Raw genomic sequence first — 57,671 nt, 5'->3', positions numbered from 1 at the left:
GCTTCACCCCGCGGATCGACTTCGCCACCGACGACTACCCCGCCGTGGTGGGCCTGGTGGGCGCCGGGCTGGGTGTCGCGGTGCTGCCCGAGCTCGCGGTGGAGTCCGTACGGGCCAAGGGCGTGAGCACCCTGATCGTGGAACCGGCCGTCGAGCGGGAGGTCGTGGCGCTGACCCTGCCCGACCTGGCCCGCGTACCGGCCGTGGCCGCGACCCTGGCCCAGCTGGAACGCGCCGGCACGCGCTGACCGTACGGCGGTACGGCCGAACGCGTGACGGCATGGCGTTCCGGGGCGCTGCGACACGCCCGTGCGTGGTGCGGATTTGGGGAAACGTTCCTTCGGACGTTTCGGGCTTCCGGATCAGTGCGGGGGGATCGGGCCGATCGCGCTCGGCGCGGGGATCAGGCGGTGCCGGGCGCGGCCCATCAGCTCTTCACGCTCGTCCTCCGTGAGGCCGCCCCACACCCCGTAGGGCTCGCGGACGGCGAGTGCGTGCGCGGCGCATTCCGAACGCACCGGGCAACGCATGCAGACCTCTTTAGCCGAGGCCTCGCGCGCGCTCCTGGCCGCGCCCCGCTCGCCTTCCGGGTGGAAGAAGAGGGAGCTGTCGACCCCCCGGCAGGCAGCCAGCAGCTGCCAGTCCCAGAGGTCGGCGTTCGGTCCGGGGAGGCGGGAGAAATCTGCCATGGGTAGTCCTCTTGGTGCCGGTACTGAGGCGGATAGGTCCATGTCTCCACATCTACTGTCGTAGTAGATGTAAATATGACTCATTGGGAATCTAGCCTCAGACATGTGCCAAACGGAAGGAAAGCCGCCAAATAGGGCATACCTCCACATGGAGGATGGTTGGCTTGTCGCTCCAGCACCGTGATCGCTTCCTCACGTAGAGTGCCGAAGGTGTCCGTCCGACCCGTAACTCTTTCGAGTGACCATCGTTGAGAGTGCGAAGGCGGTTGAACGAAGAAGTTCCCGGACAGATGTCCGAGAGCATCGACCGCACAGGTGACGATACGTACCAGCCTGGAGGCTCAAGGTGACGCGCATCAGCAGCTGCGGAGGGCGGTCATGACATCCGTCCTCGTCTGCGACGACTCCCCGCTTGCCCGAGAGGCGCTCCGTCGCGCGGTTGCCACCGTGCCCGGCGTCGAGCGTGTGACGACGGCTGCCAACGGCGAGGAAGTCCTCCGCCGCTGGGGTGCCGACCGCTCCGACCTGATTCTGATGGATGTCCGGATGCCCGGGCTCGGCGGTGTGGAGACGGTCCGCCGCCTGCTCTCGGCCGATCCGGGTGCCCGCATCATCATGCTGACGGTCGCCGAGGACCTGGACGGCGTGGCCCTCGCGGTCGCCGCAGGCGCCCGAGGCTATCTGCACAAGGACGCCTCGCGCGCCGAACTGCGGGCCACGGTCACCCAGGCGCTCGCCGACCCGACCTGGCGACTGGCCCCGCGCCGGCTCCGCTCGGCCGAGATGGGCGCCGCGCCCACGCTCACCGCGCGTGAGATCCAGGTGCTGGAGGGCATGAGCCACGGCCGGTCCAACGCGGAGATCGGGCGCGAGCTCTTCCTCTCCGAGGACACGGTCAAGACGCACGCCCGCAGGCTGTTCAAGAAGCTCGGCGCCTCGGACCGGGCGCATGCCGTCGCGCTCGGATTCCGCTGGGGCCTGGTCCGCTGACCCCCGGGTCCCGGTCCGGTCCGCCGGCCCCGGACCGACCGGAGCAGTCCCGTCCGCCACCGGCGGGCGGGGCGGCACGCCGTTCGCCGGCGGTGCCGCGTTCAGCCCTGTCCGATGCCGCCGCACTGGTCCCGCCGTACCCGGTGCGGACCCGGGGATTGGCGGGGCACAATCCGGGGGACGTGTCGCTTCGTGCGCGATGCCGCATCCTTGAGGTGTGGCCGCACTTCGACAGTGGGGCCTCGGGGACCATTCGGGCCGAGCGGAGGGGAGGGCGCAGACGATGACTTCGGGCGCACCCGCTCATAACGCTTCGATGCACAACAAGGACCATGGTGCCGCGAATGCTCCGGCGCCAAGGCACCATGGATTGATGCGCGACGACGAGGCAGTGGGGTCACCCGCGGCCGCAGGCTCCACCGGCGCCGCCAAAGGCGGTAGCGCCGGTGCTGTCAGCGCGCTCGTACGCCGTGCGGTGGAGGGTGACGAGCAGGCGACGCACGATCTGCTCGCCTTCGTGCACCCGCTCGCGATCCGCTATTGCCGCACCAGACTCTCCCGGCTTCCCGGTGATGCTCGTCACTTCGTGGAGGACCTGGCGCAGGAAGTCTGCGTCGCCGTACTGATGGCCCTGCCTCGGTACCGGGACACCGGGCGCCCCTTCGAGGCGTTCGTCTTCGCCATCGCCGCGCACAAGGTCGCCGATCTCCAGCGGGCCGCCATGCGGCACCCGGGCAGTACGGCCGTGCCGTCCGACGAGATGCCCGAGCGGCCGGACGACTCGCTGGGGCCGGAGGAGCGGGCGCTGCTCAGCAGTGACGCCGCCTGGGCCAAGAAGCTGCTGGCCAACCTGCCGGAGAACCAGCGCGAGCTCCTCGTACTGCGGGTGGCCGTCGGGCTGACCGCCGAGGAGACCGGGCAGATGCTCGGAATGTCCCCCGGGGCGGTGCGGGTAGCCCAGCACAGGGCGCTCAGTCGGCTCCGGGCACTCGCGGAACAGTAGCCATATGGCGTCTGGCCTGCCGCGAAACTTGTAGCAAGCTACGAAAATCATGGTCGATCTTGGTCGTGGAATGAGACGCGTCGGGATCCCGTTAGCATGGACATCCGCGCCGAGCAAGACCATTTGGGAAGGTGTCATGACTGCCGACGGAGTACCCGACAAATTCGCCGCGCTCGGACTTACCTACGACGACGTGCTGCTGCTGCCGGGCGCGTCGGACATGGCGCCGGACCAGATCGACACCTCCTCCCGCATCTCGCGCAATGTCCGCGTGAACGTCCCGCTGCTGTCCGCGGCCATGGACAAGGTCACCGAGGCACGTATGGCCATCGCGATGGCCCGCCAGGGCGGCGTCGGCGTGCTGCACCGCAACCTGTCGATCGTCGACCAGGCGAACCAGGTCGACCTGGTCAAGCGCTCCGAGTCCGGCATGGTCACCGACCCGATCACGGTGCACCCGGACGCGACCCTGGGCGAGGCCGACCAGCTCTGCGCGAAGTTCCGCATCTCCGGTGTCCCGGTCACCGACGCCGCAGGCAAGCTGCTCGGCATCGTCACCAACCGCGACATGGCCTTCGAGTCTGACCGCAGCCGCCAGGTGCGCGAGGTCATGACCCCGATGCCGCTGGTCACCGGCAAGGTCGGCATCTCCGGCGTGGACGCCATGGAGCTGCTGCGCCGCCACAAGATCGAGAAGCTGCCGCTGGTCGACGACGCGGGCATCCTCAAGGGCCTCATCACGGTCAAGGACTTCGTCAAGGCCGAGCAGTACCCGAACGCCGCCAAGGACAAGGAAGGCCGGCTGCTCGTCGGCGCGGCCGTCGGTGTCGCCGGTGACGCGTACGAGCGCGCCCAGGCCCTGATCGAGGCGGGCGCCGACTTCATCGTCGTCGACACCGCCCACGGCCACTCCCGGCTGGTCGGCGACATGGTCGCCAAGATCAAGTCGAACTCCACCATCGACGTCATCGGCGGCAACATCGCCACCCGCGACGGCGCCCAGGCGCTCATCGACGCCGGCTGCGACGGCATCAAGGTCGGCGTCGGCCCCGGCTCCATCTGCACCACCCGCGTGGTCGCCGGCATCGGCGTCCCGCAGGTCACCGCCATCTACGAGGCCTCCCTCGCCGCCAAGGCCGCGGGTGTCCCGGTCATCGGCGACGGCGGCCTGCAGTACTCCGGCGACATCGCCAAGGCCCTGGTCGCGGGCGCCGACACGGTGATGCTCGGCTCGCTGCTCGCGGGCTGCGAGGAGTCCCCGGGCGAACTGCTCTTCATCAACGGCAAGCAGTTCAAGTCGTACCGCGGCATGGGCTCGCTCGGCGCGATGCAGACCCGTGGCGAGCAGAAGTCCTTCTCCAAGGACCGCTACTTCCAGGAGGGCGTGGGCGGCGACGACAAGCTCATCCCCGAGGGCATCGAGGGCCAGGTCCCGTACCGCGGCCCGCTCTCCGCGGTCGTGCACCAGCTCGTCGGCGGGCTGCGCCAGTCGATGTTCTACGTCGGCGGCCGCACGGTCCCCGAGCTCCAGGACCGTGGCCGCTTCGTCCGGATCACCTCGGCGGGGCTCAAGGAGAGCCACCCGCACGACATCCAGATGACGGTCGAGGCGCCGAACTACAGCCGCAAGGGCTGAACAGCGTGATCGCGTGAAGGGGCGGGTCCGACGGGGACCCGCCCCTTCGCCGTGCGTACGCTTCCTGCGGCGGGCCCGGTGCGTCCGTACAGCGGTCACCGGAACGCGGCCCCCCGGGGTTCGGGGATACTGGACGGGCAGACCCAGAGGAAAGGCCACCACACGTGACTGAGATCGAGATCGGGCGCGGCAAGCGCGGCCGCAGGGCGTACGCGTTCGACGACATCGCCATCGTCCCGAGCCGGCGTACGCGGGACCCGAAGGAGGTCTCGATCGCCTGGCAGATCGACGCGTACCGCTTCGAGCTCCCGTTCCTGGCCGCCCCCATGGACTCGGTGGTCTCCCCGCAGACCGCCATCCGCATCGGCGAGCTCGGCGGCCTCGGAGTGCTGAACCTCGAAGGCCTGTGGACCCGGTACGAGGACCCGCAGCCGCTGCTCGACGAGATCGCGGAGCTCGACGAGGACACCGCGACCCGTCGCCTCCAGGAGATCTACTCCGCGCCGATCCAGGCGGACCTGATCCGCCGGCGCATCAAGGAGGTGCGCGACTCGGGCGTCGTCACCGCCGCCGCGCTCTCCCCGCAGCGCACCGCCGAGTTCTCCAAGGCCGTCGTGGACGCCGGTGTGGACATCTTCGTGATCCGCGGCACCACCGTGTCGGCGGAGCACGTCTCCGGCGCCGCCGAGCCGCTGAACCTCAAGCAGTTCATCTACGAGCTCGACGTCCCCGTCATCGTCGGCGGCTGCGCCACGTACACCGCGGCCCTGCACCTGATGCGCACCGGCGCCGCGGGTGTCCTGGTCGGCTTCGGCGGCGGCGCCGCGCACACCACGCGCAACGTGCTCGGCATCCAGGTCCCGATGGCGACCGCCGTCGCGGACGTGGCCGCGGCCCGCCGCGACTACATGGACGAGTCCGGCGGCCGCTACGTGCACGTCATCGCCGACGGCGGCGTGGGCTGGTCGGGCGACATCCCGAAGGCCGTCGCCTGCGGCGCCGACGCCGTGATGATGGGCTCCCCGCTGGCCCGTGCCACCGACGCGCCCGGCAAGGGCAACCACTGGGGCATGGAGGCCGTCCACGAGGACGTGCCGCGCGGCAAGAAGGTCAACCTCGGCACGGTCGGCACCACCGAGGAGATCCTCACCGGCCCGTCGCACAGCCCGGACGGCTCGATGAACATCTTCGGCGCGCTGCGCCGCTCGATGGCCACCACCGGCTACAGCGAGCTCAAGGAGTTCCAGCGGGTCGAGGTCACGGTCGCGGACTCGCAGCACAGCCGCTGATCCACATGCTGTGGGAGGGCCGGCACCCCGGAGGGGGCGCCGGCCCTTCGGCGTTTCAGCCAGTCAGTTCTTGCCCTTGATCCGGCGGTCCAGGCAGATGGCCCACGGGATGAGGAGGACGCCCGCGAGGAACAGCCATGTGAGCAGGTACTGCGCTTCGTCCTCGGGTATGTGGTCGTGTCTGTCGCCCAGGGCGAGGCCGAGCACGAGCACAGACCCGCCGATGATCAGTCCGGGGACACCGAGCACCCACAGCAGGACGGTGAACCAGACGGAGCGCTCGGCGGGCGGGGCCGCGGGTGCGGGCGCGGCCGGGCGCGGGATCCGCGACGGAGCGCGGGGTGGCATCGCGACCACCGCCGAGGGCGGGACGGCCGCGTCGACCAGGGCCAGCTCGGCCGGGGGGATCCGGTACAGGGCCGGCTCGACGGTGACGGTGAACCCGTCGTCGCCGACCAGATGGCGGGCGCCGTCCGGGTAGGCCTGCATCAGGGAGCATTCGGCGTAGCGGACGGTGACCCGCTGGTGCGGCGAGACCATGCTGACGCCGTCGTCGGCGATGTGCAGGGTGACGCCCGGGTCCGCCACCGCCGGGTAGGGGCGTCCGGTGACGAGGTCCGGGGATCCGGTGGGCGCGGCGGTCAGCCCCGCGCAGTGCACGTCCACGTCCACTTCCCGGCTGGGCAGCTGTACGAGCGCGTCGGCCCACACCGCGTGCGCCACCTCGCGCAGGGCCTCGGCGGTGACCGCCTCCAGCTCGGTCCTCGCCTCGGCGGCGGTGAGGTTGCGGCGGCCCAGCAGGAGATTCACGGCGTGATCGGGAAGCCGGGCGGAGGCGACCTCGGGGGTGTCGAGCGCGGCCAGCGCGGTGGCCCGTACGGCGTCCAGGGCGGACTGCTCGATCCGGCCGGCCCGCAGTCCCGCGAGGACGCCCAGGAAGGCGCCGACCAGGGCGTCCTGCTTCTGGGGGAGCGAGTCGGCGTACGCGACGACGGTCGCGGAGCCGGCGTCGCGCGGGTGGTATTCGGCGGTCGCGGTGGACGAGTAGCCGCCCTCCTGGCGCAGCTGGCGGAACAGCTCCTTGCGCAGGACCCCGGTGAACAGGCTCGCCGCGGCGGAGCGGGGCAGCACGGAGGTCAGGACGACACCGCCGCCGTCGCCGTGGAAGTAGGCGGGGGTGACGGGCAGTACGGGGGTGGCCCCGGGGGCCGGGTGCCGGCGGCCGGTGGGGAGGGTGAGGTCGAGGCCCTCGGGGACGGTGTCGCCGGTGATCCACAGGACGGCGTTCTCGGCGGTGAACCGGGTCCGCGCCCAGTCGCGTACGTCCTCCTCGGTGATCCCGGGCAGGCCGGCCTCCGCGTAGCCGGCGAGGCCGTAGGAGCGGGAGCCGTAGCGCCACTGGGTCGCGGCGTGGGACGGGGCGCGGCCGCGGCCGGCGGCCTCGGTGCGCAGGATCTCCTTCTCGGTCGCCAGCCGGTCCACGGGGAGGTCGCGCAGGGCGGCGCAGACACCGTTGAGGTACTCGACGACGTCGGCGGCGGTGCCGGTGACGCGGAAGTGGGTGTAGGCGGCGCCGCTGCAGTGGCGGTCGCTCAGGCCGTGGCGGTGCAGTGCGAGGTGCTCGACCAGATGGGTGATGCCGCTGGTGGCGAGCGTCTCGTCGGCTCGGCCGACCCGGAAGAGAAGCCCGGCGGTGAGAAGCCCGGAGCGGGGGGCGAGGACGGTACGGATGCCGTCCACTGTCGTGGTGACGATGCCATCGGCGTCGGTGGTCATCGTGGCGTCGGTGTTCATGCGGGTCGTCCCTCTCAGCCCTCAGTTCCGTCCTGGTGTGCCGGCCGCCGAGGGGATCTTGAGGGCCACGACGAAGGCGACCACCGCGGTGATGGTCACGGAGCCGAGTTGATATGCGCTCGTCGCTTCGAGCCAGAGCTCCTGCAGGCCACCGAGGCCGAGGGTGCCGACGACCTCACCGAGGCCGGCGCCGGTCAGGTCGCCGATGGCGAGCGCGAGGGCGAGCAGCTGGCCGAGGTAGACCGCGGCCAGGGACAGCACGGCGGCGGCCGGCGGGATCACCCGGTGGCGCCCGCCGAAGTGGCCCGCCGCGGCACCGACGAGGATGCCGATGACCAGCGCCAGGGGCCGGGCCTGCTCTTCAACCCGGTGCAGCACCCAGCCGTAGGCGGCGGCCGCGACCAAGGTGGCGAGGAGCGCGCCGGCGATGCCGCGGCCCGCACCGGTGGTGCGGGCCGGTCCGCGCTGCTGGGCGGCCACGGCCGCGGGGGTGGAGGAATCGGGGCCGGGTGGCCGGAACTGCTGGCTCATGGAGAAATCCCCCCCAGGGATTCAGGTGTACGCATGTCCGTGGTGAGGACGTATGTGCGAGATAAGTCGCCGCAGGTTAGCAGTCGTCCGCGGCGTCCCAAGGGGGATTTCGAGGCAGGTCAGAGCCGGTGTGCCGCGCCCGCCGGGCTGGCGCCGCGGGTGTCCAGGAGGAGCTGGGCCTTTACCGCCAGGCCTTGGAGGTCGTAGGTGCGGTGGTGCTGGAGGAGGATCGTCAGGTCGGCGTTGGCGGCGGCCTCGTACAGCGATTCGGCGCGGGGGACGGGCTGGTCCCGGACGCGCCAGCCGGCGATGTAGGGGTCGTGGTAGCTGATCAGCGCGCCCAGGTCGATGAGCCGGCTTGCGATCTCGCGGGCGGGGGAGCCCTCCTGGTCGGCGAGGTCGGGCTTGTACGTGACGCCCAGGAGGAGGACGCGTGCGCCGCGGGCGGATTTGCCGTGCTCGTTCAGCAGGGTGGCGGAACGCTGGATGACGTACTGCGGCATCCGGTTGTTGATCTCCTGCGCGAGGCCGACCATGCGCAGCGGGTGGCCGGGGGTGCGGGTGGTGTGGGGGAGGTAGTTGGGGTCGAGGGGGACGCCGTGTCCGCCGACGCCGGGGCCGGGGCGGAAGGCCTGGAACCCGTAGGGCTTGGTCTCGGCGCAGCGGATGACGTCCCACAGGTCGACGCCGAGGTCGTGGCAGAGCACGGCCATCTCGTTCATGAGGGCGATGTTGACGTGCCGGTAGTTGGTTTCGAGGAGCTGGACGGTCTCCGCCTCGCGCAGGCCGCGGGCCCGGACCACCTTGTCGGTGAGGCGGGCGTAGAAGGCGTGCGCCGACTCGGTGCAGGCGGGGGTGAGGCCGCCGATCACCTTGGGGGTATTGGAGATGCCGTGCGTCCGGTTGCCGGGGTCGAGGCGGCTGGGGGAGTAGGCCAGGTGGAAGTCCCGGCCGGCGCGCAGACCGGAGCCCGATTCGAGGATGGGGCGCAGGTAGTCCTCGGTGACGCCCGGGTGGGCGGCGGACTCCAGGATGACCGTGGTGTGCGGACGGAGCCGGGCGGCGAGGGTGTGGCCGGCCTCGCCGACGGCCGACAGGTCGAGCGCGCGGTCGGCGCCGAGCTGGGTGGGGGCGCAGATGACGGCGGTGCGGACCCGGCCGAGTTCGGCGGGGTTGGTGGTGACCCGGAAGCCGGCCGCCGACATGCGGCGGATCTCGGCGGCGGTGAGGGTGCTGTCCGTGGAAGGACCGCTGTCGTAACCGACGGTCTCGATTCTGGCGGCGACGGCCGCCTGGGCGAGTGGGAGGCCGAGGTGGCCGAGTCCGATGACGGCGAGATCTGCGGGCATGGGGTGCCGTCCCTTCCCTTTCCCTGACATGCATGAGGGGGCGGTGCGCGCAAATCCTGTGGACAGAGGGAGCTGGCGCTATGTCAGACTAGGCGTATATATGACAGATATGTCGCATTGCAGGATGTCGGCCACCGTTGTGTTGTCCACAGGCGGTGGCTGATGTCGGTGCGGCCGGTCAGAATCGTGTGCGGGGGATGTGAGCGGGATCACCCGCACGACGCGGGGATCCCCCGCACCAACGGGAGGCAGCCGTGAGGACAGCGACACTGGGACCGGTGCAGCGCGCCGAGGCGCTCGCCCGGATGGCCGAGCGGGAACTGGACGTGCTGGTCGTGGGCGCGGGCGTGGTGGGAGCCGGCATCGCGCTCGATGCCGTGACCAGAGGGCTGTCGACCGGCCTGGTGGAGGCACGGGACTGGGCGTCGGGCACCTCCAGCCGGTCGAGCAAGCTGATCCACGGCGGGCTGCGGTATCTGGAGATGCTCGACTTCGCCCTCGTACGGGAGGCGCTGAAGGAGCGGGGCCTGCTGCTGGGGCGGCTGGCTCCGCACCTGGTGAAGCCGGTGCCGTTCCTGTACCCGTTGCAGCACAAGGGGTGGGAGCGGTTCTACGCGGGCTCGGGCGTCGCGCTGTACGACGCGATGTCGGTGTCCAGCGGGCACGGGCGCGGGCTGCCGGTGCACCGGCACCTGTCGCGCAAGCGGGCCCTGCGGGTGGCGCCGGCGCTGCGCAAGGACGCTCTGGTGGGGGCCCTGCAGTACTACGACGCCCAGATGGACGATGCGCGCTACGTCGCCACGCTCGTCCGGACGGCCGCCGCGTACGGGGCGCACTGCGCCAACCGGGCGAGAGTGGTCGGCTTCCTGCGCGAGGGCGAGCGGGTGGTGGGCGCGCAGGTGCGGGACATGGAGGGGGGCGGGTCGTACGAGATCCGCGCGAAGCAGATCGTGAACGCGACGGGGGTGTGGACGGACGACACGCAGGCGCTGATCGGGGAGCGGGGGCAGTTCCACGTGCGGGCGTCGAAGGGCATCCACCTGGTCGTCCCGAAGGACCGGATCCACTCCTCGACGGGACTGATCCTGCGGACGGAGAAGTCGGTGCTGTTCGTCATCCCCTGGGGGCGGCACTGGATCGTGGGGACCACGGACACAGAGTGGGACCTGGACAAGGCGCATCCGGCGGCGTCGAGCGCGGACATCGACTATCTGCTGGAGCACGTGAACTCGGTACTGGCGGTGCCGCTCACGCGCGATGACGTCCAGGGGGTGTACGCGGGCCTGCGGCCGCTGCTGGCCGGTGAGTCGGACGCGACGAGCAAGCTCTCGCGGGAGCACACGGTGGCCCACCCGGTGCCGGGCCTGGTGGTGGTGGCGGGCGGCAAGTACACGACGTACCGGGTCATGGCGAAGGACGCGGTGGACGAGGCGGTGCACGGGCTGGACCAGCGGGTGGCCGAGTGTGTGACGGAGGATGTGCCGCTGGCCGGGGCGGAGGGATACCGGGCGCTGTGGAACGGGCGGGCGAGGATCGCGGCGCGGACGGGGCTTCATGTGGCGCGGGTGGAGCACCTGTTGAACCGGTACGGAGCGCTGACGGAGGAACTGCTGGAGCTGATCGCGGCGGACGCGTCGCTGGCCGAGCCGTTGTCGGGCGCCGACGACTATCTGCGGGCGGAGGTCGTGTACGCGGCCTCGCACGAGGGGGCGCGGCATCTGGACGACGTACTGACGCGGCGGACGCGGATCTCGATCGAGACGTTCGACCGGGGAACGCGGTCGGCGCGGGAGTGCGCGGAGCTGATGGCTCCGGTGCTGGGGTGGGACAAACAGCAGATCGAGAAGGAGGTGGAGCACTACGAAAAGCGGGTGCAGGCGGAGCGCGAGTCGCAGCGCCAGCCGGACGACCAGACGGCGGACGCGGCGCGGCTGGGGGCGCCCGACATCGTTCCGTTGTAACTCCGGGATGTGAAGGGGGGAACCGCGGACCCGGGGCTCCCGTCCGTTGCGGAGTGAGGAACAATGAGGGTTCTGCCGGGGCGGGTTACCGCGCGGGTTCTGCCGGGGCGGACCACCGGAAACCCCGGCGGCTGCCGGAGCAGCCGGCACGATCGCAGAGGGGACGCATGTCGAAGCCGGAGCACACCGAGTCGCCTGCCGAGTCGCCTGCGGCGACGCAGGACCGGGCCAAGCCTGTGTCGGCGGAGCCGGAGTCGTCTGGCGAGTCGCCTGCCGAGTCGCCTGCCGAGTCGCCTGCGGCGCAGCAGGGTGGGGCGCAGCCCGCTGAGGCTGCGCCTGAGGATGCGAAGCCTGCGGCCGCAGAGACGCCTGTCCAGGGTGAGGACGCCAAGCCTGCTGCGGCGAAGACGCCTGCCCAGCCTGAGAATGCCAAGCCGGTTGTGGCGAAGACGTCTGTCCAGCCTGAGGATGCCAAGCCTGCTGCGGCGAAGACGGTGCTGAGCAAGGACGCGGCTGCGACGGCGGAGGCCGAGGCTGCGCCTGAGGATGCCAAGCCTGCGGCGGCGAAGGCTGTGCTGGGCAAGGACACGTCCGCGAAGGCGGCTGCGGGGGCCGGGGATTCCGCGCCTGCTGCGGCGAAGGCGGTGCTGGGCAAGGGTGTGCCGGCCGGGGCGGAGGACGCGAAGCCCGTTAATCCGGTGACCGAGAAGGCGGACGCCATGGCCGCCGAGGTGAAGGCCAAGGCTGCGGCGGCCAAGGCGGCCGGGGACGGCCAGGACAAGGGGCGGTTGCTCGCGGGGCGGTACCGGCTCGGGTCCGTGCTCGGCAAGGGCGGCATGGGCACCGTGTGGCGGGCCCAGGACGAAACCCTCGGCCGGACGGTCGCCGTCAAGGAGCTCCGCTTCAGCACCGGGGTCGACGAGGACGAGAAGCGCCGGCTGATCACCCGTACCCTCCGCGAGGCCAAGGCCATCGCGCGTATCCGCAGCGGCGGCGCCGTCACGGTCTATGACGTCGTCGACGAAGACGGCCGCCCGTGGATCGTCATGGAGCTCATCGAAGGGCCATCGCTCGCCGAATTCGTACGGGAGCGCGGCCCGCTGACGCCCCGCCGCGCCGCCGAGGTCGGGCTCGCGGTGCTCGACGTACTCCGTGCCGCGCACGGCCAGGGCATCCTGCACCGCGATGTGAAGCCCTCCAACGTGCTCATCGCCGACAACGGCCGTGTCGTCCTCACCGACTTCGGCATCGCGCAGGTCGAGGGCGACCCCTCCGTCACCTCCACCGGCATGCTCGTCGGCGCCCCCTCGTACATCTCCCCCGAGCGCGCCCGCGGCCAGCGGCCCGGCCCGCCCGCCGACATGTGGTCGCTCGGCGGGCTGCTGTACGCCGCCGTCGAGGGTGTGCCCCCCTACGACAAGGGGTCCGCGCTCGCCACCCTCACCGCGGTGATGACCGAGCCGGTGGACCCGCCCAAGAACGCCGGTCCGCTGACCGAGGTCATCTACGGCCTGCTGGCCAAGGACCCGGCCCGGCGGCTCGACGACGCGCGGGCGCGGGCGATGCTCACCGCGGTGATCAACGCCCCCGAGGCCGTCCCGGCTCCGGAGCCGACCCCGTCCGCCGAGGAGACCCGGCAGATCTCGCTCGTCGAGGCCAAGCAGGCCGTCGAGCAGGCCGCGGAGAAGGCCGCCGCGGAGAAGGCCGCCGCGCAGGCGGAGAAGGCCGAGAAGAAGGAGCGCGAGCGGCGGGAGCGCGAGCAGCGGGAGCGGGCCCGTGCGGCGCTGAAGGCCGCCCGCAAGGCCGCGGCGGTGGCAGCGGCCTCGGCGGCCGAGGCCCCGGCCGCGTCGGCCCGGCCCGCGCCGGTCGCGGCTCCGCTGACCGATGTGATGCCGCGTCGCACCATCGCGCTCGCCATCGCCGGCGCGCTCGTGGTGCTGGCGGCGATCGGCTCGCTGGTCGTCTACGCGTTCAGCGGCGACGACGGCGGCGGCCGCAAGAACGAGGGCAAGGGCGGCCCCGGCCCGACCGTGTCCGGCAGTCCGTCCCCGGGCGGGTCCGCCAACGGATCCGCGAAGGGCGGCGCGTCCACCGGCAAGGACGGCGGCAAGGGCGGCGACACACAGCCGAGCCAGGGCCAGACGCCGAGCGGGCAGCAGAGCCAGGGGCAGGACCAGGGCCAGGGCGAGAGCCAGGGCCAGGGCGCCAGCCCGGGGAACCCGATAGCCGGACTCCCGGCCGGGTACGTCCTGGTGACGGACCCTCGGTACCACTTCTCCATGGCCATGCCCGAGGGGTTCCACCAGACCGACACCGCGGGTGAGAACTCCGGCGCGATATACAGCCGCGACGGCGGGTTCCCGCGTATACAGGTCGACTTCAACAAGAAACCGCGCGACGACGCGCGCGCCGCGTGGGCCGCGCTGGCCCCGGCGGTGGCGGGCAGCAGCAAGAGCTACCACCTGATCGGGCTCGACGTGGTGGATTACCGGGGCTACCCGACCGTCGCTGACTGGGAGTTTGAGCGGGAGCAGAAGGGCATCAAGGTCCGGGTGCTCAACCGCGGCTTCAAGGTGGACGCGAAGCACGGCTACGCCATCATGATCAGCTGCGCCGCCGACCAGTGGGACGGCGCGGAGTGCACGCAGATGCGCAAGACGGCGTTCGACACCTTCCAGCCGCTGGACTGAGCCGGTTCCCCGTATCCCCCGTACGGGCCTTGTCAGGCCCGGGACGCGGGCGGCCCGGGCGACGTATCGTGTCAGCGGGGCCATGGGGGGCCCACCGCACTCGGGGGAGGCGATGTGGAGGACTACGCGGGCCGGATCCTGGCCGACCGGTACCGTCTGCCGTTGCCTCCGTCGGACGAGTACGAGCTGACGGAGACCCGGGCCTTCGACACGCGCAGCGGGCAGGAAGTCCTGGTACGGCAGGTGCCGTTGCCGGAAGTCGTGGACGCGGAACTACTGGACGGCCCGGCCGTTCCCGCTGACCGCGGCCCGGCTGTCCGGGGCTCGGCCGGGCGCGGCTCGGCCGGGCGGCGCTCGGCGGGGGATCTGCCGGCCGTGCGCCGGGCGATCGCCGCCGCGCAGGCGGCCGCGTCCGTGCCGGACCATCCGCGGCTGGACCAGGTCTTCGACGTGTTCGCGGAGGGCGGGTCGCTGTGGATAGTGAGCGAACTGGTCCCGGCCAGGCCGCTGGCCGCGCTGATCGCCGATGAGCCGCTGAGCCCTTACCGCGCGGCGGAGGTGGCGGCGGATGTGCTGACCGCGCTGCGTGTGTTGCATGCGCATGGCTGGACGCACCGGAACATCACCGTCCGGACGGTGTTGATATGCGATGACGGTCGGGTGGTCCTGACAGGCCTGGCGGCAGGCGCCGCGGAAGAGGCCTTGTGCGGCTACGACCCGGTCCCGGATCCCATCGGCTCCACCGCTGCGGGGGAATGGGGCACGCCGGGCATCTCCGCGGGTGGCTCCGCGGGTTCGGGGCTGGCTGTACGGGGGCCCGCCGGGTCTGCTGACGCGGGGTCCGGCTCAGGGGCGGCCGCGGGCTGGACCGGCACGAACCCCGCTGCGGGGATGAACGGGCCGGGCCTGGACGCCCGTGGCGGATACGACCAGGGGCTTGGCCGGGACACCGGTGCGGGTGGCTCCGCCGGTTCGGGGCTGGCTGTACGAGGGGCCGTGGGGCCGGGCTCGGCCGGTGCGGAGGTCGCGGGCGCGGAGGGCGGCTGGGGCGGTCCCCACGCGTCCGAGGCGGTGGCCGGCGGCCACGGGGCCGCGCTGGGTTATGACCAGGGGCCTGACTGGGACTCCAGCGTGGATGGCGACTATGACGCCGGGCTGGGTTACGGCCAGGGGCCTGGTCGGGAATCCGGTGCTGGGCAGGGTGCCGGTGCCGGTGGCAGCGCCGGGGCGGGGTCGGCCGTCAGGGAGACCGGGGCGGGCAGTTATGCGCCGTTGGTGGCGCCGGGGTACGACACCGGGCCGCGGTACTCGGACCACATCACCCCCGGGCGTCCGGAGGAGCAGCCCGACCTCAAGGCCGCCGCGCGCGCCGGAGCCATCGCCGCGTACCGGGCCGGGGCGCAGGCTGCCGCCGCCCGGGTCACCGAGCAGCGCAAGGCCGGGGACGTTCCCGCGCCGGAACCGCGGCCCGAGGGGTCGAACCTCCCCGAGGGCTACTCGTACCCGTATGGCGGACCCGATGCCCGGTCCGCCCCCGCCGCGGCCTGGCACGGTGTCACACCACGCCGTCAGGCGTTGCCGGGGCCGGAGTCGGAGCCGGGGCCGGAGTCGGAGCCGGGGCCGGGGCCGGAGTCGGAGTTGGAGCCGGAGCCGTCCGAGGCGGCGCCCGCGTCGCCGCCGGCCCGCCCGGCCCTGCCCGCGCAACTCGCCCTGCCCCAGGGCTACCACCAGGCCGAAGCCCCGGACCCGGCGCAGTACGTCGACCCCGTCCATCCCGGGGCCCCCGACACGGCCGGGTATCTCCGTCCCGGCCAGGCGCAGCCGCAGGGCCAGCCCGAACTCCGTTCCGGCCGACCGCAGTCCGACGGTACGTTCCAGTCGGGGCTGGGCCAGGCGCAGCCGCGAGGGCAGGCCAGCCCTCGTCCTGGGCAGCCGCAGGCTGAGGGCACGTTCCAGTCGAGGCAGGCGCAGGCGCAGGGGGGCGAGGCCCCCGACGCGGCCGGGTTTCTCCGTCCTGGCCAGGCGCAGCCGCAGGGGCAGCCGCAGGGCCAGGTGGACTTCCGTTCCGGCGGGCCGCAGGCGTCGGGTGGGGGGCCGCGGAGTGGGTTGGATGCCGAGCGGGCGCGGCAGACGCGGATGGCGGTCGTCGGGGCCGTGACCGAGCGGTGGGCGCCCGAGCAGGCCGGGCCCGTGCACGGGCATTGGCAGTTGGCGGCGCCCGTCGGGCCCTCCACCGACCTCTGGGCGCTCGGCGCGCTGCTGTACCGCGCCGTGCAGGGGCACGCCCCGTACCCCGAGGACAGTGTCACCGAGCTCGTCGAGATGGTGTGCGCCGAGCCCCCCGCCTTTGCCGAGGAGTGCGGTCCGCTGCGCCCCGTCGTGGAGTCGCTGCTGCGCCAGGACCCCACCGAGCGCCCCGACTTCGAGGAACTCCGCGGCTGGCTGCGGTCCCTCGTGCGGTCCGCTCCCGAGCCGGACGCCGGTTTCGGCGTGCTCCCGATGGCGGAGCCGGATCCCGCGCGGCTGCCCGTCGTACGGCGGCGCGGCGATCTGCACGGGCGGCACCGCAACCCCGCCCCCGCCCGCGCCCCCCGTAGCCTCGGGCGGACCCTGCTCGTCGGGGTGCTGGTCCTGCTCGCCGGGGTGGTGGCGTACGCGATGCTCTTCATGCCCCGGTCCGGGGAGTCCCAGGAGCAGAACACCGCCAGGCCGGAGCCGAAGCAGTCACAGGCGCCCGCCCCGAAGAGTCCCGCTCCCAGTGCCGAAACGCCCAGCGGGACACCGCAGTCCAAGCCCGCCTCGCAGCCGGCCCCGCAGACCGCCCCGCCCGGCTACACCATCCAGCAGGACCCGGAGCACTTCGAGGTCGCCGCCCCGAGCGGCTGGGAGCGCCACGGCGTCAACGAGGCCGGCCAGGTGCGGTACACCGACGGGGCGTTCACCCTGACCGTCGTTCCCGGCCGGGACAAGGTGGACGGCAACCCGGACCCGCTGACGTACCAGAAGGACAAGGAGCCGGAGTTGAACGCCTATCGCAACTCCACCTGGACCACCAGCGGGGACATCAAGTCCACCACGGTCGGCCAGCAACTCCGCGTCACCGGCAGGTACACCTGGCACGATGCCAACGGCCGCAGCGTCTTCGCCCGCAACTTCGTCGTCGCGCTCGGGAACAGCTACCACGTCGTCATGGTCACGGGCCCGGAGGACGAGCAGGACAAGGTCACCGAGGTCTTCGAACAGGCCACGGGGAGTTACAAGTCGGGGGGATGAACAGGGCCTGACGGGCGGTCAGTACGGCAATTGCGTCACAGTGCGGTCTCACCGACCCCGCACGGTGCCGGCGACGCCCGCAGGCTCCGTAATCTGGCGGGAAGTGCACAGAGCGGCGGGGAATCGTGGAACAGCAGACAGGCGCGGGCGCGGTGCTCGCGAGCCGGTACAGGCTCGTCGAGCCCATCGGCAGCGGCGGCATGGGCAAGGTGTGGCGCGCGCATGACGAATTGCTGCACAGGACCGTCGCGGTCAAGGAACTGACGGCGGGTCTGTACGTCGCCCAGGCCGACCGGGACGTGCTGCACGCCCGCACCCAGAAGGAGGCCCGGGCCGCCGCCCGGATCCAGCACCCCGCGGTCGTCACCGTCCACGACGTGCTGGAGCACGACGACCGGCCTTGGATCGTGATGGAGTACATCGACGGTCCCTCCCTCGCGGACGCGGCCAAGGCCGCCGGCCGGATCGAGCCCCGCGAGGCGGCCCGGATCGGGCTGCACGTGCTGGGCGCACTGCGCGCCGCGCACGCCGTAGGCGTACTGCACCGGGACGTGAAGCCGGGCAACGTACTGCTCGCCAAGGACGGGCGGGTGCTGCTCACGGACTTCGGGATCGCCGCGATCGAGGGCGACTCCTCCATCACGCGCACCGGCGAGATCGTCGGCTCCATCGACTACCTGGCCCCGGAGCGCGTCACCGGCGGCACCCCGGGCACGGCCTCCGACCTGTGGTCGCTGGGCGCCACCCTGTACACGGCCGTCGAGGCCCGCTCGCCCTTCCGGCGTACGTCTCCCATCTCCAGCCTCCAGGCCGTGGTCAACGACGAGCCGCCGCCCCTGCGCCAGTCCGGGGCGCTGGGCGCGGTCATCACCGCCCTGCTGCGCAAGGATCCGGCGGAGCGCCCGTCGGCCCAGGAGACCGAGCGGATGCTGCTGGAGGCGATGGAGGGCCGGGCGCCCAGGGCGGCGCAGGCGTACGTGCCCACGCGTGCGGTGACGTCGGAGGAACTGGTCTCCGCGCAGGAGCCCGAGCCCGCCCGCACCCCCGCCCCGGCGGCCGCGCCCGATCAGGTGCGGACCGCCGCCCTCCCCGAACAGCCCGCGCAGGCGCCCGCGAACCCCGCCCCGGGCCGTATCAAGCGGGCGGCCGTCGTCGCCCTGGTGGCCGCGCTGCTCGGCGGCGGTGGTGTCTTCGGGGTGCTGAAGTACACCGCGGACGCGGACGGCGAGAAGGGCGGCAGCTCCGACAAGAACGCGAGCGCCCCTGACGGCGAGCAGGACGACGAGGCCGCCGGCCCGCCGGCCGGCTGGACCGAGGTCACCGACCCGGCGGGCTTCACGCTGTTCGTCCCGGACGGCTGGAAGCGCCAGATGGACGGCAACCAGATCGACTACACCCCGGACAACGGGAAGCACCGCATCCGGGTCGCCATCGACAAGACCCCGGACTACGACAACCCGCTGAGCCACCTGACCAGCCTGGAGAAGGAGGTGAAGCCCCGGCTGCCGGAGTACACGCGCAAGTCGCTTCACCAGAACACCTTCGAGGACAGCACCCGCGCCGCGCTGTGGGAGTTCACCTGGACGGAGAAGGTGAACTTCGCGGGCCCGCGGCGGGCCATCGAGCAGATGTACGTGGCCGTGGACGGCGCCGAGTACGCGGTGTACATGTCGGGCCCGACCGCCGACTGGGACACCACCCGCGCCCAGTTCGACACCGTACTCAGCGGCTGGCAGCCGCCTGCCTAGACCTGCCTAGACCGCCCGCCGGCGCGCTCTGCCCAAGCCGGCTGGACCGCCGGCCCACGTGGTCCGCCCAAGCCGCCTGGACCGCCGGCGCGGTCTGCTCAAGTCGGCTGGACCAACCCGCGCCGCTCGCCCAACCCGGTTGATCAGGCCATTCCCGCCCTTCCCGGCCGATCCTGCCAGCGATCGCTGGCGGAAATGGCAAAATCCGGTTACCCACGGGTACCCAAAGGCCTCCGAGCGGAATACGCTCACCGCCATGACGGACTCGCAGGCCCCGGCCGCCCCCCTCCGCTCCGCACCGGAACCCACCAACCCGGTCGCCTCCGCCCCGGCCGGCGCGCGTACCGCCGCCGACGTGGTGACCCCCGGGCTGGTCACCCGGCTGACCCGCGGAGTGATCGGCTCCGGCCGCACCGCCAACCACACCCCGTTCACCGGGGCCAAGCTGGCGGACCTCCCCGAGGCCACCCCCGAGGACGTCGCCACCGCCTTCGAGAAGGCCCGCGCCGCCCAGCCCGCCTGGGCCGCCCTGCCCGCACGCCGGCGGGCCGCGGTCCTGCTCCGCTTCCACGACCTGGTGCTCGACCGCCAGGCCGAGGTCCTCGACCTCATACAGCTGGAGACCGGCAAGGCCCGGCTGCACGCCCACGAAGAGGTCCAGGCCGTCGCCGTCGCCGCCCGCCACTACGGCAGGAAAGCCCCCTCGTACCTGCGCCCCAAGGGCCACACCGGCGCCATGCCGACCCTCACCAAGGTCACCGAGCTGCGCCAGCCGCGCGGGGTCGTCGGCCAGATCGCCCCCTGGAACTACCCGCTGGAGCTGTCCGTCGGCGACGCCCTGCCGGCCTTCGTGGCCGGCAACGCCGTCGTCATGAAGCCCGACACCGAGACCGCGCTCACCGCCCTGTGGGCCCGTGACCTGCTGATCGAGGCCGGGCTGCCCGCCGAGGTGTTCCAGATCGTGCTCGGCGAGGGCCCCGTCGTCGGCCCCGAGGTGGTCCGGCACGCCGACTACGTCTCCTTCACCGGCTCCACCCGTACCGGCCGCGAGGTCGCCCAGGGCGCCGCCGCACGCCTGGTCGGGGTCACCCTCGAACTCGGCGGCAAGAACGCCATGCTCGTGCTGCACGACGCCGACATCGAGAAGGCCGCCGCGGGCGCCGTCCGCGCCTGCTTCTCCTCCGCCGGCCAGCTCTGCATCTCCATCGAGCGGCTGTACGTCCACTCCTCGATCGCCGACGCGTTCATCGAGCGCTTCGCCGCCCGGACGAAGGCCATGCGGCTCGGCAACTCCCTCGCGTACGGCGCGGACATGGGCTCGCTGGTGGGCGAGCGCCAGCTGGAGACCGTACAGCGGCACGTCGACGAGGCCGTCGCCAAGGGCGCCACACTCGTCGCGGGCGGCGTGGCCCGCCCCGACATCGGCCCGCTCTTCTACGAGCCGACCATCCTCGACGGCGTCGACTCGCCGATGGCGGTCTGCGGCGAGGAGACCTTCGGCCCCGTCGTGTCCATCTACCGCTTCACCGACGAGGACGAGGCCGTCGAGCAGGCCAACGCCACCGCCTACGGCCTCAACTCCAGCGTGTGGACCAAGGACGCCCGCCGCGGCCACGCCGTCGCCGCCCGCCTGCGCACCGGCACCGTCAACATCAACGAGGGCTACGCCCCCGCCTACGGCAGCGCCCAGGCACCCATGGGCGGCATGAAGGACTCCGGCCTCGGCCGCCGCCACGGCTCCGAGGGCATCCTCAAGTACACCGAGGCCCAGACCGTCGCCCACCAGCGGCTGCTCCCGATGGCGCCCTCGCTGGGCATGGACGACGAGAAGTACGCGGCGTTCATGACCCGCAGCCTCAAGGTCATGAAGGCCCTCCGACTCCGCTAGGCACGAACGCCCGGGAGGCACAGCAGTGTCGTACGACCGCGATTACGACTACGACGTCATCGTCATCGGATCGGGCTTCGGAGGGTCGGTCTCGGCACTGCGGCTCACCGAGAAGGGCTACCGGGTCGGCGTCCTGGAGGCAGGGCGCCGCTTCACCCGCGAGAGCCTGCCCCGCAACAGCTGGGACCTGCGGAACTACCTGTGGGCCCCGGCCCTCGGGCTGTACGGGATCCAGCGGATCCACCTGCTCGGCAATGTGATGGTGCTCGCGGGCGCCGGCGTGGGCGGCGGCTCGCTGAACTACGCCAACACCCTCTACGTGCCGCCCGCCGCCTTCTTCGAGGACCGGCAGTGGTCGTCCATCACCGACTGGCGCGAGGAACTCGCCCCGTACTACGACCAGGCCAAGCGGATGCTGGGCGTACGCCTCAACCCGACGATGACCCCGTCCGACGTCCACCTCAAGGCCGCCGCCGAGAAGATGGGCGTCGCGGACTCCTTCCACATGGCCCCGGTCGGCGTCTTCTTCGGTGACGGTGAGGACGGTAGGGACGGTGAGGAAGGCGCGGGCCGGGCCAGGGTCCGGGCCGGCGAGGAGGTCGCCGACCCCTACTTCGGCGGGGCCGGACCCGCCCGCAGGGCCTGCACCGAGTGCGGCGAGTGCATGACGGGCTGCCGGCACGGCGCGAAGAACACCCTCAACGAGAACTACCTGCACCTCGCCGAGCGCGCCGGCGCCGTGATCCACCCGATGACCACCGTCACCGCCCTCGCCGAGCACCCCGACGGCGGCTACCGCGTCCGCACCGTCCCCACCGACCACCGCCGCAGCGGCCGGGCCAAGGTGCTGCGCGCCCGGTACGTGGTCGTCGCGGCGGGCACGTACGGCACGCAGACCCTGCTGCACACCATGAAGGACCGCGGCGAGCTGCCGCGCGTCTCGGACCGGCTCGGGGACCTGACCCGCACCAACTCGGAGGGCCTGGTCGGCGCCCAGACCGACGACCGCCGCTACCGCAAGCGGCACGGCATGGGCAGCCGGGCCGACTTCACCAAGGGCGTGGCGATCACTTCGTCCGTGCACCCCAACGCCGACACCCACATCGAGCCCGTCCGCTACGGCAAGGGCTCCAACGCCATGGGGTTCATGACCATCCTCCAGGTGCCGTACGCCAAGCACCGGGTCCGGGCCTGGTTCGCCCGCACCGCCAGGCACCCCGTGCAGCTGGCGCGTTCGCTCTCCAACCGGCGCTGGTCGGAGCGGACCATCATCGGCCTGGTCATGCAGTCGCTGGACAACTCCCTGACGACCTACCGCAAGCCCGGCGGCATCGGCAAAGGCCTGCTCACCGCCCGCCAGGGCCACGGAGCCCCCAACCCGGTGCAGATCCAGGAGGCCACCCGGGCGGCGACCCTGCTGGCCGAGGAGATCAACGGCTTCCCCGGCAGCAACGTCGGCGAGCTGATGGGCACCCCGCTGACCGCGCACTTCCTCGGCGGCTGCCCGATCGGCGCCACCCCGCAGGAAGGCGTGGTGGACCCGTACCACCGGCTCTACGGGCACCCGGGCATCTCGGTGGTCGACGGTTCGGCGGTCTCCGCGAACCTCGGCGTGAACCCGTCGCTGACGATCACGGCGCAGGCGGAGCGGGCCATGTCGTACTGGCCGAACAAGGGCGAACAGGACCCGCGGCCGGAGCAGGGCGAGGCCTACGCCCGCCTCGCAGCGGTGGAACCGGCCACTCCGGCGGTCCCGAAGGAGGCGTTCGGCGCGCTGCGGCTGCCGTTCCTGGCGATTCCGGAGCTTCCTCCGCGCAAACCGGAATCCCAGAGCTGACCGCGCTGTCACCGGTGATGTGACAGCGGCGGGTACCGCGCTCCCCCTCCGAGCGCGGTACCCGCCGCGGTACTGGTGTGACAGGCGGTCAGGCTGGAAGGTTGTACCGGAACCAGCCGGCCGGTGCTGTGGTGTCCGTCACACAGGGAACTGTGCAACTGCGACGCGCGTTCGACGGTCAACGGGTGCATGAGAAAGCGCATCTCCATGCTGGCCGCTTGTGGCCTCGTGGCCGTGGGTCTGGCCACCACCCCCGCGCACGCCGCGGGGCCCGTCTTCACCCTCAGTGGTCCGACCGAGGTCGGCCTGCGTCCGTACCCCGCTCAGGGCGGCGAGGCGCAGAAGACCACCGTCGAGTTCCGGATCGACAACACCACGGGCGAGGTGTTCGACAAGCGGACCACGTTCACGATCGACCTGAGCGCTTTCAAGGGCGTCGCCGACGTCGCGCTCGACAAGGACCAGAGCCACGGCTGCACGCAGTCCGCCGCTTCCGTGACGTGCACGCGGGGGTCCCTCTGGACGCACGAGAGCCGGCTGGTGGCCCTGGAGCTCAGCGCCGCCAAGGACAGCAAGCTCGGCGCGAGCGCCGACCTGACGGTGACCGGCAAGGCGGACGGCGCCACCTTCAAGTCCGCCACCACCAAGGTCAAGGTCGGCGGCCCCGACCTCGTGCTGGAGGAGGCCGGGCTCAAGGCGGACGTGAAGCCGGGCGAGGGGCAGAACCTGCCGATCGTCTTCGCCAACAAGGGCACCGAGTCCGTCAACGGCGTGGCGCTGGAGATCAACACCACGCACGGCATCGAGCTCGTCGAGAAGTACGACAACTGCTCCTTCAGCCAGGACGTCGACCCCAAGCAGCCGTGGAACGCGGGCTGGGGCGTCACGGTGTGTCTCCTCGACGGGGAGTTCGCGCCCGACACGGTTTACGAGGTGGACGGCCCGCTGACCCTCAAGGCCACCCCGCACGCCTTCATCGACGGCCTGACCTACGCGGTGTACGCGGCCGGCGACCAGCCGAAGCGCGCGCAGCAGCTCGCCAAGACCAGCACCGGCAAGAAGCTGGCCCTCAAGCAGCGGGCGGCCGCCAAGACCTCCGGCCTGCGCCGCTCCGTGGACCTCGACCCGTGGAACAACTACCACGAGTTCGACTTCGCGGTGAAGAACACCGCCGACCTCGTGGCCGGAGCCGTGTCCCTCAAGGGCAAGGCCGGCGAGACGGTGAAGGCCGACTTCGGATTCGAGAACAAGGGCCCGGCCTGGGTCGCCTACCTGCGCTCCGGTGAGGCGGTCGCCAGCGTCGACATCGTGATCCCGCAGGGCGCGACGGTCACCAAGGTCCCGGACGCGTGCCAGGCCGTCGAGGCCGACGGCAAGTACCGCGAGAAGAGCCTGGGCGCCCCGCGCTACTTCTGCTCGACCGGATACATCGTGGGCGAGACGGAGAAGGTCTCCTACCCGTTCGAGCTGAAGATCGAGAAGGCCGTGCCGGACGCCAAGGGCTCCATCGCGGTGGGCGGCTGGACGCCGGAGGGCAACGAGCCGCAGAGCTGGGACCCGAACCACGCCAACAACAAGGCCGCCTTCGTGATCAACGCCAGCGGCCCCACGCCGACCGCGGGCCCCACCGGCACCCCGTCGCCGAGCGCTTCCGTGACCCCGTCGGCCAAGCCGAGCAGCACCGTCAGCCCCAGCCCCAGCGCGAGCACCGGCACGGGCGCCAAGCCCAACGGCGGCCTGGCCTCGACCGGCAGCTCCGCCGGCCCGGTCGCCCTCGGCGCGGCCGTGCTCGTCGCCGCCGGCGGTCTGCTGTTCGTGGTGTTCCGCCGCCGGACCACCGGTCGCGCGTGACGACGTAGCCGCTTGTGACGACGTAGCCGCGCGTCACGAAGCAGCCGCGCGTCACGAAGCAGCCGCGCGTCACGACGTAGCGGCACAGGAACGTGAGAACGGCCGGCCCGGGGCGTCCCCTGGGCCGGCCGTCCTTATGGGGTGACCGGGCTGCTGTCCCCTGCCGTCCGGTCACGCGAAGGAGCGAGGTCCCACGACGCATGCCCGCGGGGCGTGCGTCTCATCGCTCCAGCGGAGCCACGCCTGGTGTTGCGGACCGCGCCTGGCTGGCGCGGACATCCGCTTCAACGAAGCGGCTCCGGGGCCGGTCACGGTCCGGACGAGTGACGAACGGCCGAACGGCGGGGGCGTCACACGCGGCCGCGGCACAGCTCCAGCAGGGTCATCGCGACGGCGGTGCCGGGCTTTCCGAGAGCATCGCTCCAATGCGAGAGCACCTCCATCTCGCGGGACAAGTGCACCCGGCGGCCGCCCGATCCGATCCGGGCCTCCTGGATGACCGTGGAGACGGCCATCCGCTCCTGGATCAGGCCGATGATCCGGTCGTCGATGGAGTCGATGCGCTCGCGGGAGTCGGCGATCAGCTGCTCGGGGGTAGTGGTGATCGTGTTCATGGTCGGTCTGTCTCCTGTCGGGTGGGGGCCCACAGGTCCGGAGAACGCCAGAGCGCCCCGGTCCTGTCGGACCGGGGCGCTCTGGGAAGTCAGTGGCTCAAGCGAGCATCACGAGGACCCATGGCGACCGGACCGGCCGGTGCCATAGGTAAAGAGGAAGCTCAGCTGCTTGCGCATGGAACGGATTTTGACATCCTCCCTGCCCGAAGGCAATGGCGTTCCGGGGCATCCCCGCGCGCTGCCGCATCGGCAGATGGGCCTTGACGTCCTTCACGGCCTTCGCGTGCGCCTTGGTGAAGTCCCGGCTGATCTGCTGCTGGGGCACACTGCCACCCTGACGCAGCCACTCATGCCTGCTACGCCAGCCGGTCAGCATCTTGGCCAGCGGTCCTCTATTCAGCGCGCGTGACGCGCGCATGGTCGGTGTACACGCGGCGGAACAGTTCGTGGCCGGTCCGCCCCGTATGCCGCAGCGCCCAGTCCTGCGCTGCCTCTTGGTCGTCCTGCGGCCCGGACTCGGCCCCGCAGCGGTACGCCGTGCAGAACGCCTCGTAGATGACGCCGCCCTCCGGCGCGTGCCGGATGGTGTGTGCCACGTACTGGAACAGAGCGCGTGGGCTCAGCACCGGCTGCGCCCACGGTGAGCGACGATCTCCACGTTGCAGTCCGAAACCGCCGAGTGGTCGCCCCGCCGGTGAGCCTCCGAGCGCTGCTGAGCCAGCGCCGCGCACACGTCACAGCCTGCGGCTGGTCTCGGAGCCTCGCCAGGCAGTGACAGGTGGACTGCTGGGCTCATGGTGGTCTGCGAGGTCATGAACAGCACGCTAAGGACCGCCATTTGAGGCAGCGAGAGACTATTCTCGATTATTCTCGTGCGGTGCTTGGTCATGCATCGACATGCGTGCGTGGCGGCCGACATCCTGTGAGACCAGGGCTCTCCCGCAACGAAGGGGCAGGACCAATGGCACGCAGGTTGCGCTTCAACGGCACAGGCAGTGGTGAAGGTGGCTGCCCCGCCGTGCATGAGGATCTGGACAGCGGAGAAATCATCGTTCACGGAACACCGCTCACCGATCCCGATGACGTCGCCCAGCTTCGGCACCTCTCGCCAGGCGAGGTGGCGATCGTGGTTCCGCGTGAACTGCTTGTCGACTTCGGCCCCAAGGAGGCCATCCGCGTGCCCCGCATCATTGACCTGGATGCCTTTGGGAAGCTGTTCGAGAACTTCGAGCACACCGCGTGGCGACTGGAAACCCGGCGCCGGTACGCTTCTGACGAAGCTACCGACACGTACGCCCAGTTCCTGCGGGGTGAGAGCCCGTCATGGGACATGGGAACAGCGTGGAGTACGGCCATCCGCGAGAAGACGGCCGGCGGGGCGACTGTTGGTCGCGTACGCGTTGTCGACAGTCCCGCGACCTTCGGGCAGCGCTACCTCATGGCGCACACCGAGAAGAACGCCGCTCTCGGCGAGAGCATTCGCAACCTGTGGCGTGACGACGCCGAGCGGCTTCGGCTCCCCGCCGAGGATTTTTGGATCTTCGATTCCCGGCTCGTTGCTGTGCTCAACTTCGATGACGGCGACAACCTGCTCGATGTTGAGCTGATCACCGAACCAGCCGAGGTCAACCGTTATGCCCAGGTGCGGGACGCGGCCTGGCATTACGCCGTTCCGTACGAGACGTTCGTCGCACGCCTGGCAGCGGCCGAGTAGCAGTGAGTGTGTGCAACCGGTGAGTACGGACTACCAGCAGGCGAGAGCGGCCCTCGGCGCAAGACTGCGGGAGCTGCGTGAATCCTGCCCTGGCAGCCAGCTCACCGGTACGGCGCTGGCGGCGCGACTTGGCTGGACGCAATCGAAGGTCAGCAAGCTGGAGACGGGGCGGCAGACAGCCACAGCCGAAGACCTGAGGGCGTGGGCGGCGGGAGTTGAGCAACCGGAGTCGACGGAGGAGCTGCTGTCTCGGCTTCGCGGGCTGGAGTCCCGCATCCGCTCATGGCGCCGCCAGCTGGCCGCGGGACTTCGGCCCGTGCAGGATGTGCACAACGAAGCACAGGCCGGTGCGACAGTGCTCCGCGCATGGGAATCGTCTTGGATCGTCGGCGTGCTTCAGACGCCGGATTACGCTCGTGCGATCTTGAGCCGCTTCGCCGAACTGCATCGGACGCCCAGGGACATAGAAGAAGCCGTGCGTTCCCGCATGAAGCGGCAGGAAGGACTGTACGACTCGGGCAAGCGTTACCGAATCCTGCTCTGGGAAGCGGTCCTCCATGCCCGCATCTGCCCACCCTCCGTGCTTGCCGCTCAGCTCGACCGCCTACAGGGCGTGATTGGCCTTGACACTGTGGAACTGGGGATCGTGCCCCTTGAAGCAGCGCTGAAGATCCCGCCAGGTCTCGGATTCTGGATCTACGACGACCGGCAGGTGATCGTGGAAACCTGGCACGCAGAGCTCTGGCTGGATGACACCGACAGCGTCGCCACGCACCTCCGGGTCTGGAAGACGCTTCGCGAATCCGCCGCCTTCGGGGCGGATGCGCAGCGCTTGATCAGCCGGGCCCGCCGGGCTGTGGGTGCCTGAGCCTGCTTGGTCGGAGCACTGCCGTGGCATCGGACTCGGATGGTGAGACGAAGCCGCCCACCCTTCCCCCGTTAGAATCGACAAACAGCCCGAGTAAAACAGCCCCTCTTCCGCCGGAAGGCCTGCCCCGTGCCAGAAGCACCCTCCGCCGCCCACGACAGCGCCCCGGACACGGTTCTCGTCGTCGACTTCGGCGCCCAGTACGCCCAGCTCATCGCCCGTCGCGTCCGCGAGGCACGGGTCTACAGCGAGATCGTGCCCAGCACGATGCCCGTGGCCGAGATGCTGGCCAAGGACCCCAAGGCGATCATCCTCTCCGGCGGCCCGTCCTCCGTCTACGAGGAGGGTGCCCCGCGCCTGGACGACGCCCTCGGCCTCTTCGAGTCCGGCGTCCCCGTCTTCGGCATGTGCTACGGCTTCCAGCTGATGGCGACCACCCTCGGCGGCCAGGTCGACAACACCGGCGCCCGCGAGTACGGCCGCACCCCGCTCGCCGTCTCCAAGGCCGGCTCCACCCTCTTCGAGGGCACCCCCGAGAACCAGTCGGTGTGGATGTCCCACGGCGACGCCTGCTCCGCCGCCCCCGAGGGCTTCTCCGTCACCGCGTCGACGAACGTCGTCCCGGTCGCGGCCTTCGAGAACGACGAGAAGAAGCTGTACGGGGTTCAGTACCACCCCGAGGTCATGCACTCCACGCACGGCCAGCAGATCATGGAGCACTTCCTCTACCGCGGTGCCGGCCTGGCCCCCACCTGGACCACCGGCAACATCGTCGAGGAGCAGATCGCGGCCATCCGCGAGCAGGTCGGCGACAAGCGCGCCATCTGCGGCCTCTCCGGCGGCGTGGACTCCGCGGTCGCCGCGGCCCTCGTCCAGAAGGCCATCGGATCGCAGCTGACCTGCGTGTACGTCGACCACGGCCTGATGCGCAAGGGTGAGACCGAGCAGGTCGAGAAGGACTTCGTCGCGGCCACCGGCATCCAGCTGAAGGTCGTCGACGCCCAGGAGCGCTTCCTGACCGCGCTGGCCGGCGTCTCCGACCCGGAGACCAAGCGCAAGATCATCGGCCGCGAGTTCATCCGCGTCTTCGAGCAGGCCCAGTCCGAGATCATCGCCGAGGAATCGACGTCGATGGGACCCGTGGCCTTCCTGGTGCAGGGCACCCTGTACCCGGACGTCGTCGAGTCCGGCGGCGGCACCGGCACCGCGAACATCAAGTCCCACCACAACGTGGGCGGCCTCCCCGAGGACATCGAGTTCGAGCTCGTCGAGCCGCTGCGCCAGCTGTTCAAGGACGAGGTCCGGATGGTCGGCCAGGAGCTCGGCCTGCCGGAGGAGATCGTCCAGCGCCAGCCCTTCCCGGGCCCGGGCCTGGGCATCCGCATCGTCGGCGAGGTCACCAAGGAGCGCCTGGACCTGCTGCGCGAGGCCGACGCCATCGCCCGCCACGAGCTCACCGCGGCCGGCCTGGACCGCGAGATCTGGCAGTGCCCGGTCGTGCTGCTGGCGGACGTCCGCAGCGTGGGCGTGCAGGGCGACGGCCGCACCTACGGCCACCCGATCGTGCTGCGGCCCGTCTCGTCCGAGGACGCGATGACCGCCGACTGGACGCGCATGCCGTACGAGGTGCTCGCGCGGATCTCGACCCGCATCACCAACGAGGTGCCGGACGTGAACCGCGTGGTCCTGGACTGCACGAGCAAGCCCCCGGGCACCATCGAGTGGGAGTAGTCCCGCCCGCCCGCCGTGCCTGACGAAGCCGCCGTTCCCCTCGGGGAGCGGCGGCTTCGCCGTTGGTATGGCCAGTTGTGGGACCCGCCGGTACCTTGCGCCGCGAGCCGAGCCGTCGAAGGAGCGCCCATGGCCGAGCAGCCCGTACCCGTACCCGTGGACCGGTTGCGGTTCGAGATGCCGCCCGTGCACGAGGACCCGGCCGAGGAGCGCGCGTACCGCAGGGAACGGCTCACCGGGGCGCTGCGGCTGTTCGCGCGGCTCGGGTACGAGGACGGGGTGGCCGGGCATGTCACCGCCCGGGACCCCGAGTTCGAGGACTGCTACTGGGTGAACCCCTTCGGGCGGGCCTTCGCCGGGCTCACCGCCGACGACCTGCTGCTGGTCGACGGGGACGGCCGGGTGGTCCAGGGGGAGCGGCGCGTCAACCAGCTGGCCTTCGCCGTGCACGCGGCCGTCCACCGGGCGCGGCCCGAGGTGGTGGCCGTGGTCCGCACGCAGGCCCCGTACGGCCGCGCGCTCGCGGCGCTCGGCGAACTGCTGGCCCCGGTCAGCCACGAGGCCTGCGCCTTCTATGAGGACCACGCGCTGCTCGACGAGTACGCCGGGACCGAGGACGGGGAGCGGATCGGGCGCGCGCTGGGCCCGTACAAGGCGCTGATCCTGCGCAACCAGGGGCTGCTGACGGTCGGGGACTCGGTGGACGCGGCGGCCTGGTGGTTCATCGCGGCGGAGCGGGCGGCGCAGGTGCAGCTGATCGCCCGCGCGGCCGGGAAGCCGGTACCCATAGACCACCGGCGCGCGGCGCTGACGCGGGAGCGGTTCGGGTCGGATCTGGCCGCCTGGGTGAGCTACCAGCCGCTGTGGCAGACGGTCGCCCCGGAGGTGGCGTCAACATCATGAACGGTTAATCACCTGCTCTGACATCGTGCGCAATCCGGAGCACTGCCGCAGTGGTGCACAATTCGCTGGCATTGCACCGAAGTTCAGAGAGGCGGCACGCACGTGGCTGTCCAAGAGATCCCCCGAAGTACCCACGGCGGCGGCTGCACCTGCGACGACTGCCCGCACGGCGCGCGTGAGGGGCACCGCCGCGCGGTCGCCGCGTTCCTGGAGAAGCGGGACGAGTTCGCCGCCGGGCAGGGGCTGCCCGCCGCGGTGGCCCGGTCGGCCGGGGCCTCCCGCCAGTGGGTCTCCGACGAGCTGACCCTGTCGGCCCGTACGGTCGCCGACCGGGGCCGGGAGGCCGGGAACTCGTGGCTGTACCTGTTCTCCCGCCGGGCCGTGCTCGCCGTGTGGATCGCCGCCGGGGTACTGCTGGTAGTGCAGGTCGGCACGGCGCTGGGCACCGGCTGGTCCACGGCGCGCACCGCCGGGCTGCTGGCGGCGCTGGCGCTGGCCGGGTTGCTCACCCTCGCGGCCCGGGCGCAGCCGCTGTGCGGCGGGCTGCTGGCCCCGCTGGTCGGCGAGGACAACCGGCTGTCCACCTCGAAGGCGGTGCCGAGCGCCTGGCTGGTGCTCACGGCGTTCGCCGCGCTGCTGCCCGCGCTGCGGCTGGCCGCCTCCTCACCGGGGCCGGAGCGGCAGGCCCTGTACGCGGGGCTGGCGCTCGGGCGGGCGCTGCCGCTGCTGTCGGTGCTCGCGCTGACCTCGGCGGTGGCGGTACTGGTGCGCCGGGTGGTCTCCGTACGGATCATGGGCCAGCGGCTCCAGAAGCTGCCCGCCGACCGGCCGACCGGGGCGGACCTGCTGACCGACGACGCGGGGCGCGGGAGCTTCCCGGACGCGCAGTACGTGCTGGTCTCCACGGTGGTGCTGGCCTACGCGGTGGTGTCGCTGGCCCGGTTCCCGGACCGGCTGCCCCAGCTGCCGTGGGCGCTGGCGATGCTGGTGGCGCTGTCGGCCGTGGTGTACCTGGCGGCGAAGTACGCGGAGGGGAGCCGTCCGCTGGTGCTGTCCGTGGTGCGCAGACGGGAGCCCGGGGATCTGGACGCGGCCGTCCGTCCCGGAGACGACATCGAGATCCGGGGCGTGGGCTTCGTGCCGCCCGGGGCGCAGACGCCGGAGATGCTGGCGCGGCTGGTGGTGCGGGTCGGGGCGGTGCACGTGCACGTGCCGCTGGTCCCGGTGGCTGGCGGGTTCACCAACCCCTCGGACGCGGTGCTGACCGTACCGGTACCGGCGGAAGTGGAACCCGGCCGCATCGAGATCCAGGTGGTCACGGCCGCCGGAGTGGAATCCAATCGCTGCACGATCGACGTGGCCGAGTGAACGGGGTACACATGACCCCGTGACCCGAACTGACGTACTTTCCGGCCTGCGCGAACAAGCCGCCCGGCACGCGCTCTTGCCACTGCGGATCTTCCTCGGCGTGACCTTCGTCTACGCGGGTCTGGACAAGCTGACCGACTCCGCGTTCCTGTCCGCCTCGGGAGCCGGCTCCATCGGCGAGCAGATGCACGGGGTGCGCGACACCTCCGCGATCCCCGCCCTGGTGGACTGGGCCCTGCTGTCGCCCGTCGGCTTCGCGGTGATCCTGGCCATCGGGGAGATCCTGGTGGGCCTCGGCACGCTGGCCGGGCTGCTGAGCCGGATCGCGGCCGCCGGCGGAGCGCTGATCTCGCTCAGCCTGTGGCTCACGGTCTCCTGGGCGGTGAGCCCGTACTACTACGGCAACGACCTGATCTACCTGATGGCCTGGCTCCCCCTGATCCTGGCCGGGGCGCCCTACTTCTCGCTGGACGCGCTGATCTGGTCGCGCCGGTCCCGGCGTACCGCGTAGGTCACCAGCCCCACCAGGGCGGCCAGCGCGAGCCCGCCCATGGCCATCGGGATGACCGCGAACCACGCCAGGTCGGTCTCGCCGGCGGCGTCGAGCAGGTAGAGCACGCCCGCCGCGACGAGGACCAGTCCCGCGATCAGCCGTCCCGGCTGGAACTCATGACGCCGCACGGGCCACCTCCACCTGTCCCACACCCGCGCTCAGGTGCAGCTCGATCGTCCCGCCGGCCTGGGTGCCGGCGACGGGGGGCAGGGTCACCTGCCGGGTTTCGCCCTCGTGCTTGATGCGTACGTCCTGGCCGGTGTCCCCGGGCAGCTGGATGTCGCCGAGGCGGATCCCGATGTCGGTCCGCGCGGTGACCTCCCGGGGCACGATCACCTTCAGCCGGCCCGCCTCGATGGAGGCGCGGACCGTCAGGGTGGTGCCCTTCGGCACGTCCAGGCGGCTCAGGTCCAAGGTGGCCAGCCCGGTGCCCGACCCGTACGCCGGCCGCACATCGGCCAGCGCGGCCGGGCGCCATGTGACGTCCCGGAAGTCGGTGGAGATCTCGCGGGGCAACGCGGCCGCGCCCGCCAGCAGGACGGCGGTGACGACCGCCAGCAGGACGGTGCCGAAGCCGGTGCGCCCCTTGACCGAGCTGACCACGAGGCCCAGGCCGAACACGACGAGCGCGGCGGCCAGGCCGATCTGGAGGGCGTGGCCGAGCGTGCTGCCGTGCCACACCGAGGCGGCGGAGATGCCCCCGGCCAGCAGAGCGAGGACGAAGACCCGGCCGCCGATACCGCCGCGCGGGACTGCCGGGGCGGCCGCAGGGGCGCCGGCCGCCGCCGGGGCGTCCGGGGCCACCGCGTCCTCGTCCGGCCCCCACAGGTAGCCGGTGGACCCTACCGGCCCGGTGGTGCCGTCCTTGACCAGGGGGTCCCGCCACCACGACGGGCTGCCCGGGGTGGGCGGCGCCTGGGTCTCTGGCGGGGCCGGCCGGTGCGCCGCGGTGGCGGCCTCCGCCTCCGGAGGCGGGGTGTGCCGGCGGCGCTGCGACCAGTACGAGGCCGCGCCGAGCGCCAGGACGACCAGGACGGAGAAGACCGCCATCACACCGTTGTCCAGCATCGACAGGAACAGCGCGCAGCCGACCAGGGCCGCGAACACCGCCGCCAGGGTGGCGCCCTCGACCCGGCCGGTCAGCAGCTTCTTCGCCTCGCTGTCCTCCTCGCCCTCCTGGGGGAGCAGCAGCCACGCGAAGCCGTAGAAGATCAGGCCCACGCCGCCGGTGACGGCGAGGACACCGAGCACGATCCGGAACACCACCGGGTCCAGGTCGAAATACCGGCCGAGGCCTCCGCACACGCCCGCGAGGACCTTGTCGCGCCTGCTCCGGCGCAGGGGCGGGCGCCCCTCGGGTGTCGGAGGGGCCCCGGGGTCCGGCCGGCCCGCCGAGGGGGAGTCGTGCACTTCGGTCATGCGTCCATGGTGACGGGCCGCCGGACCCCGCGGCATCGGGCCCTACCCTGGTGCAACCCTGATATCCCCCGGGCCGAAGTGGGGGGCTGCCCTGATGCCCCGCGCCCCTCGCGCGTGTGACCATCAGTGACATGCCCGTAGCCGCCGCTCCCCGTATCCCGCACGCATCGGAGCCCCCGCCGGGCTCCGAAGCGCCGCCGCGCAAGCTCTACCGCAGCGCTGACGGCCGGATGCTCGGCGGAGTCGCGCGCGGCCTCGCCGGACACCTCGGGCTGCCGGTGATCTGGGTCCGGCTCGCGTTCCTCGGCCTGTTCATGTGGGGCGACGGGCTGGGCGTGCTGCTGTATGCCGCGTTCTGGGTCTTCGTACCGCTCGGCGTGGGCGGCGGCACCGGACACCGCTCCTTCTTCGAAACCCTCGCCGACGGCAGCCGGCGCCTGCGCAAACCCGACAAGGGGCAGATCGCCGCGCTGATCGCGCTGTGCGTCGGCGCCGGGATCTTCATCTCCCAGGTCCAGGTCGGCGGTACGTCCGGCCGGTACGTGTGGCCGACGCTGCTGGTCGGCGCCGGTGTGGTGCTCGTATGGCGGCAGGCCGACAACGCCCGGCGGGCCCACTGGGGCGCGGCCGCCGGGAGTCACGGGCGGCTGCTCCAGGTCGCCCGGGGGTTCGCGGGGGTCGCGCTGGTCGGCGTGGGCCTCACGGTGTTCATCGTCGTACGGGGCTCCGCGGCCCAGCTGGGCAACGTACTCACCGCCACCCTCGCCGTCCTCGTCGGCGTGGCCCTGCTCGCCGGCCCCTGGCTGATCCGGATGACCCAGGACCTCTCCGAGGAACGCCTGATGCGCATCCGCGCCCAGGAGCGCGCCGAGGTCGCCGCCCACGTGCACGACTCGGTGCTGCACACCCTCACCCTGATCCAGCGCAACGCGGAGGACGCGGGCGAGGTACGCCGCCTCGCGCGTGCCCAGGAGCGGGAGCTGCGGAACTGGCTCTACAAGCCGGAGGGCACCGGCAAGGACGAGGCCGAGGCGCCGGCCACGCTGGCCGAGGCCGTCAAGAAGACCGCCGCCGAGGTGGAGGACCACCACGGCGTTCCGATCGAGGTCGTCATCGTCGGCGACTGCCCGCTGGACGAGAAGCTGGGGGCGCAGATCCAGGCCGCGCGCGAGGCGATGGTCAACGCCGCGAAGTACGGTGGCGAGGGCGGGCCGGTGCAGGTGTACGCCGAGGTGGAGGGGCGGATGGTGTTCGTGTCCGTACGGGACCGGGGACCGGGCTTCGACATCGACGCGGTACCGGACGACCGGATGGGCGTACGAGAATCGATCATCGGCCGGATGCAGCGCAACGGCGGGACCGCACGGCTGCGGTCCGCGCCCGACGGCGGCACGGAAGTCGAGCTGGAGATGGAGAGGGCGGCGAACGCAGCATGACCGAGGAGAACGCAGTGGCCGAGGCGGGCAGGCGGGTCCGGGTGGTGCTCGTCGACGACCACCGGATGTTCCGCACCGGAGTGCAGGCCGAGATCGGCGAGACCGCCCGGACCGGCGTCGAGGTCGTCGGCGAGGCGGCCGACGTGGACCAGGCCGTCACCGTCATCACCGCCACCCGCCCCGAGGTGGTGCTCCTCGACGTGCACCTGCCGGGCGGCGGCGGGGTCGAGGTGCTGCGGCGCTGCGCCCCGCTGATGGCGGCGGCCGAGAACCCGGTGCGGTTCCTGGCGCTGTCGGTGTCGGACGCGGCCGAGGACGTCATCGGGGTCATCCGGGGCGGCGCGCGCGGCTACGTCACCAAGACCATCACCGGTAGCGACCTGGTGGACTCGGTCTTCCGGGTCCAGGACGGGGACGCGGTGTTCTCGCCGCGGCTGGCGGGCTTCGTGCTCGACGCCTTCGCCTCGACGGACGCGCCGCCGGTGGACGAGGACCTGGACCGGCTCACGCAGCGCGAGCGCGAGGTACTGCGGCTCATCGCGCGCGGGTACGCGTACAAGGAGATCGCCAAGCAGCTCTTCATCTCCGTCAAGACGGTTGAGTCGCACGTCTCGGCGGTCCTGCGCAAGCTCCAGCTGTCGAACCGGCACGAGCTGACGCGGTGGGCCACGGCGCGACGCCTGGTGTGACGCCTGGTGTGACGCCTGGTGTGACGACCGCCTGCTCGGTTACGCGGGGCGGGCGGTCTACGCGGGGCGGGCGGCGCGGGGCGGTCTACGCGGGGCGGGCGGCGCCGGCCAAGGGCATGGAGTCGATCGGGGCCACCCGGACCGTGGAGCCGGGGCGCGGGGCGTGGATCATCTGGCCGTTGCCGATGTAGATGCCGACGTGCGTCACCCCGGAGTAGAAGAACACCAGGTCGCCGGGGGCCAGCTGGTCGCGGGAGACCCGCTGTCCGGCGTTGATCTGCGTGTAGGTGGTGCGCGGCAGGGAGACACCGGCCGAGCGCCAGGCCGCCTGGGCCAGGCCTGAGCAGTCGAACGAGCCCGGCCCCGTCGCGCCCCAGACGTACGGCTTGCCGATCGCCCCGTACGCGAAGGACACGGCGCGGGCGGCGCGGGAGCCGTCGGAGGGGGGCAGGTTCGGGGCGCCGGTCCCGGTGCGGGTGGTGGGGGCGGCGGTGCGGGCGTGGCCGCCGGCGGAGGGGGCGGCGGGGGTCTCGCCGCCGGCCTGGGCCTCGTAGGCGGCCCGCTGTTCAGCGGTGAGGCGGGCCAGCAGCCGCTTGGCGGTGCTGAGTTTTCCCTCGATGACGGCCTTGTGCTCGGCGAGTTCGCTCTGCCGGGCGCGGAGCTCGGCGAGCTGCCCGGCGGCCTTGTCGCGGAGCTGCTGGACCTCGTCGAGCTGGTGGCGTACCGAGCTGATCTCGGCGGCGTTGCGGTCCCCGGCGCGGGTGATGAAGGAGGACCGGTCCAGGTACTCCTGGGGGTTGTCCGCCATGGCCAGCTGGACCGCGGTGCCGAGGCTTCCGGTGCGGTACTGGGTGGCCGCCAGTGAACCGAGCGCGCTGCGGGCGGTGTTGATCCGGTCGGTCTTGCGGGCGGTCTCGTCGCGGAGGGTGGTCAGCGCGCGCTGGGCCTCTTCGGCCTTCTCCTTCGCCCCGTTGTACTGCTCGGTCGCCTCCTCGGCCTCCTCGTAGAGCCGGTCCACCTCTGCCTTGACCTGGGCGGGGGTGAGCTGCGGGTCGGCCTGGGAGGTGCCTTCGAAGGCGGTGGCGGTGGCAGCGCCCGCAAGGGCGAGGGTGGCGGCGGTCCGTACCGTGCCCCCGGAGAGCGGGCGCTGCCTGGGCTTTCGATGACTGGCCACGCGGGCCTCACGTCCTTCCTCTGTCGGTGCTTGGAGGAGGACGCTAGACCTAAAGGTAACGGGTGGATGACGTGATGATCCGAAGTGACCGGATGCGGTTGGATCCGGCCGCATCCGGCCGGATGGCACCGTGATCCGACCGGTCCGGGTCAGCGCCAGAGAACGGCGATGAAGATGTTGACCACGGTCAGGCCGCCGACCGCGCCGAACAGTGCCTTCTCCACCCGCTCCTCGTCCCGCTTGACGTATACGAGGGCGAGGATGACGAAGAGGATCGCCAGCTTCACGCCGATCTTGATGTTGTTGACGGAGCCGCCGTCCATCTCGCGGAAGCCGACGAGGAGTACGCCGGTGACGAGCATGGTCAGCGCGCCGTGCAGCATCGCCGGCACGAAGCGGGCGGTGCCGGCGCTCATCGCCTTCATCTGGGTCAGGAAGCCGCCCAGCAGCGAGGCGATTCCGATGATGTGCAGGCCGATGAAGACATTGATGAGTACGTCCATGCGGTCGAGCGTACGGGGTGCCTGTCAGCGGATTTCGAGCAGGAGTGCGGGTGGGAGTGCGGGCGGTCAGGCGGGCGGTCGGGCGGTCAGGCGGGCGGTCGGGCGGTCAGCCCAGGAAGCGGAGCAGCTCCTCCAGGACGATCTCCGGCCGCTCCTCCGGGAAGTAGTGGCCGCTGCCGTCCACGCGGACGACCCGGGTGTCGGTGCCGAGCTTCGGGACGGCGGTCGTCAGCTGCGCGTAGTTGGCGTACTCGCCGCCGAGCGCGAGCAGCGGGGTGCTGACCGGGGTGTACGTCGCGAGGTCGGCGATGTCCTGGACGAAGGCGCGGTACCAGCCGTTGGACGCCCGGATCGCGTCGGGGGAGTTGTACGCCTCGGCGTAGACCGCGCGGGAGTGGGCGTCGATGGCGGTGGGGTCGGCGGAGGCGTTGGCGAACAGCCAGTCCAGGAGGTGGTGGTACCGGTCGGCGAGCAGCTGCTCGGGGAGGCCCTGCACCTGGTTGAAGGCGAACCACCACTTGTGCCGGGCCCCCTGCTCGGGGAGCAGCGTCAGCCGGGCCCATTCCGGGTCGGGGTGCGCGACGTCGAGGAGGACGACCCGGCTGGTGGACTCGGGGTGGTTGGCGGCATGGGCGTAGGCGACCATCGCGCCGATGTCGTGGCCGACCACGTGTGCGGACTCGATGCCGAGGTGGGTGAGGAGGGCGTTGATGTCCGCGGCCATCGTCCTCTTGTCGTAGCCGCCCTCGGGCTTGGCGGAGCCGCCCATGCCGCGCAGGTCCACGGCGATCACCCGGAACCGGCGGGCGAGGGCCGGCATCACCTTGTGCCACTGCCACCAGGTCTGCGGCCAGCCGCCGAGCAGGACGAGCGTCTCGCGGTCGCGGTCGCGGTCGCGGTCGCGGCCGCGGCCGCGGCCGCTGTCGCTGTCGCTGTCGCCACTGTCCACGAAGTGCAGGCGGGTGCCGTTGACCTCGGCGTGCCGGCTGGTGAAGCCGCCGTCGAGGGAGGCGGCGAGGGTGGCGTCGTCGAAGCGGGAGGTGTCGGGCACGGGGTGTCCTCACGTAGGCGGGTGGGCATGCATGCGGATGCGGCCGGAGCTTCATTCGAAGATCTCGTATGGTTGGACTGTACGAGATCTTCGAACAATCTGGCAATGGCCGTCCGAGCCAGTACGAGTCCGTACGAGATCTGCGTACAGTGATGGCATGGCCGCCGCTGCTGATCTGACCCACCCCGACGCCGACCGGATCGAACTCGTCGAGGTCCTCGCGGCGCTCGGGCACCCCGCCCGGCTGGAGATCGTCCGCAAGCTCGCCTCCGGCGAGGCGGCGTTCTGCGGTGAGGTCGTGCCGGACCTGCCCAGGTCGAGCGTCACCCACCACCTGAAGACGCTGCGCGAGAGCGGTGTGATCTGCCAGCAGCCCCAAGGCCGCCGGCTCTACCTGGTCCTGCGCAGGGACGATCTGGAACGGCGCTTCCCCGGCCTGCTGGAGCTCGTACTCACGGGCAGCCAGGGGCCCGGGGACGGCAATTTTCCGGCGCCGGGACCGGCTGTCGGTCCCGCCCCCTAGACTCGGAATGCGATGAGCAGCCTCTTTGACGACAGTTTCCTGGCGGACCTCACCCCCTCCGACGAGGTCCCCCCGCCCCCCGAGGACCACGCCGCCCCGGAAGCGGGCGCGGACGACCTGTTCGGGGGCCGGTTCGACGTACCCATGAGCGGGGACGCGTACTACCGCAACGGCGCCCCCAAGCCCGTCATCGACCCGGCGGCGCTCCTGGACGGGCTGAACGCGGAGCAGCGCGCGGCCGTGGTGCACGCCGGCTCCCCGCTGCTGATCGTGGCCGGCGCCGGCTCCGGCAAGACCAGGGTGCTGACCCACCGCATCGGCCACCTGCTGGCCGCGCGCGGCGTCCACCCCGGGCAGATCCTGGCGATCACCTTCACCAACAAGGCCGCCGGTGAGATGAAGGAGCGCGTCGAAGGCCTGGTCGGTCCGCGCGCCAACGCGATGTGGGTGTCGACCTTCCACAGCGCGTGCGTCCGCATCTTGCGCCGCGAGTCCAAGCGGCTCGGTTTCACCTCGTCCTTCTCGATCTACGACGCGGCCGACTCGAAGCGCCTGATGGCGCTCGTCTGCCGCGACCTCGACCTGGACCCGAAGCGCTTCCCGCCCAAGTCCTTCAGCGCCAAGATCTCCAACCTGAAGAACGAGCTGATAGACGACGAGGCCTTCGCGGACCAGGCCGTCGACGGCTTCGAGAAGACCGTGGCGCAGGCGTACGCGATGTACCAGGCGCGGCTGCGCGAGGCCAACGCCCTCGACTTCGACGACATCATCATGACCACGGTCCACCTGCTCCAGGCGTTCCCGGATGTCGCCGAGCACTACCGGCGCCGCTTCCGGCACGTGCTGGTGGACGAGTACCAGGACACCAACCACGCGCAGTACACGCTCGTGCGCGAGCTGGTCGGGACCGGGTATCCGGACCTGCCGCCCGCCGAGCTGTGCGTGGTGGGTGACGCCGACCAGTCGATCTACGCCTTCCGCGGCGCGACGATCCGCAACATCCTCCAGTTCGAGGAGGACTACGCGGACGCGACGACGATCCTGCTGGAGCAGAACTACCGCTCCACGCAGACGATCCTCTCCGCGGCCAACGCCGTCATCGAGCGCAACGAGAACCGCCGCGCCAAGAACCTGTGGACCGAGGCCGGCACCGGCGCCGTCATCACCGGCTATGTCGCGGACACCGAGCACGACGAGGCGCAGTTCGTCGCCGACGAGATCGACCGGCTGACGGACGCCGGCGACGCCAAGGCGGCCGATGTCGCGATCTTCTACCGGACCAACGCGCAGTCGCGTGTGTTCGAGGAGATCTTCATCCGCGTCGGACTCCCCTACAAGGTCGTCGGCGGCGTCCGCTTCTACGAGCGCAAGGAGGTCCGGGACGTCCTCGCCTACCTGCGCGTGCTGGCGAATCCGGAGGACAACGTCCCGCTCCGCCGGATCCTGAACGTGCCCAAGCGCGGCATCGGCGAGCGCGCGGAAGCGATGATCGACGCGCTCGCGATGCGCGAGAAGATCACTTTCCCGCAGGCGCTGCGGCGGGTGGACGAGGCGTTCGGCATGGCCGCGCGGTCGACCAACGCCGTGAAGCGGTTCAACGTACTGATGCAGGAGCTCCGCACGATCGTCGAGTCGGGCGCCGGCCCGGCGGTGGTGCTAGAGGCGGTGCTGGAGCGCACGGGCTACCTCGCCGAGCTCCAGGCGTCGACCGACCCGCAGGACGAGACGCGGATCGAGAACCTTCAGGAACTGGCGGCGGTGGCACTGGAGTTCGAGCAGGCGCGGGCGGCCGCGGCCGCCGAGGCACCGGCGGACGGTACCGCTCCGGTCGTCGGGCCGGGAACCCTGTCCGAGTTCCTGGAACAGGTCGCCCTCGTGGCCGACTCCGACCAGATCCCGGACGAGGACACCGACGGCAGCGGCGTCATCACGTTGATGACCCTGCACACCGCGAAGGGCCTGGAGTTCCCGGTGGTCTTCCTGACCGGCATGGAGGACGGGGTGTTCCCGCACATGCGCGCGCTGGGCCAGACCAAGGAGCTGGAGGAGGAGCGCCGCCTCGCCTACGTGGGCATCACGCGTGCGCGGGAGCGGCTGTATCTGACCCGGTCCTCGATGCGCAGTGCGTGGGGGACGCCCTCGTACAACCCGCCGTCGCGGTTCCTGGAGGAGATCCCGGCCGAGTACCTGCAGTGGAAGCGGACGGGGGCCTCGCAGAAGCCGGCCGGTCCGATGCGCGGCTCGGGCTCGGGGTACGGGTCGTCGTCCGGAGGCGGTGGCGGCAAGGCGTCGTTCGGCACCTCGCCCGAGGCCTTCCTGTCCTCGTCGCGTACGAAGTCGGGCCCGTCCGGGTTCGCGACGCGCCGGGCCTCCGACAAGCCGGTCATCACGCTGCTGGTCGGAGACCGGGTCACGCACGACCAGTTCGGCCTCGGGACCGTCATGGCGGTCGCGGGAGCGGGCGCGGACGCGCTGGCCACGATCGACTTCGGGGACGACAAGCCGAAGCGGCTGCTGCTGCGCTACGCGCCGGTGCAGAAGCTGTAGCCGCTCTCAGCTGCAGCCGCTCTCAGCTGTAATCGCTCTTACTAGCGGCCAACTCGCTCTTACTTGCCTTAGCGCGGGTCCAGGCCGTGGCTGCGGAGCCAGGGCAGGGGGTCGATCGCGGATCCGCCGCTGGGCCGTACCTCGAAGTGGAGGTGCGGTCCGGTGGAGTTGCCGGAGTTGCCGGAGTACGCGATGACGTCGCCGGCCTTGACCTTGCCGGACCGGATCTTGGTGCTGCTGAGGTGGCAGTACCAGGTCTCGGTGCCGTCGGCCGAGGTCACTATGGCCATGTTGCCGTAGGCGCTGTTCCACTGGGTGCGCACGGTGCCGTCGGTGGCGGCCATGACCGGGGTTCCGTAGGAGACCGGGAAGTCGATGCCTGTGTGCACGGACATCCACATGCCGCCGGCCTGCCCGAAGCTGGCGCTGAGGCCGTGCTGCTCGACGGGGATCGCGAACTTGGGGCGGGCGGCCTCCTTGGCCGCAGCCTCCTCGGCTTTTTTCTTCTTGTCGTCCTCTTGACGCTGGCGCAGGTCGATGCGCTCCTGGGTGCGGCTCGCGCGGTCCGCGAAGTCCCCCGCGTCGGCGCTGAGCGCGGCCAGCTGGGTGTCGAGCTTGCTGTTCGCCGCGACCGGCTTCACCGAGGCCGGGTCGGGCGCGGCCAGGGTGGTGACGTCCTCACCGGGCTTCTGGCCGGTGTCGGCGAGCCCGCCCACGGAAGCGGCGGCGACACCCGCGACGCCCATCACGCAGACGGAGGGCACTGCCACGGTCAGCAGGGCGGAACGCTTCGCCGGGATCCGGCGACGGCTGTTCCCCTTGGCGCCGGCCCGGCGCGCGGCGCGCGGCTCGGGGACGGGGGCGGTGTGCGGGGTGACCGGCACGGCCTGGGTGGGGAAATCGTGCACGTCGGCCGCGGGCACGGCTTCGAAGACCGAGGTGTCGCTGTACGACTCGTCCTCGGGCTCGGCGGCTTCGGGCTCGGCCTCGGGCTCGGGCTCGGCCTGGGCGGCGGGAGCCGCGTAGGTGTAGCCGGCGGTGTCCGCGGATTCGTACTCGTACGCGTACTGCTGCGCGGGCTGCTGCTGGTGGTGCTGGTGCTGGTGCTGCTGCTCGGGCTGGTATTCGTACGTGTACGCCGTCTCGGGCTGGAGCTGCTGCGGGAGCTGCTCGGGCGCGACGGTGTTCCACGCGGTGGCGTCGTAGGCCCCGGTCTCGGTGCCGGTGGTGCCGTAGCCGGGCATCGCCCAGTGCCCGGTCTGCTCGCCGGACGTGTCATAGCCGAAGCCGGTCTGCTGGTACTGCGTGCTCGGCGTGGTCCAGGCGCTCGCGTCCCACTGGCCGGTGGTGTCCTGCGGGACGCCCTGGCTGGGGATAGTCGACAGGTAACTGTCCTGCTGGGCCCACGCGGTGGTGTCGTACGCGCCGGTCTCATAGGAGTTGTACGCGTAGTTGTACCCCTGGCCCTGCGTCTCGTAGGAAACGTAGGCCGCGTCACCATCGAAAGTGGTGGTGGTAAGGCCGTCGTACCCGAGATCGGGGTACTGGCCCGACGATGGGCGGTCGTTCACCAACTTCTCTTTCGCCTCGGCGGTGGGGGGCCTGGGTGGCCGGGGAACGTGACGTTCCACGGAGGAGAGCAGTGGCGTGACTGTACCCGCCGGTTACAGCCAACGACAATCTTCGGCGGGTTTCGTCCTCGCGGGAACCGGGCATTCGGCCGCCTTTCGGTCGCCGAAAGACCCACCCTTGGCCTTGAGTTCGAAATCTGTTCGACTCTCGTCCGCTTTCGGGGGCCGCCCGGCCGTGGACCGCTGCCCTCGGTGGCCCTTATGCGGAGCTCATACGCGGAGTCTTATGCGGACTCAGATGTCCAAGTCCGCTGATTCCGTTGATTCCGTTCCGTCGCCTTGCTCGGCGGGCCGTCGAGGGCGCGCCGGACCGCGGCGATCACGGTGGGGTGGGCGGCGAGGGCAAGGTGTCCGATGCCGGTGACCTGTACGTTCTGCGCGTTCAGGTCCGGGTGCTCGATGCGGGCCGTCCCGACGGGCGTCATCAGCGCGTCGAACTCGCTCCAGAAAGCCACAAATCGGGTCCGGCAGCCGGGCGCGGGCGCGCGAAGTTCGGCCATCACCGCTGAATCCGGCCGAATCTGGCGGATCAGCGGATGTGCGTCCATGAACGGGGCGACCCGGGTGCCGGAATGCGGGGTTCCGAGGGTGACCAGCGTGCGGACGCGGGCGTCACCGCCGAGCCGCTGGACGTAGTACCGGCCGACCAGTCCACCCATGCTGTGTCCGACCAGGTCCACCCGGTCCTGCCCGGTGCGCTCGCACAGCTCCTCGACGCGGCGGGCGAGATGGCGGGCGGTGACGCGCAGGTCGCTGGTGAAGGGCGAGTAGTTGTACGTCTCCACCCTGCGCCGGCCGTCGGCGCCGAGCGCGCGGCGCAGCAGGACGAAGATGGAGCGGTTGTCGGTGAACCCGTGCAAGAGGAGGACGGGCGGCCGGGGCCCGGCCGGCCCGGAAGGCGGCCGCTCGTCGAGCACTCCGGTGGGGTAGAGGAGCAGGTGCCCGGCGAGGACGAACGCCTCCAGCACGGCGGCCCGCAGCGCGGCCCCGGACGGAGGTCCGGCGGCCGAAACGGATAAAGGACCAGAAAACGGAACGTGCAGTGGCGTGATCGACAGCCCCATCGACGGCCTCCCCTGAGCCTCTTGGGTACGCGCCTGCCGATCAATCCGCTGCCGCCGCGCTCCCGATGTGGCCCCGCCGCCGTGCCGGGCGGCTGTCGGCACGGTGGCGGGGCGCATCGGTGCGGCTCCCCTTGTCATTCAATCGCGGTGAATCAATGGCGTCCCACGTGTGATTTCCCCCTCGTGATGGACCGCGAAACGGCAGCGTGCGCGATGCTGTACTTAACGTTCGTTCACTCGGGAGGCAGTGCGATGGGTGTGACCGGTCCGATCCGTGTGGTGGTGGCCAAGCCGGGTCTCGACGGCCACGACCGCGGTGCCAAGGTGATCGCGCGCGCCCTGCGGGACGCGGGCATGGAGGTCATTTACACCGGCCTCCACCAGACCCCGGAACAGATCGTGGACACCGCGATCCAGGAGGACGCCGACGCGATCGGCCTGTCGATCCTCTCGGGCGCGCACAACACCCTGTTCGTGCGGGTGCTGGAACTGCTCAAGGAGCGCGACGCGGAGGACATCCAGGTCTTCGGCGGCGGCATCATCCCGGAGGACGACATCGCCCCCCTCAAGGCGAAGGGCGTCGCCGAGATCTTCACCCCGGGCGCCACGACCACCGCGATCGTGGAGTGGGTCCGCGCCCACGTCCGCCAGGCCTAGCCCCGGCCAGCCGGGAGGCGGCAACCCGCTCCGCCCGACACTCCGGCCGGGGCGGGGCGACCCGCTCCGCCCGACACTCCGGCCGGGGCGGGGCGACCCGCTTCGCCGGAGGCCCCGGCCGGGGCGGGGCGACCCGCTTCGCCGGAGGCCCCGGCAGGGCCCGGGCAACCCGTTTCGCCGGAGGCCCCGGGCGGGGACGACCCGCTTCGCTCGAGCCCCCGGGCCGGGCCTGGGGCAACTCCGCCCTGAGCCCGCGTTCCGGCCTGCCGCGTTCCGGTCTGCTGCCTGCGCCTGCTATTTACGCCGAGCACCCCGAGGCGGGCCGGGCTCTGGCCCGATCCCCGGCCATTCCGATCTGCCGGGTTCTGCCTGGGGGCGACGGCCGGGCCGCCGCACCGCCTGACCGCCGCGGCCGCTTGACTGCCGGTCTACGCCCCCGGCCGCCGGACCCGTCACCCCGCCGCGCCGCCCGACCGCCGGTCTCCGCAGGCCCGGCCTGCACACCCGCCACCCCGCCGTACCTCCGGGCCGTCGCGGACCCGTCCGGGGCGGCCTCCGGCTCGCGTCGCGCGAGGTCAGGGGGATGGGGTTAGTTCCGAGAGCATTGTCGCGCGGAGGCGGAGGGTGGCTACCAGGCGTTGGAAGGCTTCCGCCCAGTACGCCGCTGCGCCGGGGGAGGCGTCCGGGGGGTCCTCCGAGGTTGCCGTCAGGGCTTCCAGGCGGTTGGCCTCCGCAGGGTCCAGGCAGCGCTCCGCCAGGCCCATCACCCCGCTGAAGCTCCACGGGTAGCTGCCCGCCTCCCGGGCCATGTCCAGCGCGTCCACGACCGCCCGGCCCAGCGCCCCCGCCCACGGCACCACGCACACGCCGAGCAGCTGGAACGCCTCCGAGAGGCCGTGGGACCGTATGAACTCCGCGACCCACTCCGCCCGTTCCCCGTCCGGCAGGATCGACAGCAGCTTCGCCCGCTCCGCTATCGACGCCGTGCCCGGGCCCGCCGCAGGTGGCGCGGAAGGCGCGCCGAGCAGGGCCTTGGACCACTCCGGGTCGCGTTGGCGCACGGCCGCCCGGCACCACGCCGCATGCAGCTCCTCCGCCCAGCCCTCCGCCACCGGTATCGCGAGTATCTCCGCCGGGCCGAGCCCGCCGAAACGCTCCCGCCAGCAGGACAGCGGCGCCGCCTCCACCAGCTGGCCCAGCCACCAGGCCCGCTCCCCGCGGCCGGCCGGCGGGCGCTTGACCACCCCGTCCCGCAGCATCCCCGCATCGCACTCCGCGGGCGGCGTCACTCCCTCCGGGCCCACGCAGGCCAGTGCCCGCTCCGCCATCCGCCCCGCCAGCGCCGAACCCGGCAGCGCGGACAGCAGTTCCGCGGCCGTCGCCCGGACATTGCGGCTCCGGTCTCCCAACGCCGCCTCCAGGAACGGCTCGTCCCCCTCCGACAGCCCCACCCTCAGCGAATCGAGGAACATCAGCCGGTCCTCGGCCCGTTCCGTGGCCCAGGTGGTCGCCAGCAGCCGTGGCGCGGCCGCCGCGTCCTGGGCGCGTACCGCGCCGAGCAGTGCCACCCGCTCCGCGAACAGGCCTTCCTGCCAAAGCCGTTCCACTCCCGCCCCGTCTGTGACGTCCGGCAGTTCCCCCGCGCCGCCCACCCCGCCGCGCAGTGCGAACCGCCAGTCCGGATTCAGCCGGGCCAGCCACAGCCCCCGCACCCCGGCCAGGGCCAGCGCCTGCGGCCGCAGGTCCGTACGCGCCCGGGCCGCGTCCAGCAGGGCGGGTACCAGCGCCGCCGGTGCCCGGTAGCCGTGCCGCCCGGCGGCGGCCAGCCACTGCGGCAGCAGCTCCGTCAGATCCGGGGCGGTCCCGCGCCGCCCGCCCCCGCTGCCGGCGGCCGTGCGGCCCGCCAGCAGCTGGGCGAGCCGCCTCCGGGCCGCCGCCGGTGGTGCCGGGCGTGGATCCCGGGGCGCGGGGTCCGGCCTCGGACCCGCCTCGGCCGGCCGGAGTCCGGCCCGCCGCCGTACGGTCTGCACGGCCGCCGCGCCGAGCAGCGCCTCCGGACTGCCCTGCCGTCGCTCGGTGCCCAGCAGTGCGGCGCCGACCAGGTCCTCCCAGTCCCCGTAACCCGTGTCTGTAGTCGTGGCAGCCATCGGACCCCTCCCTCTTCCCACTTGGTGTGCCGTGCTCCGGTCCCGCCCCCTCCGCGGGACCGGAGCAGTCCATTCCCCGTCTGCCCTGTGCGTTAGCTGGCGTGGTTGTCGTTCATCAAAGCCCCCCGGCTTTCTCGGTCATGCACGACGGCGCCCCCGCGCCGCCGTTCCCTCCCCGGCGCCGACGCTCCATCGCGCCGGTCGACCCTTTCGGTTCCCCTTTCGTTTCCTCTGCCGGTCCGCAGGCCCCCCGGCCCGTCAGACCAGGGCGACCGGCTCGCCCGAATCGAGCTGCCAGGCCGTCAGGGGCGTGAACCCGCGGTGGCCGACTTCGCCGAACACCGTCACCGGGCCCCCGCCCGACAACGCGGCGAGCTGCCACAGGCCCGACCGGAACCCCTTCCCGGCCCCGGCCAGGGGCACCGGCAGAGCGGACGTCCCCTCCGCGTCTGCCAACTGCCAGCCCAGCTCTCCCGGTATCGGGATCACCGGCCCTAGCACCACGGGCCAGGACTCCAGCCACGGGTCCTCACACAGAGCCGCCCCGTATGCCTCCAGAGCCGCCCCCGTACTCACCCCGGACGGGGCCTGCGCGCACGGCGCCGCCGGGGCGAACCGCTCCCCGAGGTCCGCCCGCAGCCCCGCCGACCCGGGCCGGAAGCGAGCCTCCGCTTCCAGCACCAGCCCCACCGGCAGTGCCAGCCCCGGCGGCCGCCCGGGCGGACCGAAGTCCAGCACCAGCGCCGGGCGCCCGCTCCCCAGCCCGCGCAGCCATATCCGGCGGGTGGTGAGCCGGCCGTCCGGAGACACCGAGTCGTACTGAGCCAGGACCAGCCAGCGGTCCCGTACGGCCTCCCCCTCCGCCGAGGACGCCAGCCCGACGCGTGTCCGGACCGTCGCCGCCAACGGTTCCGGCAGCCCGGCCACCCCCAGCCAGGCCCGGTCCAGCAGGTGCAGCAGCGCCGCCTCCTCCAGCATCCGGGCGGGCCAGCCGGGGCCGCAACTGGGTATCGTCCCCAACTCCCGGACCCGCGCTGCCAGTCCGGGCGCCTGGGCGTCGACCATCCGGGCGGCGGTCTCCTCCCATGCCGCGTATCCCGTCTGCTCCTGGCCGGCCAGGCCGCCCCGCAGCAGATCGGCGAGCCGCTGCTCGAGCTCGGTGACGCCCGCGCCTACGCGGGACGCCCGCCGCTCGGCCCGGCGCCGGGCGGCTTCCTCGTCCGCCGGTTTGGTGCTTCCGGCAGCCGGCCGCGCGGCCTTCTCCGCCCGCTCGGTCAGCCATTGCGAGGCCCAGTCCGGCGCCTCGCCCGGCTCGCCCAGCCCCTCCGCCGCCCAGAGCAGCAGCAGCCCCAGCGCGTGCTTGCACGGGAACTTCCGGCTCGGACACGAGCACTTGTACGCCGGGCCCGCGAGATCCACGACCGTGCGGTACGGCGTACTGCCGCTGCCCTTGCACAACCCCCACACCGAACCGGAAGCGGAATCTCCGGTCTGCGACCACGGACCCGCTCCACCCAGCTTGACCCCCGCCTTGCGTGATGCTTCGTCAGGAGCCAGAGCCAGTACTTGTTCCGCCGTCCAGCGGACCCCCTGCTCAGTCATGAGAACAACCGTAGAGACCCCCACTGACAATCGCTCTGACCTGCAACGACGCCTCGAACAAGGCCCGTTGTCAGTGGCGTGGTGCACCTTGGTTGCAGCAGTCGGAAGCGGCTGCCGAGCATTGGAGGGGGACCATGACCATGCCCGAGAACAGCACCGGCACCGAAGTGCTGCGACCGCACGCCGAAGACGCCTTCGCAGAAGAACTGAAAGCCCTGGCGGCCGCCGACGACCGGCCCCGCCCGACCCGCTGGAAGCTCTCCCCGTGGGCCGTGGCGACGTACCTGCTCGGCGGCACGCTCGACGACGGCACGGTCATCACGCCCAAGTACGTGGGACCGCGCCGCATCGTCGAGGTCGCCGTCACCACCCTGGCCACCGACCGGGCCCTGCTCCTGCTCGGCGTCCCGGGCACCGCCAAGACCTGGGTGTCCGAACACCTCGCCGCCGCAATCAGCGGGGACTCCACCCTCCTCGTCCAGGGCACCGCCGGCACCCCCGAGGAAGCCATCCGGTACGGCTGGAACTACGCCCGCCTGCTCGCCCACGGCCCCAGCCGCGAAGCGCTCGTACCCAGCCCCGTCATGCGGGCCATGGCCGACGGCATGACCGCCCGCGTCGAGGAGCTCACCCGCATCCCCGCCGACGTCCAGGACACCCTCATCACCGTCCTGTCCGAGAAGACGCTCCCCATACCGGAGCTCGGCCAGGAGGTGCAGGCCGTGCGCGGCTTCAACCTCATCGCCACCGCCAACGACCGCGACCGCGGGGTCAACGAGCTCTCCAGCGCGCTGCGCCGCCGCTTCAACACCGTGGTGCTGCCGCTGCCCGCCACCGCCGACGCCGAGGTCGACATCGTCGCCCGCCGCGTCGACCAGATGGGCCGCGCCCTCGACCTGCCGGCCGCGCCCGAGGGCCTCGACGAGATCCGCCGCGTCGTCACCGTCTTCCGCGAGCTGCGCGACGGGGTCACCGGCGACGGCCGCACGAAGGTGAAGTCCCCCAGCGGCACCCTGTCCCCAGCCGAGGCCATCTCGGTCGTCACCAACGGCCTCGCCCTGGCCGCCCACTTCGGGGACGGAGTACTGCGCCCCTCGGACGTGGCCGCCGGGATCCTCGGCGCCGTCGTCCGCGATCCGGCCGCCGACAAGGTCGTCTGGCAGGAGTACCTGGAGGCCGTGGTCCGCGAGCGGGACGGCTGGAAGGACTTCTACCGTGCCTGCCGGGAGGTGACGGCATGAGCCGGGGCCCCCTGCTCCTGGGTGTGCGGCACCACGGGCCCGGCTCGGCCCGCGCGGTACGGGCCGCCCTGGAGGCGGCCCGGCCGGCGGCCGTGCTGATCGAGGGGCCGCCGGAGGGGGACGCGCTGCTGCCGCTGGCCGCCGATCCGGGGATGCGGCCGCCCGTGGCGCTGCTCGCGCACGCCGCCGACGACCCCGGCAAGGCCGCCTTCTGGCCGCTGGCCGGGTTCTCCCCGGAGTGGGTCGCCATCCGCTGGGCGCAGGAGCAGGACGTACCGGTTCCGGTGCGGTTCATCGACCTCCCGGCCGCGCACTCGCTGGCGGGGGCCGCGGAGGAGGAGCAGGAGCAGGACGCCACCGATTCCGTACGGCTGGACCCTCTCGCCGTGCTCGCCGAGACCGCCGGATACGACGACCCCGAGCGCTGGTGGGAGGACGTGGTCGAGCACCGGGGCGCCGCACCCGGCGACCCGCTCGCGGCGTTCGAGGCGCTCGGGGAGGCCATGGGCGCCCTGCGCGAGGCGTACGGCGACGGCGGCCACGCCCGGGACCTGGTCCGCGAGGCGTACATGCGTCAGCGGATGCGGGCCGCGCGCCGGGAGTTCGGAGACGCGTACGCGGTGGTGTGCGGGGCCTGGCATGTCCCGGCGCTGCGGGCCAAGACCACCGCCGCCGCCGACAAGGCGCTGCTCACCGGGCTGCCCAAGCTCAAGGTGGAGACCACCTGGGTGCCCTGGACCCACCGCCGGCTCGCCCGGGCCGGCGGGTACGGGGCGGGCATCACCTCACCGGGCTGGTACGCACACCTCTTCGCGGCCGGCGACCGCCCCATTGAGCGCTGGCTGACCAAGGTCGCCGGGCTGCTGCGGGACGAGGACCGGCAGGTCTCCTCGGCCCACGTCATCGAGGCGGTCCGGCTGGCCGAGACCCTGGCCGCGGTGCGGGGGCGGCCGCTGCCCGGGCTCACCGAGACCCTGGAGGCGGTCCGGGCGGTGATGTGCGACGGCTCCGACATACCGCTCGCGCTCATCGAGGACCGGCTGGTCGTGGGCGATGTGCTCGGCGAAGTCCCCGACGCGGCGCCCGTCGTACCGCTCCAGCGGGACCTCACCCGGCAGCAGCGCTCGCTGCGGCTCAAAGCCGAGGCGCAGGAGCGCGAGCTGGAGCTCGATCTGCGCAAAGAAACGGACGCGGCCAAGTCCCTGCTGCTGCACCGGCTGCGGCTGCTCGGGATCGAGTGGGGCAGACCCACCGCCTCCCGGGGCAGCACCGGCACCTTCCGGGAGACCTGGCGGCTGCGGTGGGAGCCGGAGCTGTCGGTACGGGTCGCCGAGGCCGGTATATGGGGCACCACTGTCCTCGCCGCGGCCACTGCCAAGGCCGAAGGGGATGCCTCGGCCGCCGAGGAGCTCGGGGAGGTGACCGCGCTGGCCGAGCGGTGCCTGCTGGCCGGGCTGTCCGAGGCCCTGCCGGCGGTGCTGCGGGCGCTCGCCGACCGGGCCGCGCTGGACACCGATGTGGCGCGGCTGGCCAAGGCGCTGCCGGCGCTGGCCCGTTCGCTGCGGTACGGGGACGTGCGGGGCACCGACGGGGCGGCGCTGGGCACGGTCGCGGCCGGGCTCGCCGAGCGGATCTGCGTCGCGCTGCCGCCCGCCTGCGCCGCCGGGCTGGACGCCGACGCGGCGGCGGAGCTGCGGGGCCATGTGGACGGGGTGCACCGGGCGGTGGGGCTCCTGGCGGACGCCGATGAGGCGGACGGCCTGCGGGAGCGCTGGTCGGCGGTGCTGCGGACGCTGGCTGGGCGGGACACCGTGCCCGGGCTGATACGCGGCCGGGCGGCGCGGCTGCTGCTCGACGACGGGCGGCTGCCAGCGGAGGAGACGGCACGGCTGATGGGGCTCGCCCTGTCCCCGGCGTCCTCTCCGGCCGATGCGGCGGGCTGGATCGAGGGGTTCGCCGGCGGCAGCGCGGGCGGGGGGACGCTGCTGGTCCACGACGACCGGCTGCTGGGCCTGATCGACACGTGGCTGATGTCGGTGCCGGAGGGTGCGTTCATCGGCGTACTGCCGCTGCTGCGCCGGACGTTCGGGGCATACGAGTCGGGGGTCAAGCGGACCCTGGGGGAACTGGTCCGGCGAGGGGCCGGCGGCCCGTCCGCGGCCTCCGCCTCTGCCTCCGGCCAGGCCCCAGCGGGCTTCGCCCCCGAGCTGGATCCGGAGCGGGCGGAGGCGGTGGTGGACCTGGTCCGAATGCTGCTCGCCGGGCCGGCGGAGATACCGGTGGGGGCGGCCTGACCGGCCCGTGCCGGCCCGTGCCCGGCCGTCGACAGCGCCCCCGCTGCGCAAGCGCCCCCGGCTCCGCCGGGCCCCCTGGGGCTCCGCCCCAGACCCCGCGCCTCAAGCGCCGGCGAGGCTGGGTTTTGTCGGCGGAGGCTGGGTTTTGTCGGCGGAGGCTGGGTTCTGTTGGCGGGGCTGGACGGGTGCTGCGGCATCGGGTCTACGGCGCCCCCGGCTCCGCCGGGCCCCCTGGGGCTCCGCCCCAGACCCCGCGCCTCAAGCGCCGGCGAGGCTGGGTTTGTCGGCGGAGGCTGGGTTCTGTTGGCGGGGCTGGATGGATGCTGCGGCGTCGGGTCTACGGCGCCGATCGGACTCCGCCCGGCCCCGCACCCGAAGGCCGGGGTGGGGAGCAAGCGACGGGCGGCGGCAAGCGGGCTCAGGTGGCCCGGGGGACAGGTGGGTGCGGCGGGGCAGGCTCAGGCCGGGAAAAGGCCCAGGTCGGAGATCAGGAGACGCGCCGGCGGCGAGGGCCGGGGCCATGACAAGCGTAGGGGGATGGGTAGATGACCAGCACGGGGACCAGCGAGGCGGAGCGGCTGCGGCGGTGGCGGATGGTGCTTGGGGGTGGGGAGGCCGATGGGACCGGGTGCGCGCTGACGGGGCGGGATGCGGCGATGGATGCCGCGCTCGGCGCGCTGTACGGCGGGGGCGGCGGCAGTGGGGGGCGGAAGGCGGCCGGGGAGCGGTCGGCGGGGCTTGGCGGGTCCGCGCCCAATGTGGCGCGGTGGCTCGGGGACATCCGTACGTATTTCCCCAGCTCCGTGGTCCAGGTGATGCAGCGGGACGCCATCGAGCGGCTCGGGCTCTCCGCGCTGCTGCTGGAGCCGGAGATGCTGGAGGCCGTCGAGCCGGACGTGCATCTGGTCGGCACCCTGCTGTCGCTCAACAAGGCGATGCCGGAGACGACTAAGGAGACGGCGCGGGCCGTGGTCCGCAAGGTGGTCGAGCAGTTGGAGAAGCGGCTCGCGACACGGACCCGGGCCACCCTCACCGGCGCCCTCGACCGTTCCGCCCGGATCAGCCGGCCCCGCCACCGCGACATCGACTGGGACCGCACGATCCGCGCCAACCTCAAGAATTACCTGCCCGAGTACCGCACCGTCGTCCCCGAACGGCTGATCGGATACGGCCGAGCGGCGCAGTCGGTGAAGAAGGAGGTGATCCTCTGCATCGACCAGTCCGGGTCGATGGCGGCGTCCGTCGTGTATGCCTCCGTCTTCGGGGCGGTGCTCGCGTCGATGCGTTCGATCGCGACCCGGCTGGTCGTGTTCGACACCGCCATCGTCGACCTGACCGACCAGCTCGACGACCCCGTCGACGTCCTCTTCGGCACCCAGCTCGGCGGCGGCACCGACATCAACCGCGCCCTCGCCTACTGCCAGTCGAAGATCACCCGGCCCGCCGACACGGTCGTCGTGCTGATCAGTGACCTGTACGAGGGCGGCATACGCAACGAGATGCTCAAGCGGGTCGCGGCGATGAAGGGGGCCGGGGTCGAGTTCGTGACCCTGCTCGCGCTGTCCGACGAGGGCGCCCCCGCCTACGACCGGGAGCACGCCGCCGCCCTCGCCGCGCTGGGCGCCCCCGCCTTCGCCTGCACGCCCGACCTGTTCCCGGACGTAATGGCCGCGGCACTGGAGAAGCGGCCCCTGCCCGTACCCCCGGCGACCGCCTGAGGCACCCGACCCACGCTGCCGCAAATCGGCAGATCACACGAAGATGCAGTTCAGCTGTGAGGCGATCTGTGACAGGTATCACCGCTCAGGTGTGATCTGTGATTTAGGGACCTACGGCCCACGGGGATAACCTGCGGGACGGACATGCCGCGTCCACGGTCACCGTGTGCGCCTTCCTTGTGACAGCGCCGTCACGTTGCCCTCCGCGGCACGCCCACGCAGATAGCAGACAACCGCGAATCACTGCGAATCTTTAAAAAGACAAGGGACGGACGCGCGTGGACCTGTTCGAGTACCAGGCGAGGGACCTCTTCGCCAAGCACGGTGTACCGGTGCTGGCCGGTGAAGTCATCGACACGCCTGAGGCGGCTCGCGAGGCCACCGAGCGGCTGGGCGGCAAGTCGGTCGTCAAGGCGCAGGTGAAGGTCGGCGGCCGCGGCAAGGCCGGCGGCGTGAAGCTGGCCGCCACCCCGGACGAGGCAGTCGCCCGGGCGACGGACATTCTCGGCATGGACATCAAGGGCCACACGGTCCACAAGGTGATGATCGCCGAGACCGCTCCCGAGATCCTCGAGGAGTACTACGTCTCGTACCTGCTCGACCGCACCAACCGCACCTTCCTGGCCATGGCCTCGGTCGCGGGTGGCATGGACATCGAGCAGGTCGCCGAGGAGACCCCCGAGAAGCTCGCCAAGGTCCCGGTGAACGCCAACGAAGGCGTGACCATCGAGAAGGCCCGCGAGATCGTCGCCCTGGCGCAGTTCCCCGCCGAGGTCGCCGAGAAGGTCGCCGAGGTCCTCGTGACCCTGTGGGCGACCTTCATCGCCGAGGACGCGCTCCTCGTCGAGGTCAACCCGCTCGCGAAGGTCGCCAACGGCGACGTCATCGCGCTCGACGGCAAGGTCTCGCTCGACGAGAACGCCGAGTTCCGCCAGCCGGGCCACGAGGAGTTCGTGGACCACGCTGCCGCGAACCCGCTCGAGGCCGCCGCCAAGGCGAAGAACCTCAACTACGTCAAGCTCGACGGCGAGGTCGGCATCATCGGCAACGGCGCGGGTCTCGTCATGAGCACCCTCGACGTCGTCGCGTACGCCGGCGAGGCGTACAAGTCGGTGAATGGCGGCGGCGTCAAGCCCGCCAACTTCCTGGACATCGGCGGTGGCGCCTCCGCCGCCGTCATGGCCAACGGTCTCGAGATCATCCTCGGCGACCCGGACGTCAAGTCCGTCTTCGTCAACGTCTTCGGTGGCATCACCGCGTGCGACGAGGTCGCCAACGGCATCGTCCAGGCGCTGGCCCTGCTGGAGGAGAAGGGCGAGGCGGTCACCAAGCCGCTCGTCGTCCGTCTCGACGGCAACAACGCCGAGCTGGGTCGCAAGATCCTCTCGGACGCCAACCACCCGCTGGTCCAGCGCGTGGACACCATGGACGGCGCGGCCGACAAGGCCGCCGAGCTCGCGGCTGCGAAGTAAGGGCAGAGGTCACAGACTCACATGGCTATCTTCCTCAACAAGGACAGCAAGGTCATCGTCCAGGGCATGACCGGTGCCACGGGCATGAAGCACACCAAGCTGATGCTGGCTGACGGCACCAACATCGTCGGCGGCGTGAACCCGCGCAAGGCCGGCACCACCGTCGACTTCGACGGCACCGAGGTCCCGGTCTTCGGCTCGGTCGCCGAGGCGATGGAGAAGACGGGCGCCAACGTCTCCGTCCTCTTCGTCCCGCCGGCCTTCGCCAAGGCCGCCGTCGTCGAGGCCATCGACGCCGAGATCCCGCTGGCCGTCGTCATCACCGAGGGCATCGCGGTGCACGACTCCGCCGCCTTCTGGGCGTACGCGACCGCCAAGGGCAACAAGACCCGGATCATCGGCCCGAACTGCCCGGGTCTGATCACCCCCGGCCAGTCCAACGCCGGCATCATCCCGGGCGACATCACCAAGCCCGGCCGCATCGGTCTCGTGTCCAAGTCCGGCACGCTGACCTACCAGATGATGTACGAGCTCCGTGACATCGGCTTCTCCTCCGCCGTCGGCATCGGTGGCGACCCGGTCATCGGCACCACGCACATCGACGCCCTCGCGGCGTTCGAGGCGGACCCCGAGACCGACCTCATCGTCATGATCGGCGAGATCGGCGGCGACGCCGAGGAGCGTGCGGCGGACTTCATCGCGAAGAACGTCACCAAGCCGGTCGTCGGCTACGTCGCGGGCTTCACCGCCCCCGAGGGCAAGACCATGGGCCACGCGGGCGCCATCGTCTCCGGCTCTTCTGGCACCGCACAGGCCAAGAAGGAGGCCCTCGAGGCCGCCGGCGTCAAGGTCGGCAAGACGCCGACCGAGACGGCCAAGCTCGCGCGCGAGATCCTGAACGCCGCGCAGTAACAGCCTCCGGCTCCGGCTCTGGCTCCAGCTCTGGCTTTACGTGTGAACGGGCGTGGCCCGCACCCTTCGAGGGTGCGGGCCACGCCCGTTTGGCTTACGGGCTACTCCACTTTCGGGGCAAGTCGCGCGGGACCGGCCTCCGGGGCGTCGCGCAGTTTCTGCTGGAGCTCCCTGCCGTGCTCGGTGAGCTGTTGCGGGCCGCTGAGCGGGGGCACGCCCGAGACGCTGGCGCCCGGGGCCTGTGGGGGCTCGTACTTGTTGGGGGCGGTCGTGGCTGTGTAGGCGGTCGCCACCGCGATGACCGCGGTCAGGCCGAGCACGGCCCGGCTCCACCGCCGGCCGCGGTGCTCCCCGCAAGCCCGTACGACGGCGGGCGGGCGCGGCTCCAGCGGTACGGCCGGCCGCAGCGTGCCGAGCCGGTGGCGCAGCAGCGCGGACTGCTTTTCGGGCGGTACGCAGGCCAGTTCGGGAATCCGGTCGGCGAGGTCGGCGTGGGCCTGGAGCAGGCGGTGGCCGGCGGTGGGGGTGCTGGCCTCGGTCTCGGCGGCGGCGTCGGGGAGGTCGAGCCCGACGCCGTCGTAGAGCAGCACGGTGCGGCGGTGGGCCGGGGGCAGCGCCAGCATGGCGTCCATGAGGATCAGGTCGGCGGGCTCGGCCGGGGCCTTGTCGGGGTGGAGGTGCGCGCGGCGGAAATGGTGCCAGGGGGAGAGGGCGCGCTCGTGCGCGGCCGCGCGCACCCAGCCGACGGGATCGGGATCGGTGGCCACCTCGGGCCAGCGTTCCCATGCCTGCTGGAACGCCCGCTCCACGGCGTCCTGAGCGAGGGCGCACCGGCCGGTGAGGAGGTAGACCTGCCGGACGAGGGCGGGGGCGGCGCGGGCGTAGAGGGCGTCAAAGGCCTGCGCCGGTCCCTGCGGGGCGGGGGCGGGTTCTGGGGGCGTGCACTGCGGGGCCGTGCCGTGTGGGGCCGTGCCCCGTGGGACGGGGGCGGTTCGGGCGGGCACCTCGGAGGGGCCCTGTGGGGCGGGGGCCGTGCCGCGCGGGGGCATGCCGTGCGGGGCCGTGCCGTGTGGGGCGGGGGCGGTGCGGGCGTGTACCTCGGCGGGGCCCTGGGGGGTGGGAGCTGCAGAGGGTCCGGGCTCTGGGGCCGTGCCCAGCGGGGCGGCGGAGGCTGGGATTCCGGGTTGCCCGGCTGCGGGAGCGGCGACGGCGAACACCTCGGCTGGGGCCTGGACGGTAGGGGCTGCCGGGGATCCGTGTACTGGGGCCGGGCCCTGCGGGGTGGGGGCGGTGTGCGTGTACGCGTCGGCG

The 57,671-nt window shown here is 72.1% G+C and carries 45 protein-coding genes (1 of these 45 running past the window's edge); 28 read left to right on the top strand and 17 right to left on the bottom strand.

Annotation, left to right across the window (positions count from 1 at the left end; genetic code table 11):
• On the top strand, positions 1-248 hold the final stretch of the coding sequence (locus J7I97_RS25605; protein ID WP_214938860.1) for a LysR family transcriptional regulator. 667 nt of this gene lie to the left of the window's left edge; the window shows 248 of its 915 coding nt (coding positions 668-915); its start codon lies beyond the left edge, outside the window; its stop codon occupies positions 246-248.
• Positions 249-362: 114 nt separating this feature from the next.
• On the opposite strand, the gene J7I97_RS25600 is transcribed toward J7I97_RS25605, so the two are convergent.
• Entirely contained in the window at positions 363-689 is a 327-nt protein-coding gene (locus J7I97_RS25600) for a WhiB family transcriptional regulator (protein WP_214938858.1), read from the bottom strand.
• Between the two features lie 378 nt (positions 690-1,067).
• On the opposite strand from J7I97_RS25600, the gene J7I97_RS25595 reads away from it, so the two are divergent.
• The 4 genes from J7I97_RS25595 (at position 1,068) to J7I97_RS25580 (ending at position 5,607) form a co-directional block, all read left to right on the top strand.
• Positions 1,068-1,679, top strand: coding sequence for a response regulator transcription factor (locus J7I97_RS25595; protein WP_003948568.1), 612 nt, complete (start codon positions 1,068-1,070; stop codon positions 1,677-1,679).
• Positions 1,680-2,052: 373 nt separating this feature from the next.
• A complete protein-coding gene (locus tag J7I97_RS25590; RefSeq protein ID WP_214938856.1) occupies positions 2,053-2,682 on the top strand; it encodes a sigma-70 family RNA polymerase sigma factor in 630 nt (209 codons plus the stop codon).
• Positions 2,683-2,818: 136 nt separating this feature from the next.
• Positions 2,819-4,318 (top strand): IMP dehydrogenase, encoded by a 1,500-nt coding sequence (gene guaB / locus J7I97_RS25585; protein ID WP_214938854.1) that lies wholly within the window; start codon positions 2,819-2,821, stop codon positions 4,316-4,318.
• A 164-nt stretch (positions 4,319-4,482) separates the two neighbouring features.
• A complete protein-coding gene (locus J7I97_RS25580; RefSeq protein ID WP_214938852.1) occupies positions 4,483-5,607 on the top strand; it encodes a GuaB3 family IMP dehydrogenase-related protein in 1,125 nt (374 codons plus the stop codon).
• Between the two features lie 63 nt (positions 5,608-5,670).
• Here J7I97_RS25580 and J7I97_RS25575 read toward each other — a convergent pair whose 3' ends face one another.
• The 3 genes from J7I97_RS25575 to J7I97_RS25565 all read right to left on the bottom strand — a co-directional run bounded on the left by J7I97_RS25575 (position 5,671) and on the right by J7I97_RS25565 (position 9,281).
• Positions 5,671-7,401 carry a pitrilysin family protein gene (locus J7I97_RS25575; protein ID WP_214938850.1) on the bottom strand — a complete coding sequence of 577 codons (1,731 nt, stop codon included), beginning with the start codon at positions 7,399-7,401 and terminating at the stop codon, positions 5,671-5,673.
• A gap of 21 nt (positions 7,402-7,422) precedes the next feature.
• Positions 7,423-7,932: a hypothetical protein gene (locus J7I97_RS25570; RefSeq protein WP_214938848.1), complete on the bottom strand. Its 510-nt coding sequence runs from the start codon at positions 7,930-7,932 to the stop codon at positions 7,423-7,425.
• Positions 7,933-8,051: 119 nt separating this feature from the next.
• Positions 8,052-9,281 carry a nucleotide sugar dehydrogenase gene (locus tag J7I97_RS25565; protein WP_214938846.1) on the bottom strand — a complete coding sequence of 410 codons (1,230 nt, stop codon included), beginning with the start codon at positions 9,279-9,281 and terminating at the stop codon, positions 8,052-8,054.
• Positions 9,282-9,535: 254 nt separating this feature from the next.
• Between J7I97_RS25565 and J7I97_RS25560 the strand changes: the two genes are divergently transcribed.
• The 7 genes from J7I97_RS25560 (at position 9,536) to J7I97_RS25530 (ending at position 24,529) form a co-directional block, all read left to right on the top strand.
• Positions 9,536-11,242: a glycerol-3-phosphate dehydrogenase/oxidase gene (locus tag J7I97_RS25560; protein WP_214938844.1), complete on the top strand. Its 1,707-nt coding sequence runs from the start codon at positions 9,536-9,538 to the stop codon at positions 11,240-11,242.
• Between the two features lie 719 nt (positions 11,243-11,961).
• On the top strand, positions 11,962-13,932 hold the full coding sequence (locus tag J7I97_RS25555; RefSeq protein WP_214938897.1) for a serine/threonine-protein kinase: 1,971 nt from the start codon (positions 11,962-11,964) through the stop codon (positions 13,930-13,932).
• A gap of 114 nt (positions 13,933-14,046) precedes the next feature.
• Positions 14,047-17,205 (top strand): hypothetical protein, encoded by a 3,159-nt coding sequence (locus J7I97_RS25550; RefSeq protein ID WP_214938842.1) that lies wholly within the window; start codon positions 14,047-14,049, stop codon positions 17,203-17,205.
• Between the two features lie 125 nt (positions 17,206-17,330).
• Complete coding sequence (locus J7I97_RS25545) at positions 17,331-18,953, top strand: serine/threonine-protein kinase (RefSeq protein ID WP_214938840.1); 1,623 nt, start codon at positions 17,331-17,333, stop codon at positions 18,951-18,953.
• A 256-nt stretch (positions 18,954-19,209) separates the two neighbouring features.
• Positions 19,210-20,841, top strand: a complete 1,632-nt coding sequence (locus tag J7I97_RS25540; RefSeq protein ID WP_214938838.1) for a succinic semialdehyde dehydrogenase — start codon at positions 19,210-19,212, stop codon at positions 20,839-20,841.
• Between the two features lie 25 nt (positions 20,842-20,866).
• On the top strand, positions 20,867-22,678 hold the full coding sequence (locus J7I97_RS25535) for a GMC oxidoreductase (protein ID WP_214938836.1): 1,812 nt from the start codon (positions 20,867-20,869) through the stop codon (positions 22,676-22,678).
• Between the two features lie 189 nt (positions 22,679-22,867).
• Complete coding sequence (locus J7I97_RS25530) at positions 22,868-24,529, top strand: peptidase (RefSeq protein WP_214938834.1); 1,662 nt, start codon at positions 22,868-22,870, stop codon at positions 24,527-24,529.
• A gap of 350 nt (positions 24,530-24,879) precedes the next feature.
• Here the strand turns inward: J7I97_RS25530 and J7I97_RS25525 are convergent, their stop codons facing one another.
• The 3 genes from J7I97_RS25525 to J7I97_RS25515 all read right to left on the bottom strand — a co-directional run bounded on the left by J7I97_RS25525 (position 24,880) and on the right by J7I97_RS25515 (position 25,739).
• Positions 24,880-25,143: a chorismate mutase gene (locus J7I97_RS25525; RefSeq protein ID WP_214938832.1), complete on the bottom strand. Its 264-nt coding sequence runs from the start codon at positions 25,141-25,143 to the stop codon at positions 24,880-24,882.
• Positions 25,144-25,240: 97 nt separating this feature from the next.
• The gene (locus J7I97_RS40010; RefSeq protein WP_308369143.1) at positions 25,241-25,468 is read right to left on the bottom strand and encodes a hypothetical protein; all 228 of its coding nucleotides are present in this window, start codon (positions 25,466-25,468) and stop codon (positions 25,241-25,243) included.
• 67 nt (positions 25,469-25,535) lie between these two features.
• Positions 25,536-25,739, bottom strand: coding sequence for a hypothetical protein (locus J7I97_RS25515; RefSeq protein WP_308363611.1), 204 nt, complete (start codon positions 25,737-25,739; stop codon positions 25,536-25,538).
• Between the two features lie 365 nt (positions 25,740-26,104).
• On the opposite strand from J7I97_RS25515, the gene J7I97_RS25510 reads away from it, so the two are divergent.
• The 6 genes from J7I97_RS25510 (at position 26,105) to J7I97_RS25485 (ending at position 32,238) form a co-directional block, all read left to right on the top strand.
• On the top strand, positions 26,105-26,857 hold the full coding sequence (locus J7I97_RS25510) for a DUF6879 family protein (RefSeq protein ID WP_214938830.1): 753 nt from the start codon (positions 26,105-26,107) through the stop codon (positions 26,855-26,857).
• A gap of 19 nt (positions 26,858-26,876) precedes the next feature.
• Complete coding sequence (locus J7I97_RS25505; RefSeq protein WP_214938828.1) at positions 26,877-27,725, top strand: helix-turn-helix transcriptional regulator; 849 nt, start codon at positions 26,877-26,879, stop codon at positions 27,723-27,725.
• A gap of 129 nt (positions 27,726-27,854) precedes the next feature.
• Positions 27,855-29,456, top strand: a complete 1,602-nt coding sequence (gene guaA / locus J7I97_RS25500; protein ID WP_214938826.1) for a glutamine-hydrolyzing GMP synthase — start codon at positions 27,855-27,857, stop codon at positions 29,454-29,456.
• A gap of 129 nt (positions 29,457-29,585) precedes the next feature.
• The gene (locus tag J7I97_RS25495) at positions 29,586-30,359 is read left to right on the top strand and encodes a class II aldolase/adducin family protein (RefSeq protein ID WP_214938824.1); all 774 of its coding nucleotides are present in this window, start codon (positions 29,586-29,588) and stop codon (positions 30,357-30,359) included.
• A 102-nt stretch (positions 30,360-30,461) separates the two neighbouring features.
• Positions 30,462-31,727: a hypothetical protein gene (locus J7I97_RS25490; RefSeq protein WP_214938822.1), complete on the top strand. Its 1,266-nt coding sequence runs from the start codon at positions 30,462-30,464 to the stop codon at positions 31,725-31,727.
• 19 nt (positions 31,728-31,746) lie between these two features.
• The gene (locus J7I97_RS25485) at positions 31,747-32,238 is read left to right on the top strand and encodes a TQO small subunit DoxD (protein WP_214938820.1); all 492 of its coding nucleotides are present in this window, start codon (positions 31,747-31,749) and stop codon (positions 32,236-32,238) included.
• Here the strand turns inward: J7I97_RS25485 and J7I97_RS25480 are convergent.
• Positions 32,184-32,408, bottom strand: a complete 225-nt coding sequence (locus J7I97_RS25480; RefSeq protein WP_214938819.1) for a hypothetical protein — start codon at positions 32,406-32,408, stop codon at positions 32,184-32,186. The genes J7I97_RS25485 and J7I97_RS25480 overlap by 55 nt on opposite strands.
• Positions 32,395-33,699: a PspC domain-containing protein gene (locus J7I97_RS25475; RefSeq protein WP_251059155.1), complete on the bottom strand. Its 1,305-nt coding sequence runs from the start codon at positions 33,697-33,699 to the stop codon at positions 32,395-32,397. The genes J7I97_RS25480 and J7I97_RS25475 overlap by 14 nt, the downstream gene beginning before the upstream one ends.
• 131 nt (positions 33,700-33,830) lie before the next feature.
• Between J7I97_RS25475 and J7I97_RS25470 the strand changes: the two genes are divergently transcribed.
• Both J7I97_RS25470 and J7I97_RS25465 read left to right on the top strand, forming a co-directional pair.
• A complete protein-coding gene (locus J7I97_RS25470) occupies positions 33,831-35,135 on the top strand; it encodes an ATP-binding protein (RefSeq protein WP_214938815.1) in 1,305 nt (434 codons plus the stop codon).
• Positions 35,132-35,824 carry a response regulator transcription factor gene (locus J7I97_RS25465; protein ID WP_214938813.1) on the top strand — a complete coding sequence of 231 codons (693 nt, stop codon included), beginning with the start codon at positions 35,132-35,134 and terminating at the stop codon, positions 35,822-35,824. The genes J7I97_RS25470 and J7I97_RS25465 overlap by 4 nt, the downstream gene beginning before the upstream one ends.
• 85 nt (positions 35,825-35,909) lie before the next feature.
• Here J7I97_RS25465 and J7I97_RS25460 read toward each other — a convergent pair whose 3' ends face one another.
• The 3 genes from J7I97_RS25460 to J7I97_RS25450 all read right to left on the bottom strand — a co-directional run bounded on the left by J7I97_RS25460 (position 35,910) and on the right by J7I97_RS25450 (position 38,552).
• Positions 35,910-36,998: a C40 family peptidase gene (locus J7I97_RS25460; RefSeq protein ID WP_214938811.1), complete on the bottom strand. Its 1,089-nt coding sequence runs from the start codon at positions 36,996-36,998 to the stop codon at positions 35,910-35,912.
• A 149-nt stretch (positions 36,999-37,147) separates the two neighbouring features.
• On the bottom strand, positions 37,148-37,501 hold the full coding sequence (locus J7I97_RS25455; RefSeq protein ID WP_214938809.1) for a hypothetical protein: 354 nt from the start codon (positions 37,499-37,501) through the stop codon (positions 37,148-37,150).
• Positions 37,502-37,607: 106 nt separating this feature from the next.
• Complete coding sequence (locus J7I97_RS25450; protein WP_214938807.1) at positions 37,608-38,552, bottom strand: alpha/beta fold hydrolase; 945 nt, start codon at positions 38,550-38,552, stop codon at positions 37,608-37,610.
• A 157-nt stretch (positions 38,553-38,709) separates the two neighbouring features.
• On the opposite strand from J7I97_RS25450, the gene J7I97_RS25445 reads away from it, so the two are divergent.
• Both J7I97_RS25445 and pcrA read left to right on the top strand, forming a co-directional pair.
• On the top strand, positions 38,710-39,075 hold the full coding sequence (locus J7I97_RS25445; RefSeq protein WP_214938805.1) for a helix-turn-helix transcriptional regulator: 366 nt from the start codon (positions 38,710-38,712) through the stop codon (positions 39,073-39,075).
• 12 nt (positions 39,076-39,087) lie between these two features.
• Entirely contained in the window at positions 39,088-41,622 is a 2,535-nt protein-coding gene (pcrA, locus tag J7I97_RS25440; RefSeq protein WP_214938803.1) for a DNA helicase PcrA, read from the top strand.
• Between the two features lie 68 nt (positions 41,623-41,690).
• On the opposite strand, the gene J7I97_RS25435 is transcribed toward pcrA, so the two are convergent.
• Together J7I97_RS25435 and J7I97_RS25430 are read right to left on the bottom strand one after the other, a co-directional pair.
• The gene (locus J7I97_RS25435) at positions 41,691-43,193 is read right to left on the bottom strand and encodes a M23 family metallopeptidase (protein WP_214938801.1); all 1,503 of its coding nucleotides are present in this window, start codon (positions 43,191-43,193) and stop codon (positions 41,691-41,693) included.
• Positions 43,194-43,477: 284 nt separating this feature from the next.
• Complete coding sequence (locus tag J7I97_RS25430) at positions 43,478-44,317, bottom strand: triacylglycerol lipase (protein WP_214938799.1); 840 nt, start codon at positions 44,315-44,317, stop codon at positions 43,478-43,480.
• A 252-nt stretch (positions 44,318-44,569) separates the two neighbouring features.
• On the opposite strand from J7I97_RS25430, the gene J7I97_RS25425 reads away from it, so the two are divergent.
• A complete protein-coding gene (locus J7I97_RS25425; RefSeq protein WP_214938797.1) occupies positions 44,570-44,974 on the top strand; it encodes a cobalamin B12-binding domain-containing protein in 405 nt (134 codons plus the stop codon).
• A gap of 575 nt (positions 44,975-45,549) precedes the next feature.
• Here J7I97_RS25425 and J7I97_RS25420 read toward each other — a convergent pair.
• Together J7I97_RS25420 and J7I97_RS25415 are read right to left on the bottom strand one after the other, a co-directional pair.
• Positions 45,550-47,121, bottom strand: a complete 1,572-nt coding sequence (locus J7I97_RS25420) for a DUF5691 domain-containing protein (RefSeq protein WP_214938795.1) — start codon at positions 47,119-47,121, stop codon at positions 45,550-45,552.
• Positions 47,122-47,379: 258 nt separating this feature from the next.
• Positions 47,380-48,723, bottom strand: a complete 1,344-nt coding sequence (locus J7I97_RS25415) for an SWIM zinc finger family protein (protein ID WP_214938793.1) — start codon at positions 48,721-48,723, stop codon at positions 47,380-47,382.
• Between the two features lie 134 nt (positions 48,724-48,857).
• Between J7I97_RS25415 and J7I97_RS25410 the strand changes: the two genes are divergently transcribed.
• The 5 genes from J7I97_RS25410 to sucD all read left to right on the top strand — a co-directional run bounded on the left by J7I97_RS25410 (position 48,858) and on the right by sucD (position 56,360).
• Entirely contained in the window at positions 48,858-49,964 is a 1,107-nt protein-coding gene (locus J7I97_RS25410) for an AAA family ATPase (RefSeq protein ID WP_214938791.1), read from the top strand.
• Positions 49,961-52,258 (top strand): DUF5682 family protein, encoded by a 2,298-nt coding sequence (locus J7I97_RS25405; RefSeq protein ID WP_214938789.1) that lies wholly within the window; start codon positions 49,961-49,963, stop codon positions 52,256-52,258. The genes J7I97_RS25410 and J7I97_RS25405 overlap by 4 nt, the downstream gene beginning before the upstream one ends.
• Before the next feature lie 545 nt (positions 52,259-52,803).
• A complete protein-coding gene (locus J7I97_RS25400) occupies positions 52,804-53,976 on the top strand; it encodes a VWA domain-containing protein (protein WP_214938787.1) in 1,173 nt (390 codons plus the stop codon).
• A gap of 278 nt (positions 53,977-54,254) precedes the next feature.
• The gene (gene sucC / locus J7I97_RS25395) at positions 54,255-55,448 is read left to right on the top strand and encodes an ADP-forming succinate--CoA ligase subunit beta (RefSeq protein ID WP_214938785.1); all 1,194 of its coding nucleotides are present in this window, start codon (positions 54,255-54,257) and stop codon (positions 55,446-55,448) included.
• A 21-nt stretch (positions 55,449-55,469) separates the two neighbouring features.
• Positions 55,470-56,360, top strand: a complete 891-nt coding sequence (gene sucD, locus J7I97_RS25390) for a succinate--CoA ligase subunit alpha (RefSeq protein WP_136213293.1) — start codon at positions 55,470-55,472, stop codon at positions 56,358-56,360.
• Between the two features lie 101 nt (positions 56,361-56,461).
• Here the strand turns inward: sucD and J7I97_RS25385 are convergent.
• Positions 56,462-57,671: hypothetical protein (locus tag J7I97_RS25385; RefSeq protein WP_214938783.1), on the bottom strand; the 1,210-nt coding region annotated here is incomplete at its 5' end.

It is taken from the genome of Streptomyces sp. ISL-87 (genome assembly GCF_018614095.1).
Lineage (GTDB): Bacteria > Actinomycetota > Actinomycetes > Streptomycetales > Streptomycetaceae > Streptomyces.
The sequence above is the reverse complement of the archived record's forward strand: the minus strand, read 5'-3'. Positions and strand labels throughout refer to the sequence as shown.

Bases quoted from the DNA above. Each gene is read 5' to 3' on its own strand.
- J7I97_RS25600 (WP_214938858.1), bottom strand. From the start codon at position 689: ATGGCAGATTTCTCCCGCCTCCCCGGACCGAACGCCGACCTCTGGGAC.
- J7I97_RS25595 (WP_003948568.1), top strand. From the start codon at position 1,068: ATGACATCCGTCCTCGTCTGCGACGACTCCCCGCTTGCCCGAGAGGCG.
- J7I97_RS25590 (WP_214938856.1), top strand. From the start codon at position 2,053: ATGCGCGACGACGAGGCAGTGGGGTCACCCGCGGCCGCAGGCTCCACC.
- guaB (WP_214938854.1), top strand. From the start codon at position 2,819: ATGACTGCCGACGGAGTACCCGACAAATTCGCCGCGCTCGGACTTACC.
- J7I97_RS25575 (WP_214938850.1), bottom strand. From the start codon at position 7,401: ATGAACACCGACGCCACGATGACCACCGACGCCGATGGCATCGTCACC.
- J7I97_RS25570 (WP_214938848.1), bottom strand. From the start codon at position 7,932: ATGAGCCAGCAGTTCCGGCCACCCGGCCCCGATTCCTCCACCCCCGCG.
- J7I97_RS25565 (WP_214938846.1), bottom strand. From the start codon at position 9,281: ATGCCCGCAGATCTCGCCGTCATCGGACTCGGCCACCTCGGCCTCCCA.
- J7I97_RS25555 (WP_214938897.1), top strand. From the start codon at position 11,962: ATGGCCGCCGAGGTGAAGGCCAAGGCTGCGGCGGCCAAGGCGGCCGGG.
- J7I97_RS25540 (WP_214938838.1), top strand. From the start codon at position 19,210: ATGACGGACTCGCAGGCCCCGGCCGCCCCCCTCCGCTCCGCACCGGAA.
- J7I97_RS25530 (WP_214938834.1), top strand. From the start codon at position 22,868: ATGAGAAAGCGCATCTCCATGCTGGCCGCTTGTGGCCTCGTGGCCGTG.
- J7I97_RS25525 (WP_214938832.1), bottom strand. From the start codon at position 25,143: ATGAACACGATCACCACTACCCCCGAGCAGCTGATCGCCGACTCCCGC.
- J7I97_RS25510 (WP_214938830.1), top strand. From the start codon at position 26,105: ATGGCACGCAGGTTGCGCTTCAACGGCACAGGCAGTGGTGAAGGTGGC.
- J7I97_RS25495 (WP_214938824.1), top strand. From the start codon at position 29,586: ATGGCCGAGCAGCCCGTACCCGTACCCGTGGACCGGTTGCGGTTCGAG.
- J7I97_RS25475 (WP_251059155.1), bottom strand. From the start codon at position 33,699: ATGACCGAAGTGCACGACTCCCCCTCGGCGGGCCGGCCGGACCCCGGG.
- J7I97_RS25470 (WP_214938815.1), top strand. From the start codon at position 33,831: ATGCCCGTAGCCGCCGCTCCCCGTATCCCGCACGCATCGGAGCCCCCG.
- J7I97_RS25465 (WP_214938813.1), top strand. From the start codon at position 35,132: ATGACCGAGGAGAACGCAGTGGCCGAGGCGGGCAGGCGGGTCCGGGTG.
- J7I97_RS25455 (WP_214938809.1), bottom strand. From the start codon at position 37,501: ATGGACGTACTCATCAATGTCTTCATCGGCCTGCACATCATCGGAATC.
- J7I97_RS25445 (WP_214938805.1), top strand. From the start codon at position 38,710: ATGGCCGCCGCTGCTGATCTGACCCACCCCGACGCCGACCGGATCGAA.
- pcrA (WP_214938803.1), top strand. From the start codon at position 39,088: ATGAGCAGCCTCTTTGACGACAGTTTCCTGGCGGACCTCACCCCCTCC.
- J7I97_RS25430 (WP_214938799.1), bottom strand. From the start codon at position 44,317: ATGGGGCTGTCGATCACGCCACTGCACGTTCCGTTTTCTGGTCCTTTA.
- J7I97_RS25425 (WP_214938797.1), top strand. From the start codon at position 44,570: ATGGGTGTGACCGGTCCGATCCGTGTGGTGGTGGCCAAGCCGGGTCTC.
- J7I97_RS25420 (WP_214938795.1), bottom strand. From the start codon at position 47,121: ATGGCTGCCACGACTACAGACACGGGTTACGGGGACTGGGAGGACCTG.
- J7I97_RS25415 (WP_214938793.1), bottom strand. From the start codon at position 48,723: ATGACTGAGCAGGGGGTCCGCTGGACGGCGGAACAAGTACTGGCTCTG.
- J7I97_RS25410 (WP_214938791.1), top strand. From the start codon at position 48,858: ATGACCATGCCCGAGAACAGCACCGGCACCGAAGTGCTGCGACCGCAC.
- J7I97_RS25405 (WP_214938789.1), top strand. From the start codon at position 49,961: ATGAGCCGGGGCCCCCTGCTCCTGGGTGTGCGGCACCACGGGCCCGGC.
- J7I97_RS25400 (WP_214938787.1), top strand. From the start codon at position 52,804: ATGACCAGCACGGGGACCAGCGAGGCGGAGCGGCTGCGGCGGTGGCGG.
- sucD (WP_136213293.1), top strand. From the start codon at position 55,470: ATGGCTATCTTCCTCAACAAGGACAGCAAGGTCATCGTCCAGGGCATG.